The organism is Bradyrhizobium sp. CCBAU 11357, assembly GCF_028128865.1.
Lineage (GTDB): Bacteria > Pseudomonadota > Alphaproteobacteria > Rhizobiales > Xanthobacteraceae > Bradyrhizobium.
Genome location: NZ_LBJW01000100.1, coordinates 1 through 56,467 on the forward strand (window position 1 = coordinate 1; position 56,467 = coordinate 56,467).

The 56,467-nt window shown below is 63.8% G+C and carries 53 protein-coding genes and 1 pseudogene (1 of these 54 cut by a window edge); 12 read left to right on the forward strand and 42 right to left on the reverse strand.

The window, feature by feature from the left end; genetic code table 11:
• Nucleotides 1-206 precede the first annotated feature (206 nt).
• From hflX to XI05_RS17895, 4 genes are all read right to left on the reverse strand, one after another.
• Nucleotides 207-1,589 (reverse strand): GTPase HflX, encoded by a 1,383-nt coding sequence (gene hflX, locus XI05_RS17880; protein ID WP_271504014.1) that lies wholly within the window; start codon nucleotides 1,587-1,589, stop codon nucleotides 207-209.
• Nucleotides 1,590-1,600: 11 nt separating this feature from the next.
• Nucleotides 1,601-1,849, reverse strand: coding sequence for an RNA chaperone Hfq (gene hfq / locus XI05_RS17885; protein ID WP_007591126.1), 249 nt, complete (start codon nucleotides 1,847-1,849; stop codon nucleotides 1,601-1,603).
• 249 nt (nucleotides 1,850-2,098) lie between these two features.
• Nucleotides 2,099-3,469 carry a nitrogen assimilation response regulator NtrX gene (gene ntrX / locus XI05_RS17890; RefSeq protein ID WP_172788962.1) on the reverse strand — a complete coding sequence of 457 codons (1,371 nt, stop codon included), beginning with the start codon at nucleotides 3,467-3,469 and terminating at the stop codon, nucleotides 2,099-2,101.
• A 17-nt stretch (nucleotides 3,470-3,486) separates the two neighbouring features.
• Entirely contained in the window at nucleotides 3,487-5,907 is a 2,421-nt protein-coding gene (locus XI05_RS17895) for a sensor histidine kinase (protein ID WP_271504016.1), read from the reverse strand.
• A gap of 176 nt (nucleotides 5,908-6,083) precedes the next feature.
• Between XI05_RS17895 and XI05_RS17900 the strand changes: the two genes are divergently transcribed.
• Entirely contained in the window at nucleotides 6,084-6,230 is a 147-nt protein-coding gene (locus XI05_RS17900; RefSeq protein ID WP_271504018.1) for a hypothetical protein, read from the forward strand.
• 165 nt (nucleotides 6,231-6,395) lie between these two features.
• Here the strand turns inward: XI05_RS17900 and ntrC are convergent, their stop codons facing one another.
• Genes ntrC through dusB form a run of 3 tightly spaced genes read right to left on the reverse strand, consistent with a single transcriptional unit; the run spans nucleotide 6,396 to nucleotide 10,021 of the window.
• A complete protein-coding gene (ntrC, locus tag XI05_RS17905) occupies nucleotides 6,396-7,838 on the reverse strand; it encodes a nitrogen regulation protein NR(I) (protein WP_025036261.1) in 1,443 nt (480 codons plus the stop codon).
• Between the two features lie 9 nt (nucleotides 7,839-7,847).
• Entirely contained in the window at nucleotides 7,848-9,023 is a 1,176-nt protein-coding gene (locus tag XI05_RS17910) for a two-component system sensor histidine kinase NtrB (RefSeq protein ID WP_172788966.1), read from the reverse strand.
• Entirely contained in the window at nucleotides 9,020-10,021 is a 1,002-nt protein-coding gene (dusB, locus tag XI05_RS17915; RefSeq protein WP_271504389.1) for a tRNA dihydrouridine synthase DusB, read from the reverse strand. The genes XI05_RS17910 and dusB overlap by 4 nt, the downstream gene beginning before the upstream one ends.
• A 277-nt stretch (nucleotides 10,022-10,298) precedes the next feature.
• On the opposite strand from dusB, the gene XI05_RS17920 reads away from it, so the two are divergent.
• Together XI05_RS17920 and XI05_RS17925 are read left to right on the forward strand one after the other, a co-directional pair.
• Complete coding sequence (locus tag XI05_RS17920) at nucleotides 10,299-11,480, forward strand: bifunctional 2-C-methyl-D-erythritol 4-phosphate cytidylyltransferase/2-C-methyl-D-erythritol 2,4-cyclodiphosphate synthase (protein ID WP_271504020.1); 1,182 nt, start codon at nucleotides 10,299-10,301, stop codon at nucleotides 11,478-11,480.
• Nucleotides 11,481-11,484: 4 nt separating this feature from the next.
• Entirely contained in the window at nucleotides 11,485-12,093 is a 609-nt protein-coding gene (locus XI05_RS17925) for a CinA family protein (RefSeq protein WP_271504021.1), read from the forward strand.
• Nucleotides 12,094-12,099: 6 nt separating this feature from the next.
• On the opposite strand, the gene XI05_RS17930 is transcribed toward XI05_RS17925, so the two are convergent.
• Nucleotides 12,100-12,882 carry a mechanosensitive ion channel family protein gene (locus XI05_RS17930; protein ID WP_271504025.1) on the reverse strand — a complete coding sequence of 261 codons (783 nt, stop codon included), beginning with the start codon at nucleotides 12,880-12,882 and terminating at the stop codon, nucleotides 12,100-12,102.
• 978 nt (nucleotides 12,883-13,860) lie between these two features.
• Between XI05_RS17930 and XI05_RS17935 the strand changes: the two genes are divergently transcribed.
• Genes XI05_RS17935 through XI05_RS17960 form a run of 6 tightly spaced genes read left to right on the forward strand, consistent with a single transcriptional unit; the run spans nucleotide 13,861 to nucleotide 19,004 of the window.
• Nucleotides 13,861-14,568 (forward strand): c-type cytochrome, encoded by a 708-nt coding sequence (locus XI05_RS17935; protein ID WP_271504027.1) that lies wholly within the window; start codon nucleotides 13,861-13,863, stop codon nucleotides 14,566-14,568.
• A gap of 8 nt (nucleotides 14,569-14,576) precedes the next feature.
• Entirely contained in the window at nucleotides 14,577-15,818 is a 1,242-nt protein-coding gene (locus XI05_RS17940; RefSeq protein WP_271504029.1) for a cytochrome c, read from the forward strand.
• A gap of 16 nt (nucleotides 15,819-15,834) precedes the next feature.
• On the forward strand, nucleotides 15,835-16,011 hold the full coding sequence (locus tag XI05_RS17945; RefSeq protein WP_271504031.1) for a hypothetical protein: 177 nt from the start codon (nucleotides 15,835-15,837) through the stop codon (nucleotides 16,009-16,011).
• Entirely contained in the window at nucleotides 16,008-16,577 is a 570-nt protein-coding gene (locus XI05_RS17950) for a cytochrome C oxidase subunit II (protein ID WP_172789076.1), read from the forward strand. The genes XI05_RS17945 and XI05_RS17950 overlap by 4 nt, the downstream gene beginning before the upstream one ends.
• A complete protein-coding gene (locus XI05_RS17955; RefSeq protein ID WP_271504033.1) occupies nucleotides 16,564-18,189 on the forward strand; it encodes a b(o/a)3-type cytochrome-c oxidase subunit 1 in 1,626 nt (541 codons plus the stop codon). The genes XI05_RS17950 and XI05_RS17955 overlap by 14 nt, the downstream gene beginning before the upstream one ends.
• The gene (locus tag XI05_RS17960; RefSeq protein ID WP_271504035.1) at nucleotides 18,189-19,004 is read left to right on the forward strand and encodes a c-type cytochrome; all 816 of its coding nucleotides are present in this window, start codon (nucleotides 18,189-18,191) and stop codon (nucleotides 19,002-19,004) included. Before XI05_RS17955 ends, XI05_RS17960 begins: the two co-directional genes overlap by 1 nt.
• Nucleotides 19,005-19,159: 155 nt before the next feature.
• Here XI05_RS17960 and XI05_RS17965 read toward each other — a convergent pair whose 3' ends face one another.
• Together XI05_RS17965 and lipA are read right to left on the reverse strand one after the other, a co-directional pair.
• Entirely contained in the window at nucleotides 19,160-19,630 is a 471-nt protein-coding gene (locus XI05_RS17965; RefSeq protein WP_271504037.1) for a type II toxin-antitoxin system RatA family toxin, read from the reverse strand.
• Between the two features lie 6 nt (nucleotides 19,631-19,636).
• Complete coding sequence (gene lipA / locus XI05_RS17970; protein ID WP_271504040.1) at nucleotides 19,637-20,593, reverse strand: lipoyl synthase; 957 nt, start codon at nucleotides 20,591-20,593, stop codon at nucleotides 19,637-19,639.
• A gap of 130 nt (nucleotides 20,594-20,723) precedes the next feature.
• Between lipA and XI05_RS17975 the strand changes: the two genes are divergently transcribed.
• The gene (locus tag XI05_RS17975; protein WP_271504042.1) at nucleotides 20,724-21,326 is read left to right on the forward strand and encodes a DNA-3-methyladenine glycosylase; all 603 of its coding nucleotides are present in this window, start codon (nucleotides 20,724-20,726) and stop codon (nucleotides 21,324-21,326) included.
• A 2-nt stretch (nucleotides 21,327-21,328) separates the two neighbouring features.
• Here XI05_RS17975 and XI05_RS17980 read toward each other — a convergent pair whose 3' ends face one another.
• The 16 genes from XI05_RS17980 to XI05_RS18055 all read right to left on the reverse strand — a co-directional run bounded on the left by XI05_RS17980 (nucleotide 21,329) and on the right by XI05_RS18055 (nucleotide 40,778).
• The gene (locus XI05_RS17980) at nucleotides 21,329-24,205 is read right to left on the reverse strand and encodes a valine--tRNA ligase (RefSeq protein ID WP_271504044.1); all 2,877 of its coding nucleotides are present in this window, start codon (nucleotides 24,203-24,205) and stop codon (nucleotides 21,329-21,331) included.
• A gap of 140 nt (nucleotides 24,206-24,345) precedes the next feature.
• Nucleotides 24,346-25,107 (reverse strand): PopZ family protein, encoded by a 762-nt coding sequence (locus XI05_RS17985; protein ID WP_271504045.1) that lies wholly within the window; start codon nucleotides 25,105-25,107, stop codon nucleotides 24,346-24,348.
• A gap of 303 nt (nucleotides 25,108-25,410) precedes the next feature.
• The gene (locus XI05_RS17990; RefSeq protein WP_260379132.1) at nucleotides 25,411-26,796 is read right to left on the reverse strand and encodes a TolC family outer membrane protein; all 1,386 of its coding nucleotides are present in this window, start codon (nucleotides 26,794-26,796) and stop codon (nucleotides 25,411-25,413) included.
• Nucleotides 26,797-27,000: 204 nt separating this feature from the next.
• Complete coding sequence (locus XI05_RS17995) at nucleotides 27,001-27,663, reverse strand: protein-L-isoaspartate O-methyltransferase family protein (RefSeq protein WP_271504046.1); 663 nt, start codon at nucleotides 27,661-27,663, stop codon at nucleotides 27,001-27,003.
• Between the two features lie 137 nt (nucleotides 27,664-27,800).
• Entirely contained in the window at nucleotides 27,801-27,980 is a 180-nt protein-coding gene (locus tag XI05_RS18000; RefSeq protein ID WP_172789085.1) for a hypothetical protein, read from the reverse strand.
• 1,045 nt (nucleotides 27,981-29,025) lie between these two features.
• Nucleotides 29,026-29,727 (reverse strand): SDR family NAD(P)-dependent oxidoreductase, encoded by a 702-nt coding sequence (locus XI05_RS18005; RefSeq protein ID WP_271504047.1) that lies wholly within the window; start codon nucleotides 29,725-29,727, stop codon nucleotides 29,026-29,028.
• Between the two features lie 30 nt (nucleotides 29,728-29,757).
• Nucleotides 29,758-30,486: a glutathione binding-like protein gene (locus tag XI05_RS18010; protein WP_271504048.1), complete on the reverse strand. Its 729-nt coding sequence runs from the start codon at nucleotides 30,484-30,486 to the stop codon at nucleotides 29,758-29,760.
• Nucleotides 30,487-30,635: 149 nt separating this feature from the next.
• Nucleotides 30,636-31,835, reverse strand: coding sequence for an ABC transporter substrate-binding protein (locus XI05_RS18015; RefSeq protein WP_271504049.1), 1,200 nt, complete (start codon nucleotides 31,833-31,835; stop codon nucleotides 30,636-30,638).
• 73 nt (nucleotides 31,836-31,908) lie between these two features.
• Nucleotides 31,909-33,069: an iron-containing alcohol dehydrogenase gene (locus XI05_RS18020; protein ID WP_271504050.1), complete on the reverse strand. Its 1,161-nt coding sequence runs from the start codon at nucleotides 33,067-33,069 to the stop codon at nucleotides 31,909-31,911.
• 97 nt (nucleotides 33,070-33,166) lie between these two features.
• Nucleotides 33,167-34,177, reverse strand: coding sequence for an NAD(P)H-dependent flavin oxidoreductase (locus tag XI05_RS18025; protein WP_271504051.1), 1,011 nt, complete (start codon nucleotides 34,175-34,177; stop codon nucleotides 33,167-33,169).
• A 20-nt stretch (nucleotides 34,178-34,197) separates the two neighbouring features.
• Nucleotides 34,198-35,385, reverse strand: a complete 1,188-nt coding sequence (locus tag XI05_RS18030) for an acetyl-CoA C-acyltransferase (RefSeq protein ID WP_271504052.1) — start codon at nucleotides 35,383-35,385, stop codon at nucleotides 34,198-34,200.
• Nucleotides 35,386-35,398: 13 nt separating this feature from the next.
• Nucleotides 35,399-36,529, reverse strand: a complete 1,131-nt coding sequence (locus XI05_RS18035) for an acyl-CoA dehydrogenase family protein (RefSeq protein WP_271504053.1) — start codon at nucleotides 36,527-36,529, stop codon at nucleotides 35,399-35,401.
• Nucleotides 36,530-36,555: 26 nt separating this feature from the next.
• Nucleotides 36,556-37,737, reverse strand: coding sequence for an acyl-CoA dehydrogenase family protein (locus XI05_RS18040; RefSeq protein ID WP_271504054.1), 1,182 nt, complete (start codon nucleotides 37,735-37,737; stop codon nucleotides 36,556-36,558).
• 11 nt (nucleotides 37,738-37,748) lie between these two features.
• Entirely contained in the window at nucleotides 37,749-38,486 is a 738-nt protein-coding gene (locus XI05_RS18045) for an SDR family oxidoreductase (protein ID WP_271504055.1), read from the reverse strand.
• A gap of 45 nt (nucleotides 38,487-38,531) precedes the next feature.
• Nucleotides 38,532-40,076 (reverse strand): class I adenylate-forming enzyme family protein, encoded by a 1,545-nt coding sequence (locus XI05_RS18050; RefSeq protein WP_333939937.1) that lies wholly within the window; start codon nucleotides 40,074-40,076, stop codon nucleotides 38,532-38,534.
• Nucleotides 40,077-40,139: 63 nt separating this feature from the next.
• A complete protein-coding gene (locus tag XI05_RS18055; RefSeq protein WP_271504056.1) occupies nucleotides 40,140-40,778 on the reverse strand; it encodes a 2-hydroxychromene-2-carboxylate isomerase in 639 nt (212 codons plus the stop codon).
• Between the two features lie 206 nt (nucleotides 40,779-40,984).
• Here XI05_RS18055 and XI05_RS18060 point away from each other — a divergent pair, with 206 nt between their 5' ends.
• On the forward strand, nucleotides 40,985-41,467 hold the full coding sequence (locus XI05_RS18060) for a winged helix-turn-helix transcriptional regulator (RefSeq protein WP_260374633.1): 483 nt from the start codon (nucleotides 40,985-40,987) through the stop codon (nucleotides 41,465-41,467).
• A gap of 533 nt (nucleotides 41,468-42,000) precedes the next feature.
• Here the strand turns inward: XI05_RS18060 and XI05_RS18065 are convergent.
• The 6 genes and pseudogenes from XI05_RS18065 to XI05_RS18090 all read right to left on the reverse strand — a co-directional run.
• Nucleotides 42,001-42,392 (reverse strand): annotated as a pseudogene (locus tag XI05_RS18065) (aminotransferase class I/II-fold pyridoxal phosphate-dependent enzyme); the annotation flags it as partial.
• 226 nt (nucleotides 42,393-42,618) lie between these two features.
• Nucleotides 42,619-42,852 (reverse strand): DUF6894 family protein, encoded by a 234-nt coding sequence (locus tag XI05_RS18070; protein ID WP_271504057.1) that lies wholly within the window; start codon nucleotides 42,850-42,852, stop codon nucleotides 42,619-42,621.
• 36 nt (nucleotides 42,853-42,888) lie between these two features.
• Nucleotides 42,889-43,080 (reverse strand): hypothetical protein, encoded by a 192-nt coding sequence (locus tag XI05_RS18075; protein ID WP_271504058.1) that lies wholly within the window; start codon nucleotides 43,078-43,080, stop codon nucleotides 42,889-42,891.
• Between the two features lie 264 nt (nucleotides 43,081-43,344).
• On the reverse strand, nucleotides 43,345-44,337 hold the full coding sequence (locus XI05_RS18080) for a helix-turn-helix domain-containing protein (protein ID WP_271504059.1): 993 nt from the start codon (nucleotides 44,335-44,337) through the stop codon (nucleotides 43,345-43,347).
• A 318-nt stretch (nucleotides 44,338-44,655) separates the two neighbouring features.
• Complete coding sequence (wrbA, locus tag XI05_RS18085) at nucleotides 44,656-45,255, reverse strand: NAD(P)H:quinone oxidoreductase (protein WP_271504060.1); 600 nt, start codon at nucleotides 45,253-45,255, stop codon at nucleotides 44,656-44,658.
• Nucleotides 45,256-45,356: 101 nt separating this feature from the next.
• A complete protein-coding gene (locus XI05_RS18090; RefSeq protein WP_271504061.1) occupies nucleotides 45,357-46,178 on the reverse strand; it encodes an SDR family NAD(P)-dependent oxidoreductase in 822 nt (273 codons plus the stop codon).
• A 111-nt stretch (nucleotides 46,179-46,289) separates the two neighbouring features.
• On the opposite strand from XI05_RS18090, the gene XI05_RS18095 reads away from it, so the two are divergent.
• Entirely contained in the window at nucleotides 46,290-47,234 is a 945-nt protein-coding gene (locus tag XI05_RS18095) for a LysR family transcriptional regulator (RefSeq protein WP_271504062.1), read from the forward strand.
• A gap of 21 nt (nucleotides 47,235-47,255) precedes the next feature.
• On the opposite strand, the gene XI05_RS18100 is transcribed toward XI05_RS18095, so the two are convergent.
• The 10 genes in view from XI05_RS18100 to XI05_RS18145 are tightly spaced (at most 57 nt apart) and all read right to left on the reverse strand, a layout consistent with a single transcriptional unit that may run on beyond the window.
• The gene (locus tag XI05_RS18100) at nucleotides 47,256-47,711 is read right to left on the reverse strand and encodes a hypothetical protein (RefSeq protein ID WP_271504063.1); all 456 of its coding nucleotides are present in this window, start codon (nucleotides 47,709-47,711) and stop codon (nucleotides 47,256-47,258) included.
• Between the two features lie 5 nt (nucleotides 47,712-47,716).
• Nucleotides 47,717-48,112: a cytochrome o ubiquinol oxidase subunit IV gene (gene cyoD / locus XI05_RS18105; RefSeq protein WP_271504064.1), complete on the reverse strand. Its 396-nt coding sequence runs from the start codon at nucleotides 48,110-48,112 to the stop codon at nucleotides 47,717-47,719.
• Nucleotides 48,109-48,741 (reverse strand): cytochrome (ubi)quinol oxidase subunit III, encoded by a 633-nt coding sequence (locus tag XI05_RS18110; protein WP_271504066.1) that lies wholly within the window; start codon nucleotides 48,739-48,741, stop codon nucleotides 48,109-48,111. Before XI05_RS18110 ends, cyoD begins: the two co-directional genes overlap by 4 nt.
• A 10-nt stretch (nucleotides 48,742-48,751) precedes the next feature.
• The gene (cyoB, locus tag XI05_RS18115; RefSeq protein WP_271504395.1) at nucleotides 48,752-50,719 is read right to left on the reverse strand and encodes a cytochrome o ubiquinol oxidase subunit I; all 1,968 of its coding nucleotides are present in this window, start codon (nucleotides 50,717-50,719) and stop codon (nucleotides 48,752-48,754) included.
• Nucleotides 50,720-50,721: 2 nt separating this feature from the next.
• Nucleotides 50,722-51,600, reverse strand: coding sequence for a ubiquinol oxidase subunit II (cyoA, locus tag XI05_RS18120; RefSeq protein ID WP_271504068.1), 879 nt, complete (start codon nucleotides 51,598-51,600; stop codon nucleotides 50,722-50,724).
• Nucleotide 51,601: 1 nt separating this feature from the next.
• Nucleotides 51,602-52,630, reverse strand: coding sequence for a heme o synthase (locus tag XI05_RS18125; RefSeq protein WP_271504070.1), 1,029 nt, complete (start codon nucleotides 52,628-52,630; stop codon nucleotides 51,602-51,604).
• Between the two features lie 57 nt (nucleotides 52,631-52,687).
• The gene (locus XI05_RS18130) at nucleotides 52,688-53,644 is read right to left on the reverse strand and encodes a 3-hydroxyacyl-CoA dehydrogenase NAD-binding domain-containing protein (protein ID WP_271504072.1); all 957 of its coding nucleotides are present in this window, start codon (nucleotides 53,642-53,644) and stop codon (nucleotides 52,688-52,690) included.
• Nucleotides 53,645-53,663: 19 nt separating this feature from the next.
• On the reverse strand, nucleotides 53,664-54,587 hold the full coding sequence (locus tag XI05_RS18135; protein WP_271504074.1) for a 3-hydroxyacyl-CoA dehydrogenase: 924 nt from the start codon (nucleotides 54,585-54,587) through the stop codon (nucleotides 53,664-53,666).
• A gap of 34 nt (nucleotides 54,588-54,621) precedes the next feature.
• Complete coding sequence (locus XI05_RS18140; protein WP_271504076.1) at nucleotides 54,622-55,407, reverse strand: enoyl-CoA hydratase; 786 nt, start codon at nucleotides 55,405-55,407, stop codon at nucleotides 54,622-54,624.
• 32 nt (nucleotides 55,408-55,439) lie between these two features.
• On the reverse strand, nucleotides 55,440-56,467 hold the 3' portion of the coding sequence (locus XI05_RS18145) for a CaiB/BaiF CoA transferase family protein (RefSeq protein WP_271504078.1). The gene runs 214 nt beyond the window's last position; the window shows 1,028 of its 1,242 coding nt (coding positions 215-1,242); the start codon falls outside the window, past its right edge; it ends in the stop codon at nucleotides 55,440-55,442.

The following is a 56,467-nucleotide window of genomic DNA, read 5'->3' on the forward strand; positions in this document are numbered from 1 at the left end:
AGTTTGAATCAGAAATCGCCCCCTCTGGGAACCCCGATTCCAGTCAAAAACAACATGCTCTAGCTCTGCGTCGACCCGCGAACGCCAATTCGTGGTGGGCAAAGCGAAGCGTGCCCACCATGTCGAATCCACGCGGGGAGAGATGGTGGGCACGGCGCTCACGCGCCTTTGCCCATCCTACGAGGGCTGCGTTTGGACGACAGCTGTTACGCCGGCAGATGCGGCACGGCGTCGAACCTCGACACCACGATATCCCGCTTGGTCTCGTCCACCCGCACGGTCATGTCGAAGCGGCCGTCGTGCAGCTCCTTCGACAGCACCTCGGCATTGCGGTGCAGCCAGCTGATGCCGGCGCCGTCGGCGGCGTCGATCGAGAGATCGAGCGTGGTGCGCTTGGCGGCCAGGCGTTGCTCGATCGCGGCGAGCAGAGCATCGATGCCCTCGCCCGACACGGCTGAGACCAGCATCGCCGGATGATCCTCCGGCCTGCGCGCGGCAATGTTGAGCAGCTCTTCACGTTGCTCGGGATCGAAACGGTCGATCTTGTTCCAGACCTCGATGATGCGGCCGGAATCGTCCGGGTTGATGCCGAGCTGGCGCAGCACCGCGTCGACGTCGCTCTGCTGCGCCTCGGCGTCCTCATGCGAGATGTCGCGGACATGCAGGATGACGTCGGCCTCCAGCACCTCCTCCAGCGTGGCGCGGAAGGCGGCGACGAGCTGCGTCGGCAGGTTGGAGATGAAGCCGACGGTGTCCGACAGCATGGCCTTGCCGCCATGCGGCAGGTTGAGCGCCCGCAAGGTGGGATCGAGCGTCGCAAACAGCATGTCGGCCGCCTGCACCTCGGCGCGGGTCAGGCGATTGAACAGCGTCGACTTGCCGGCATTGGTGTAGCCGACCAGCGCGACCACGCGATACGGCACGCGTTGGCGGCCGGCGCGATGCAGCCGCCGCGTCGCCTGCACCTTTTTCAGCTCGCTCTCCAGCTTGGAGATGCGCTCCTGGATCAGGCGGCGGTCGGCCTCGATCTGGGTCTCGCCGGGGCCGCCCATAAAGCCGAAACCGCCGCGCTGGCGTTCGAGATGGGTCCAGGAGCGCACCAGGCGCGAGCGCTGGTAGTTGAGATGCGCCAGCTCGACCTGCAGCGAGCCTTCCCTGGTCTTGGCGCGGCGGCCGAAGATTTCGAGAATGAGCCCGGTGCGGTCGAGCACCTTGGCGTGCCATTCCTTCTCGAGGTTGCGCTGCTGGATCGGCGACAGCGCGCAATCCATCACCACGAGCTCGACCTCGAGGGTCTTGATCAGCCCGGCGATCTCCTCGACCTTGCCCTTGCCGATATAGGTCGCGGGCCGGATCTGGCTGACCGGGGCGACGATGGCGTCGGCAATGACGAGATCGATCGCGCGCGCGAGGCCGACGGCTTCATCGAGCCGGGCCTCGGTGTCTCGCAAGGCATGAGTCTCCGATTGCGCGTCGGCACCGCCCGCGCGCACGCGCAAGTAGGGGCCGATGACAAGCACCCGCCCCGTCTGCGTAGCCCCTGCCGACCGTGGACGGTCGGCATCCCCGTCGAAGTTCCGGGGTTCCAATCAGATCACTCTCAAGCCGGCTGGTCCTCGCCGCCTTCGAACAGCTGAATCGGAGCGCCCGGCATGATGGTCGAGATCGCATGCTTGTAGACGAGCTGCGAATGACCGTCGCGCCGAAGCAGCAAACAGAAATTGTCGAACCAGGTCACGATGCCCTGGAGCTTCACTCCGTTGACCAGAAAGATCGTCAGTGGCGTCTTGGTTTTGCGAACGTGATTTAGGAAGGTGTCCTGTAGGTTTTGTGCGCGGTCTGCCGCCATTGTTTTTTTCTCGCTTTGAGTTTCTTTTTATTGCGCCGGATGCGGCCCTCTTTGTGGAGTTCGGGGCCTCCTCCGGTTGCTGTTCCTCATGAGATCCCCCTCGGAAGGAACAGCGGTTCGATTAGAGGACAGGTCGGGATATTAGGCAAGCCGCTTCAAGCGGCAGGCCCGGCCCTATTGCCCCGAAAAATTACGGAAATCGATGATTTTCTTCGCCTATTGTCGAGATGCCGCCGCGGCGTCGCAGCCTTAGCCGACGCCGAGCGCTTTCAACTTCCGGTGCAAGGCCGAACGTTCCATGCCAACGAACTCGGCCGTTCGGGAAATATTTCCTGAGAAACGGCTGATCTGTGCAATCAAATAGTCGCGCTCGAACACTTCGCGTGCCTCGCGCAGCGGCAGGCCCATGATGTGCTCGCCATTGTTGCTGGTCGGCATCGCCGGCACCATCGAGCCGACATCCTGCGGCAGCATGTCGGCGGTGATGATGACCTCCGGCCCACCGGCGGCCAGAATCATGACTCTTTCAACGTTATTGCGGAGCTGACGCACATTGCCGGGCCAGACATGCGATTGCAGCACCGCCATCGCGTCCTGACCGATCTGGCGCCTGGGCAGGCCGCTGCCGGCCGAGATCTGCTCCATGAAATAGTCGATCAATTCCGGAATGTCCTCGCGCCGCTCCGATAGTGCGGGCACGCGGATCGGCACCACCGAGAGCCGGTGGTAGAGATCCTCGCGGAAGCGGCCGGCCGTGATCTCCTCTTCGAGATTGCGGGCGGTCGATGAGATGATGCGCACGTCGACCTGCACCTTGGCGGTACCGCCGACGCGCTGGAACGACTGCTCCACCAGCACGCGCAGGATCTTGTTCTGGGTCTCGCGCGGCATGTCCGCGATCTCGTCGATGAACAGCGTGCCGCCATGCGCTTCTTCGAGCGCGCCAGGCTTGCGCGGCTGCTCGCCGTTGGACTGCTCGACGCCGAACAGCTCATGCTCCATCCGCTCCGGCGTGATCGCGGCGGCGTTGATGACGACGAAGGGACCGTCGGCGCGGCCCGAGGCGGCATGCAGCGTGCGCGCGGTCAGCTCCTTGCCGGCGCCGGCGGGGCCGACGATCAGGATGCGGCTGTTGGCCTTGGCGGCCCGCTCGATGGTCTGGCGCAGCTGGTTCATGCTGGGCGAGCGGCCGACCAGCTGGCTGGCGCTCGGCGCGAGCTGCTTCAGCTCCTTGACCTCGCGCTTCAGCCGCGAGTTCTCCAGCGCCCTGGTCGCGACCAGGATGAGGCGGTCGGCCTTGAACGGCTTCTCGATGAAATCGTAGGCGCCGCGCTTGATCGCGGCGACCGCGGTCTCGATGTTGCCGTGGCCGGAGATCATCACGACGGGCAGATCGGCATTGTCCTTCTTGACCTGCTCAAGGAGCTGCAGGCCGTCGAGCTTGGAGCCCTGCAGCCAGATGTCGAGGAATACCAGGTGCGGCCGGCGATTGGCGATCTCGGCAAGCGCCGAGTCGCTGTCGCGTGCAGTCCTTGTGACGAATCCCTCGTCTTCGAGAATGCCCGCAACGAGATCCCGAATATCGGCCTCATCATCGACAATCAGAATTTCACTTGCCATGGATCGCGCCTGTCTTGTCAGCTGCCTGTTGAGGCTTTGATTTTGGTTGAATCATTGGTCTTATCAGCCGGCTCTTTGGTTCCGGCGGCCGGCTCTTTTGTTGCCTCGTTCGCGACGGATTCCGTCACCGTTTGCGTGATGTCGGCTTTGGAGGTCGTCTCGGTCGCGGCGTCGGCCGCAGGCACTTGCTCCGTTGTCGCGGACTTCGCGGGTTGCCCTGAGACGGCAAAGCGCATACGCATCCAGGCGCCGCGCTGACCTGCACGGAAGTCGGAGGCATCCTTCAGCTCGATCCGCCCGCCATGGTCTTCCAGCACGCGGCCGACGATGGCGAGCCCGAGGCCGGTGCCCTTGGCGCGCGTGGTGACGTAGGGCTCGAGCAGGCGCGAGCGCGCGACCTTGGGCAGGCCGATACCGTTGTCGATGACGTCGATCAGCACGTCGTCGCCCTCGCGCGACACCACGACGTCGATACGGCCCTTGCCACCGTCCTTGCCGAGCTCCTCGGGCGGGACCTGCTCGATCGCTTCGGTGGCGTTCTTGACGATGTTGGTGACCGCCTGCGAGATCAGCCGCCGGTCGAACTGGGCGCGCAGCGGATCCTGCTTGAACTCGGCCTCGATGTCGATCTCGGGATGGGCGACCTTCATCAGGAACACCGCCTGGCGCACGGTGTCGGCGACGTCCTCGCCCTCCATCACCGGCTTGGGCATCCGCGCAAAGCGCGAGAACTCGTCGACCATGCGCCTGATGTCGTCGACCTGGCGCACAATGGTGTCGGTGCACTGATCGAAGATCTGCTTGTCCTTGTCCTCGGTGATGGTCTTGCCGAACTTGCGGCGGATGCGCTCGGCCGAGAGCTGGATCGGCGTCAGCGGGTTCTTGATCTCGTGGGCGATGCGGCGCGCGACGTCGCCCCAGGCCGAGGTGCGTTGCGCCGAGACCAGCTCGGTGATGTCGTCGAGCGTGATGATGTAGCTGTCGTGCGGCTGGTTCTTCTCGGCGCTGACGCGGACCGACAGGTTGCGCTCGGTGCCGTCGCGGGTGATCGTGATCTGGCCCTGCACCAGGCGCTGGGTCCCTTCCCGCGCCGTCTTCATCATCTCGTCGAGCTCGGGCAGCACGTCGGAGAGCGGATGGCCGAGCGTCTCGGCTTCGGAGTGACCGATCAGCTTCTCGGCGGAGCGATTGAGGATGCCGACGCTGCCGGACGCGTCGACGCCGATGATGCCGGCGCTCGCCGATGACAGCACCGCTTCGATGAAGCGGCGGCGGCTGTCGATGAGGTCGCTGGCGCTCACGAGTTCGTCGCGCTGGCTGCGCAATTCCTGCGTCATCTTGTTGAAGGTCTCGCCCAGTTGGGCGAGATCGCCTTCCGACTGGTGCACCGCCACCTGGACGTGCAGGTCGCCGGTCGAGACCGTGTGGGCCGCATTCATCAGCCGCCGGATCGGCGAGACCAGCGAGTTGGCGAAGTTGAGACCGATCAGCACCGAAGCCATCAGGATGGTCAGCGCGATCACCGCGAACATCAGCGCGAAGGCGACCTGGATACCGAGCCGGCGCGATTCGATCTGGGCGTATTCGGCGACGCTGACCTCGGTCTGCTTGAGCTGATTGACGACATTCGGATCGAGCGGCCGGGCGACATAGAGGAAGGTGTCGTTGAAGGCACGCAGGCGGATCACCGCGGCGACGAAGCTCGCATCTGGGAGCACCGCGATCTCGGGCTCGGCCTCGTTGACGTTGCTGAGAAAGTCGGGCGCGGGCGGCGAATAAGCGAGCCGCATGCCGGTGTCGGCGGATTCCAGAATATTGGTGTTCTTGTCGATGATCATCGCGCCCGGCAGGTTGCGGGACGCGGCGCTCGCCGTCAGCATCTCGCGAAACGTGCGGCGGTCCTGGTCATAGAGCGGCCGGGCATGGGCGATGTCGTTGGCCATGCCGAGAATGTCGCCGCGGATCAGCTGCGCATGGTCCTGCATATAGGCCCGCGCGATCGTCAGCGAGTTCTGGATGACCTGCTTGGTCGGCCCGGAGAACAGCCGGTCGAGGCCGCGCTCGATGGTGACATTGGCCACGACGGCAACCAGTACCGCCGGCAGCACCGCAACGATCGAGAACAGGCTGACGATCTGGACGTGAAGACGCGCCGCCGCCCTGCCCCGCCGCCGCGCCAGGATCAGCTGCCAGAGTTCCCGGATGATGATCCCGACCAGCAGCAGGATCGTAGCGGCATTGATCAGATAGAATGTGCGGACAACCCCGGGTGTCGGCTCGATCGTGCTCAGACCGGTCAGGACCAGGAAGGTCAGGAAGGCCGACAGCAGCGCCAGCGCGACGGCAAAGGGCGCCAGCCAGCGTCGCACCGACCAACGCCGGGGCTCTTCCGCTGGGGCCGTGTCAAAGTGTGCGGCCGAGGTCTCTGCGCTGGTCATTCCGGCAATGGCGGTGCTGAAAACGGGTCCGCGGACGCGCGGATACTGATGTATTCGTACCACATTGTTGCCAAATTGCGACAATTCCGCGGCGTGTCGGCCGCGGCGGACCGGCGCAATCCACAGGCACATGCGGGAGGACGGGAACGGAATCCCGCCATTCCGGCTTGATCAGCATGGATAAGATCTGTCTCGCGACGATGGTTTCGGCCGTTCTGCTGCTGATCGTGGCCTCCGACCTCTTGGTCAACGGCCTCGGCCTTAAGCAGGACCCGGTGAATCTCGCCAGCGTGATGCCGGCATCCGGCCGGCTGGTCAGATAGATGTGATGCCGCGCGCTGCGGCCAAACAAATTTAAATGGACGACCGGAACATTTGGGCCCAGCGCGGACTTCTGCTCACCGCGTCAGCCACAACGGCCAGCGCGATCCGGACAGGCTCAGCTCTGCCTTGGTAGGGGGAGCTGAGCCACCGGCCGCTTCGAAAGATTAGCCCCCGCTCCGATACACCTGGATGTCGAGATCCCGGATCTTCTTCCGCAGCGTGTTGCGGTTGAGGCCGAGCAGGTCCGCGGCGCGGATCTGGTTGCCGCGCGTGGCGGCGAGCGCCGCCGTGAGCAGCGGCACCTCGATCTCCTTGAGAATGCGGTGATACAGGCCCGGCGGCGGCACGCCGTTCGGGAAGCCTTGGAAGTGCGAGGACAGATACGCCTCCACCGCGCCGCCGAGATTGTCGACGCCCTGCTGGACCGCGGCGCCCGGGCTGACCGAGGGCGGTGCGAGCTCGCCGTCGATGACGGAGGCCGTGATCACGTCCTGCGGATAGAGCGCGGCGAGGCGCCGGGCGAGATTCTCGAGCTCGCGCACGTTGCCGGGCCAGCGGTGCTGCTTCAGCCGCTCCAGCGCCAGGGTGTCGAGCTTCTTCGGCGGCAGGCCGTCCTTCTCGGCCAGCGTGAAGAAGTGCCGCACGAGGTCCGGCAAGTCCTCGATGCGCTCGCGCAACGGCGGCAGCCGCAGCGGCACGACGTTGAGGCGGAAGAACAGGTCTTCCCGGAACAGGCCCTGCTGGATCAGGACGCGCAAATCCTTGTTGGAGGCCGCGACGATGCGCACGTCGGTCTTGATCGGGGTGCGGCCGCCGACGGTGGTGTATTCGCCCTGCTGCAACACACGCAGCAGGCGGGTCTGCGCCTCCATCGGCATGTCGCCGATCTCGTCCAGGAACAGCGTGCCGCCCTCGGCCTGCTCGAACCGGCCGGAGGCGCGGGTGTTGGCGCCGGTGAAGGCACCGCGCTCGTGGCCGAATAGCTCGGACTCGATGAGATCGCGCGGAATCGCCGCCATGTTCACCGCGACGAACGGGCCGTTGCGGCGCTTGCCGTAATCGTGCAGCGCGCGCGCCACCAGCTCCTTGCCGGTACCGGACTCGCCCGTGATCATCACGGTGAGGTCGGTCTGCATCAGGCGCGCCAGCACGCGGTAGATTTCCTGCATCGCCGGCGAACGACCGACCAGCGGGATCGCCTCCATCTCGGCGTCCTCATCCGGCGTCGAGGTCCGCTCCTTCGGCTCGGCCAGCGCGCGGCCGACGATCGCGATCAGCTCCTTCAGATCGAACGGCTTCGGCAGATATTCGTAAGCGCCGCGCTCGGAGGCGCGGATCGCCGTCATGAAGGTGTTCTGCGCGCTCATGACGATGACGGGCAGGTTCGGCCGCATCTTCTTGATCCGCGGCAACAGGTCGAAGGCGTTTTCGTCCGGCATCACCACGTCGGTGATGACGAGATCGCCCTCGCCCTGGCTGACCCAGCGCCACAGCGTTGCGGCATTGCCGGTCAGCCGCACTTCGTAACCGGCGCGGGACAGTGCCTGATTGAGAACGGTGCGGATGGCGGTATCGTCATCGGCTACGAGAATGCTACCTGCGGGCATTGTTAATCCTCATTTTGCCCCCTGTGACGCAGGCGACGACTTCCCGGCAGAGCCGTCGCGACTGCTTTGATCGGCGTGTTTGACCGATGTGGAATACATCGGCATCAGCACGCGGAAGGTGGTCTTGCGCGGCTGAGATTCGCATTCGATGATGCCCCCGTGATCGCCGACGATCTTGGCGACCAGCGCAAGGCCGAGACCCGAGCCGGTCTGCTTGGTGGTCACGAAGGGGTCGAACAGGTTGGGCAGAAGATCGTCGGGCACGCCGGGTCCGTTGTCCTTCACGCAGAATTCGAGCGGAAGGGATACCCGGGATTTTTGACCGGGGACTGACAGGCGCACACCGGGACGGAACGCGGTGGTGAGCTGAATCTCGGCGTCGGGCACGTCGATCAACGCTTCGGCGGCGTTCTTCACGAGATTGAGGAACACCTGGATCAGCTGGTCCTGGTTCGCCAGCACCGGCGGCAGCGAGGGATCGTAATCCTCGATGAAACGGATGTTGCGGGCAAAGCCCGACTGCGCCAGCCGCTTCACGTGATCGAGCACCGAATGGATGTTGACGGGGCCGCGCACCACGGGGCGCTCGTCGCCGAACACCTCCATGCGATCGACCAGCGTCACGATGCGGTCGGCCTCGTCGCAGATCAGCCGCGTCAGCATGCGGTCCTCGGACGAGGCCTGCTGCTCGAGCAGCTGTGCCGCGCCGCGAATGCCCGAAAGCGGATTCTTGATTTCATGCGCGAGCATGGCTGCTAGCGCTATCACCGAGCGCGCTGCGCTGCGGTGGGTGAGCTGCCGATCCATCTTGTCGGCGATGGTGCGCTCCTGCAGCATCACGACGATATGGCCGGGCCGCTCGGTGAGCGGCGCGACATGCAGGTCGACCTGGCGGTCGCCGCCCATGCGGGGCGTGCCGAGATCGACCTTGTATTCGTTGACCGGCGAGTTCGACGAGCGCACCTGGTCGATCAGCGCCAGCAACGGACTTCCGAACGGCACCAGCTCCTTCAACGACTGCCGCTTCAGGAATTGCGTCGAGATCTCGAAGAAGGCTTCGGTGGCGATGTTGGCGGCGACGATCTTGCCGTCCGGCCCAATCATGAGCACGGGGTTGGGCAAGGCATCCAGGATGGCGTCGCTGTCGGACTGAAGCGGCCGACGATGTTCAGCGGCTGAGCTCATGCAGCAGCGCTCCATGCGAAGTCGTCGAAGGCGTCTTGCAGTGAATCGTGAACGAGGCGCGGATCCTCCGAGACCAGGATTTTCTGCCGCCAGGATTTCAGCTTCTCGGCCGGCGCACGGCTCGCCTGCGCGGCGACGTCGAGCGCCCAGCCCAGATGCTTGCGGGCGTGCCTCAGCCCGATGCGCAGACCATAGAGCGCACAAACGCCGTCATAGAGCGTGCGGACATAATGCAGCTGCGTTTCGAGCGAGGGCGCGGCTTCCTCGGCCCCGCCTTTCAGGCGGCGGCCGATCTGGCCGGGCAGCCAGGGCTGGCCCTGTGCGCCGCGGCCGATCATCACGGCGTCGGCGCCCGAGGCGTCCAATGCCGCGAGCGCCTTCTCGTAGGAGGTGATGTCGCCGTTGACGACGAGCGGAATGGAGATGGCCTCGCGCACGGCGCGGATCGCATCCCAATCGGCCTCGCCCTTGTAGAACTGGCAGCGAGTGCGGCCATGGACGGTGACGAGCTTGACCCCGGCGGCCTCCGCGCGCCGCGCCAGCTCCGGCGCGTTGCGGCTGCGGTCGTCCCAGCCGAGACGCATTTTCAGCGTCACCGGCACCTTCACCGCCGCGATCGTCGCCTCGATCAGGCTGACGGCATGGTCGAGGTCGCGCATCAAGGCCGAGCCGGACTGGCCGCCGGTGACGTGGCGGGCGGGACAGCCCATGTTGAGGTCGATGATATCGGCGCCTTCCGCTTCGGCGATCCGGGCGCCTTCGGCCATCCAGTGCGTCTCGCAGCCGGCGAGCTGGACCACGTGCGGGCCGATGCCGGTGGCTTCGCAGCGCAACCGGGACATCCGGTGGCCGTTGGCGAGCTCATCGCTCGCAGTCATTTCGGACACGACGAGACCGGCTCCAAGCTCGGCAGCCAGCCGGCGGACGGGCGAGTCAGTCACACCCGACATCGGTGCCAGGAAGACCGGGGCGGCGACTTCAATATCGCCTATTTTCAACGGCTTAGAGCCTGATACTGCCGAGCCGGTCACGGGGGTCTCGTTGACTGGGCAGGGCCTCATCGCGCCTGCCATGATCTATCTTGCGCACAATTCTTGTGCAGTCAAGCGTCATGCCTACAGTTTAGACAGTTCTGTAGATCTTTCAAGTGCAGTGCAGCAAAATGCTGTTTCCCACAATCCGGGGAAACCCCCTTTTTTTGCGGGCCTGCCGTGCTAGAGGCATGCCGGCAAATCACCCCCTGCTCTTTCATTGGCAACTGAGTATTTGAGTCCTATGGCGAAATCACAACGCACCGCTGTCGTCCTCGTGGCGGCCGGACGCGGCCTGCGCGCCGGCGCCGGCGGCCCGAAGCAATATCGCGAGATCGGTGGCATGCCTGTGATCCGTCGCGCCATGGGAGCCTTCAGCCGCCATCCCGAGGTATCAGCAGTGCAGCCGGTGGTGAACCCCGACGACACCGCCATGTTCACGGCAGCGGTCGCAGGGCTCAGCCACGAGCCGCCGGCCAATGGCGGTGCCACCCGGCAGGCTTCGGTGCTCGCAGGTCTCGAAGCGCTGGCCAAGCACATGCCGGACATCGTGCTGATCCACGACGCCGCGCGGCCGTTCGTCTCGGAAGGCGTGATCTCGCGCGCGATCGAGGCGGCGGGCCGCACTGGTGCTGCGATCCCCACCGTTCCCGTCACCGACACCATCAAGGTCACCGGCGAAAGCGGCAACGTCGAGGCCACGCCGGACCGCGCTTCCTTGCGAATCGCACAGACGCCGCAATCCTTTCGTTTCGACGTCATCCTCGAGGCGCATCGTCGCGCGGCAAGGGATGGACGCTCGGATTTCACCGACGATGCCGCGATTGCCGAATGGGCGGGATTGACGGTTGCAACCTTTGAAGGCGATGTTGCCAACATGAAGCTCACCACTCCCGAGGATTTCGTGCGCGAGGAAGCGCGCCTGGCCGCCCAGCTTGGCGACATCAGGACCGGCACCGGCTACGACGTGCACGCCTTCGGCGAAGGCGATCATGTCATGATCTGCGGCGTGCGCGTGCCGCACACCAAGGGTTTTTTGGCTCATTCCGACGGCGACGTCGGCCTGCATGCGCTGGTCGACGCCATTCTCGGCGCGCTCGCCGACGGCGACATCGGCTCGCACTTTCCGCCGAGCGATGCGAAGTGGAAGGGCGCCTCCTCCGACCAGTTCCTGAAATATGCCATCGAGCGCGTCGCAGCGCGCGGCGGCCGCGTCGCCAATCTCGAAGTGACGCTGATCTGCGAGCGGCCGAAGATCGGTCCGTTGCGCGACACCATGCGCGCGCGCATCGCCGAGATCTCCGGCGTCGACATCTCGCGCGTCGCGGTAAAGGCGACCACCAGCGAGCGGCTTGGCTTCACCGGCCGTGAGGAAGGCATCGCGGCCACCGCGAGCGCCACCATCCGCCTGCCCTGGGGCGTGTGAGGCCATGGGCGGCAGCGACGCACGCGCCCTCTCCCGCTCGCTGCTCGATCTGTGTCGGATGCGCAAGCTGACGATCGCGACCGCCGAATCCTGCACCGGCGGTCTCGTTGCGGGCGCGCTGACCGACATTCCCGGCTCGTCCGATGTCATCGACCGCGGCTTCGTCACCTATTCCAACGAGGCCAAGCGCGCGATGCTTGGCGTCGAGGCGAGCACGCTTACGAATTTCGGTGCGGTGAGCAAGGAGACCGCGACCGCGATGGCGATCGGTGCGCTGGAGCGCGCCGATGTCGATCTCGCCGTCGCCATCACCGGTATCGCCGGCCCGGGCGGCGCCACGCCCGGCAAGCCGGTCGGTCTCGTGCACTTCGCCGCAGCCGCGCGCGACGGCCGCATCATCCACCGCGAGCACCGCTTCGGCGCCATCGGCCGCAGCGCGGTGCGCGCCCGCTCGGTTGTCGAGGCGCTGCGCATGCTGATGGATCTGGCCCGCGGCCCGCAAGTCGCGGCCAAGCCGCAACGTGCCGCGGCAAGCCGCCTGCGCCCCCGCGTGACCCGCTCGCCGCGCCGGCATGTGGTGAAGCGCCGGCCGCCACGTTCGCCGCGGGGATAAAACGCCTCAGGCCGCCGCCGCAAGCAACGCGCCCGCATGATCGAGGACGCACTGCTTGACCGCGTCGGCTTCAGACGGCTTCGCCTTCGCGCTGACGGTCAATTCAAGGATCGGCGCCGCGGGATTTGCGACATCGAGGACCTTGGTGACGGAGACGGCAGGTTGCGCCTGATCGTCAATGCGGGAGTCGTTGCGCAACTCCCTCAAGATGCGATCCGCAAGCGTATTGGCCGCGCCCGCGGGGACCGGAAACGCGACCTTGACCTCGCCCGTGCCAGGATAGGCGCTGTGGTTGATGATGGCCGCGCCCCAGACCTGTCCATTCGGCAACAGGATCTGCGTGTTGTCGGGCGCGACGAGCTCGGTCATGAACAGCGACAGCGACCTCACCTTGCCCGCCTTGCCGGCGACCTCGACATCGTCGCCGATGTGAAACGGCCGGAACAAGAGCAGCATCACGCCGGCGGCGAGATTGGACAACGTGCCCTGCAAGGCGAGACCAATGGCGAGCGAGGTCGCGCCCAGCACGGCGACCAGGCTCGCCGTCTGGATTCCGAAGAGCTGCAGCACGGCGATGCCGACGACCGCGAGCATGCCATAGCGCGCAAGGCTGCCCACGAACAGCGTCACCAGCGGGTCGACGCGGTGCGTGACGCTGAGCACGCGCGTGACGAAGCGCTGCATCGCACCGGACAGATACCAGCCGACCGCGAGCAGCAGGATCGCGTAGATCGCGTTCAGGCCATACAGGACAAGCGACGCTTTCAGCGTGTCGAAATTGATGGTCATGGCGGCTCCAACCCGGACAGTCGGTTGAGAACGCGCCGCGATGCGAAATGATCCCCGCGACGGCTGAGGCGGAACACGGGAGGAAACTCTTGGTAGGGTGGATTAGCCGACCAGATGCGCCACGCGCATCTGGTCGGCGCAATCCACCTCGTCTGTCCCCGCGGCGGCAGACATGGTGGATTGCGCCTTCGGCACATCCACCCTACGAGATCTTGTGTTGCCCGACGGGCAAAACACTCAAGCGAGCGGTCAATCCACCCTCGCGAAAATATTCGCCTTTACAGAATTTCGGCTTTGTCGCATTCTCGTCGCACCTCATCCCTTGTCAGAGGGGCGTATCGCGATCGTCACGAACGCGGGGTGAGCTGCGGTGGACGCATGTCACATCGGCGCGAAGGGTTCGCAGGGCGGGCAACCGTGAGCGAAAACCGTCGCGCACACGACCGGTGTGATTTGCGTACGGCAAAACCGTGTCGTCCTGGCGCCCGGGGTCTGTGCGCCAAGTCTTGCGGTGATGTGGCGGTCCAACCGGACGCGCGCGTCAGTTATCTGCAAGGCGACGGGGGCAATAGTGCATCGCTCCCCGGGGAGAACTCGGCATAAGCCGTCAAACCACTGCGCAGGGAAGGCCGGTTGTTGGGCTTCACCTGTATGCCGCTGTGCAGCCTCTTGTAGCGCAACCTTCGCACAGTGGACCGTGGGTGCCCGGCCGGCACCCGGTCTTCCCTGCGCCTTCTGACATTTGAGGGCGTCATGACAACGCAAAGCTCGGGCAGGAACTGTCGCGAGGCTGCAGCGTTATGTTCCGTTTTCAGAAAGCATGCAAATTCGTCGATTCCGATCGGAATGCCCATGCGAACGGCGCGACTAAACCTGATCGCTGGTGTCCGATCTTGCACGGAAAAATATTGGCGCAATAATGCCGACTTAGGTTGTGCTCCGGAATCAACCGGACCAGCATCGTGGAGGGCGACGCAATTGTTCGCTCGCGTCGCGGCCTCGGCCGCCGTGATCATCACTTTGGCCGCCATTGATGGTGCGTCCGCGCAAATGGCCAACCAGCCGCCGGACACGATGGCAGCGCGGGTGGAGGCGTGCACGCCCTGTCACGGCAACAAGGGCGAAGGCACCAGCGACGTCTATTTCCCGCGCCTCGCGGGCAAGCCGGCCGGCTATCTCTACAACCAGCTTCTCGCCTTCCGCAGCGGCCGGCGCAAATATCCACCGATGAACTATCTCCTGGAGTTTCTGCCCGATCCGTATCTGCAGGCAATGGCGGAGTATTTTGCCAACGAGCATCCGCCACTGCCGCAGCCGGCGCCGAGCGAGGTCAGCAAGGACGTCCTCGCACAGGGCGAACAGCTCGCCACCAGCGGCGATGCCAATCGCAACATTCCGGCATGCGTGAGCTGCCACGGCCCCGACCTGACCGGCATGCAGCCAGGCATCCCCGGCCTGTTGGGCTTGCGCGCCGCCTATATCAGCGCACAGCTCGGCGCCTGGCGTTACGGCACCCGTACGGCCAAGTCGCCGGACTGCATGCAGCTCGTCGCCGGTCATCTCACCGAGGCCGACGTGACGGCCGTGGCCGCCTGGCTCGCGACGCGGCCTGCGCCCGCCAACCCGGCCCCCCTCCCGAGAGGCACCTACGCCCTGCCCTTCGGCTGCGGCAGCCAGCCCAACTGACGAGGCGGATGATGGTCTCGAAACTGTCGATCACGCTCTTTGCCATCGTCGCGCTCACGACAATTGCGCACGCGCAGGACAAGAGCAGCGATGTCGTCGCGCGCGGCGAATATCTCGCCCGCGCCGGCGATTGCACGGCGTGCCACACTGCACCCGAGGGACGCCTGTTCGCCGGCGGCCGGCCTATGCCGACCCCGTTCGGCACGCTTTACACCTCCAACATCACGCCGGATCCCGACACGGGGATCGGCAAATGGAGCGCCGACGATTTCTACAAGACCATGCACAGCGGCCGCTTCCCGGACGGCGGGCTGATCTATCCAGCGATGCCGTTCGCCTCCTACACCAAGGTCACGCGCGCCGACAGCGACGCGATCTACGCCTATCTGCGCTCGATTCAGCCTGTGAACCAGAAGAACAAGCCGCACGAGCTGCGCTTCCCCTACGACAATCGCCAGCTCATCCTCGGCTGGCGCACGTTGTTCTTCACCGAGGGCGAGTTCAAGCCGGATCCGAAGAAATCGGCGGAATGGAATCGCGGCGCCTACCTCGTCGAGGGCCTCGGCCATTGCGGCATGTGCCATTCGCCGATCAACGCGCTCGGCGGCACCTCGCAATCGGACGCCTTCAAGGGCGGCCTGATCCCGATGCAGAATTGGTACGCGCCGTCCCTCACCTCAAACCGCGAAGCGGGGCTCGGCGACTGGAGCATCAAGGACATTACCGACCTGCTCCAGACCGGCGTCTCCATGCGCGGCGTCGTTTACGGCCCGATGGCCGAGGTCGTGCACAACAGCCTGCAATATCTCAGCGACGAGGACACGCGCGCCATGGCGGTGTACCTCAAGAGCATTGCGGAGCCCTCGCCGTCGCCGCCGGCAAGCTCGACGCTGCCGACCAGCGAGAGCAGCCTCTTGATCAGCCTCGGCAAGACCGTTTACGACAAGCACTGCGCGAGCTGTCACGGCGTTCAGGGCGAAGGCAAGCCGCCGCACTGGCCGCCGCTCGCCAACAACCAGTCGATCGAGATGCAGTCGGCGGTCAATCCGATCCGCATGGTACTCAATGGCGGCTATCCGCCGGGCACCAAGGGCAACCCGATGCCCTACGGCATGCCGCCGTTTGCGGGGCTCCTGTCCGATAACGAGATCGCTGCCGTCGTCTCCTACATCCGCACCGCCTGGGGCAATCGCGGCACGCCGGTCTCGGCGCGCGAGGCCAACGAGCTGCGCTCCGCACCGCTGAACTGAGACCCAGAGATCCGTCATGATCAATTCCGACCCGCCGACCAGCCCAGCCGCCGCCGACCAGGCGGTCGACGACGTCGTCGCCCAAGGCCCGTCCGGGGCGATCGTGCTTGCCGGCATCGCCACGGCCTGCGTCGTCGCAATGTGGTTTGCCTTCTACCTGTTCGTCTTCCTGCCGCGCGGACCGCTGCAATGAGCGCCCAGGACACTCACGCCAGCGCCAGCGCCGAGGTCGCGGCCCGCGTCGAGCGGCGCTGGGCGACCATTGCCGTGATCATCATCGTGATGATGGCGCTGCTCGCGGCATTCGCCGGCATCCATCGCGCGACCATGCCGCAGCCGCGCGTCGAAACGACCGATCCATCCCGGCTGCATCTCTCAGGCGAATTCGTCGAGAGCAATCTCGGCAGTGTGCTCGAGGCGAACGGCAATGTGACCGTGCGCGCGATCGGCCAGCAATATTCCTTCACACCGGCCTGCATCCTGGTGCCTGCGGACACGCCGATCACGCTGCGCGCCACCAGCGCCGACGTCGTGCACGGCATCCTGATCCAGGGCACCAACGTCAACGCCATGCTGGTGCCGGGCTACATCTCCGAACAGCTCATGCGTTTCACGAAGACCGGCGATTATCTGATGCCCTGCCAGGAGTTTTGCAGCTTTGGCCACGAAGGCATGTGGGGCAAGGTCAAGGTGATCGACAAGGCCGAATTCGCCGGTCGTGCGAAGGGTGGCGGGAGGCTGAGCTGTGTTGGCCAATAGGAAGCTCATCCTCGCCCATTTCTGGCTCGCTTTTGCGGTGTTCGGCATCGCCCTCGCGCTCGGCGCCTGGCAGATGTTCATCCGCAGCCCGATCGGCACCTGGCTGTCCAATCCCGAACTGTACTACCGCTCGCTGACCGCGCATGGCACGGTGATGGGCTACGTTTTCCCGACGCTCGTCGCGATGGGTTTTGGCTACGCGATCAGCGAGTCCGCGCTGGAGCAGCGCCTGGTCGGCGTGCGCTGGGCCTGGACCGGATTCTGGCTGATCGTCGCCGGCAGCGTCATGGCGGTGATCCCGATCGCGCTCGGCCGCGCCTCGGTACTCTATACCTTCTATCCGCCGCTGATCGGCAACGTGTTCTACTATCTCGGCGTCGTGCTGGTCGTGGTCGGCTCGTGGATCTGGGTTGCGCTGATGTCGGTCAATCTGCGCGTCTGGCGCAAGGCGAATCCCGGCGCACCGGTGCCGCTCGCCATGTTCGCCAATGTCGCCGGCTCGTATTTGTGGGCCTGGACCGCTGTCGGCGCCGCGCTCGAGCTGCTGCTCCAGATCATTCCGGTCGCGGCGGGGCTGAAGAGCACGATCGACGCCGGCCTCGCCCGTGTGTTCTTCTCCTGGACGCTGCATGCCATCGTCTATTTCTGGCTGATGCCGACCTACATCGCCTATTACACCATCGTGCCGCGCGCGATCGGCGGGCGGGTCTATTCCGACACCATGGCGCGGATCTCCTTCATCCTGTTCCTGGTGGTCGCGATGCCGATCGGCATGCACCATACCTTTGCCGATCCGCAGGTCGGCGCCGGCTTCAAGTTCATCCATTCGGCCTTCACCGCGTTGGTCGCGCTGCCGACGCTGCTGACCGTGTTCACGATCTGCGCCTCGGTCGAGATCGCTGCGCGGCTGCGCGGCGGCGGGCGCGGCCTGTTCGGCTGGATCAGGGCCCTGCCCTGGGACAATCCGATGATGCTGGCGCTGGCCTTCTCGTTCGTCATGCTCGGCTTCGGCGGCGCCGGCGGCCTGATCAACATGAGCTATCAGCTCGATGCGTCCATCCACAATACGCAGTGGATCACCGGCCATTTCCACCTGATCTTCGGCGGCGCCATCGTGATCATGTATTTCGCGATCGCCTATGATCTGTGGCCGCATCTGACCGGCCGCGAGCTGATCGACCTCCGCCTGATCCGGACCCAGCTCTGGCTGTGGTTCGTCGGCATGATGGTCACCACCTTCCCGTGGCACTGGGTCGGCATTCTGGGCATGCCGCGCCGCATGGCCTATTTCGACTTCGCCGATCCAGCGATCGCGCCGCAGGCGCTCTCCGTCACCCTTTCGGCGATCGGCGGCTTCATCCTGTTGACCTCGGGGGTTGTGTTCCTGGTCATTCTCGCGCGCGGCATGCGCACGCCGCAGGCTGACGCCGGGCCCTATCGGTTTGCGCTGGCCGTGCACCAGCCGGCGACCGTGCCGGTCGCGCTCAACACCTACGCCCTGTGGGTCGGGCTGATGATCGCGCTCACCCTCACCAATTACGGCTACCCGATCCTGACGCTGGCGCTGAACGAAGGCACCTCGGTGCCGGCCGTCTATGTGGGAGCGCAGTGATGAGCGCGCGCGACCTCTTTAGCCTCCGTAACCCGCATTTTACGACGGCTGTCGGCGTCACCGCCGCGATCCTCATCGTGACCGCGATCGGCGGCTTCATCGTGCTGCCGTTCGCGCAGCCCTGGGTCCAGTTCGCCAATGTCTGGGATGCGATCTGTAGTGCCGCCGGCCTGCCACAGCGCGCGGCAACCGTCACGGCGCCCGAGCAGACCAAGCGTCTGTCCGCGGTCGTGCTCACCTCCAATACGCTCTCACGGCCGAGCCAGGAGGCGATTGGCCGCGGCGCGACGCTGGCACAGCGTTGCGCCATCTGCCACGGCCCTACCGGCATCAGTCGCGCGGACTCCCCCAACCTTGCGGGCCAGTATGCCGCGGTCATCTACAAGCAGCTGCACGACTTCCGCTCGGGCGCGCGCACCAATGCCGTGATGTCGCCGTTTGCGGTCAATCTGACCGACCAGGAGATCGCCGATCTCTCTCACTATTATGCCTATCTGCCGCGGCTGCCGGCCTATCATCCGACGCCGCAACTGCCGAAGCCCAACATCGTCATCTATGGCGCGCCGATGCGCGGGATCGCGCCCTGCGGCTCCTGCCATGGCAGCCTCGACAACAAGACCGGTAGCCCGTGGCTCGAAGGACAATCGGAGACGTACATGAAGGCGCAGCTTCAGGCCTTCGCGTCAGGCGAGCGCCGCAACGACATCAGCCAGCAGATGCGCAACATCGCGCGCGCGATGACGCCGCAGGATATCGAGCAGGCGGCGGCGTATTACGCCTCGCAGCCGCCGGATGTGGTGAAGGCGGTGGATTGAGGAAGGCCTCGTGCCCCGGACGCAGCGCAGCGCCCCTTCAGCGGTGCGCTGCAGAGCCGGGGCCCATCTATCGAGTGAGGAGTCTGTCGCTATGGGTCCCGGCTCTGCGCAGCAACGCTAAGGGCGTTGCAGCGCGTCCGGGACATGAGAGTTACCTACGTCGATGCCACCTTCGGCCGACCGTAGATCGCGTCCGCCCGTTTCTCGAACGCCGTCGAGAACCGCGCAAAGGCGGCATCGAACATCGAGCCCATCAGCATCGCCAGCATGCGGCTCTTGAATTCGTAGGCGAGGAAGAAGCCGACGTCGCAGACGCCCTCTCCCTTGGGCTCGAACGTCCAACGATTTTCCAGATTCCTGAACGGACCTTGCAGGTATTCGACGAGGATTTTCAGATTGGCGCGGTCGAGCGTCACGCGGCTGGTGAAGGATTCCTTGACCAGCTTGAACGACACCGTCATGTCGGCGACCAGCACCTCGGTGCCGTCGGGCTTCGCCATGCGCTGGCGCACCTTCAGCGCGCTGCACAGCGGCACGAATTCCGGGTAGCGCTCGACATCGGCGACCAGATCGAACATCTCGGACGCGCTGTGGTGGACACGGTGCTTGCTCGAAACTCGATGCATGGTACGTCAGCTGGCGTGAGCTGCCCGCGCAGCCTTCAGTCTCGCGAAATCCTCGCCGGCATGATGCGACGAGCGGGTGAGCGGGCTCGCCGACACCATCAGGAAGCCCTTGGTGTAGGCGATCTTTTCGTAGGACGAGAACTCGTCCGGCGGCACGTAGCGCATCACCGCGTGATGCTTGCGGGTCGGTTGCAAATATTGCCCGATGGTCAGGAAATCGACGTCGGCCGAACGCAGATCGTCCATCACCTGCTGCACCTCGTGGCGCTCCTCGCCGAGGCCGACCATGATGCCGGACTTGGTGAAGATGGTGGGATCGAGCTCCTTGACCCGCTGCAGCAGCCGGATCGAGTGGAAATAGCGCGCGCCGGGCCGCACCGTGAGATAGCGCGACGGCACGGTCTCGAGATTGTGGTTGAACACGTCAGGCTTCGCCGCAACAACGATTTCGAGTGCCCCCTCCTTGCGCAGGAAGTCGGGCGTCAGGATCTCGATCGTCGTCGAGGGACACGCGGCCCTGATGGCGCGGATGGTCTCTGCGAAATGCTCGGCGCCGCCATCAGCGAGGTCGTCACGGTCGACCGACGTGATGACGACGTGGGCGAGGCCGAGCTTGGCCACGGCCTCGGCGACGTTCTGCGGCTCGGCCGCATCCAGTGCGTTCGGCAGGCCGGTCTTGACGTTGCAGAAAGCGCAGGCCCGGGTGCAGGTGTCACCCATGATCATGAAGGTCGCGTGCTTTTTGTCCCAGCACTCGCCGATATTCGGGCAGCCCGCCTCCTCGCACACCGTATGCAGGCCGTTCGAGCGCACGATGTTGCGGGTGTCGGCGTAGCCGCGGGTGTTGGGCGCGCGCACGCGGATCCAGTCCGGCTTCGGCGGCGAAGCGGAATCCGGGCGATTCACCTTTTCGGGGTGGCGTGGGCGCAGCGGGTTCGCGATGGTATCGACAATAACGACCATGGGGTGTCCGGTCTGTTCAGGTCCTACCTAGTCGGTCTGGCCCGGCATCGCAACCCGGCTCGCCCCGCTTCAGGGAACATGGCAGATATGGGCAATATCCTGCTCTGTTCTCAGGCGATTCTCACCTCGAATGGCTCCAATCTCGAAGACTTCTCCACCGCGGCTCGGCAAGCCCCTGAAGCGCGCCTTCTTCGGACGCAGCGTGCACGAGGTCGCACCCGACCTGATCGGTGCCACCATGCTGGTCGACGGTGTCGGCGGCATCATCGTCGAGGTCGAGGCCTATCATCATACCGACCCGGCCGCGCACTCCTACCGCGGGGCGACGCCGCGGAACCGGGTCATGTTTGGCCCGCCCGGCTTTGCCTATGTCTACCGCTCCTACGGCATCCATTGGTGCGTGAACTTCGTCTGCGAGGAGGAAGGCTCGGCCAGCGCCGTGCTGATCCGTGCGCTGGAGCCGACCCATGGCCTGGCTGCGATGCGCCGACGCCGGCACCTGCAGGACGTGCATGCGCTGTGCTCGGGCCCGGGCAAGCTGACCGAGGCACTCGGCATCACCATCGCGCACAACGCCCTGCCGCTGGATCGGCCGCCGATCTCGCTGCATGCGCGGACGGAGGAGATGGAGGTCGCAACCGGCATCCGCATCGGCATCACCAAGGCGGTCGAGCTGCCCTGGCGCTACGGCGTCAGGGGCTCGAAGTTTCTGAGCAAGCCGTTTCCGAAGTAGCCCTAAGACGCCTGCTTCAGCCGCTCCAGCGCCTCCAGCAGCTTGGCCTTGCGAGCCAGCGCCGACTCGCGCTTTTCGCGCTCCTCCTCGACGACCTCCTCGGCCGCGTTGGCGACGAACTTTTCGTTGGCCAGCTTGGACTCGGCACGCTTGATGTCGGCCTCGGCCTTGGCGATCTCCTTGTCGAGACGCGCGCGCTCGGCGGCGACGTCGATCACGCCCTTGAGCGGCAGCGCGGCGACTTCACCGCGCACCAGCAGCTGGACCGCCCCGTCAGGCGCGCGGTCGGCGAACGAGATGTCCGACAGCCGCGCCATGCGCTTGATGACATCGGTCCAGCGCGGCGCGCGCTCCTTCGTCTCGGCGGAGGCACCGGCGAGCACCAGCGCCGTCAGCGTTGCCGGCGCGATGTTCATCTCGGCGCGCACCGAGCGGATCTGCGTGACGAGGTCGATGACCCAGCCGATCTCCGCCTCGGCAGCCGGATCGGTGAAATCGGCATGATCGAAGATCGGCAGCACCCAGGCCGGCGAGACGAGCGCATCGGTCGGTCCCGTGGTCACCGCGAGCATCGCGAGCTGCTCCGGCGTCGGCTCGACCGGCCTCAGCGGCCACGGTGCCAGCGCGAGCAGGCCGTCGCGCTTGGCCGTGACCTCCCACAGCTCTTCGGTGATGAAGGGCATGAAGGGATGCAGCAGCTTCAGAATCTCGTCGCGCGCCCAGGCGACCATGGCGCGGGTCTCGTCCTTGGCAGGGCTGTCCGGACCGAGCAGCACGGGCTTGGCGAGTTCGACATACCAGTCGCAATAGACGTTCCAGACGAAGCGGTAGATGCTGCCGGCGGCATCGTTGAAGCGATAGGCCTCGATCGCCTCGGTCACCTCGCGCGTGGTGTGGGCGGTTTCATGCGCGATCCAGCGGTTCAGCGTCTCCTTTGCCTTCGCCGGCTCGAAGCCTTCCGGCACGGCGCAGTGGTTCATCTCCGCGAAGCGGCACGCGTTCCAGAGCTTGGTCGCGAAATTGCGGTAGCCTTCGACGCGGCTGGTGGCGAGCTTGATGTCGCGGCCCTGCGCTGCCATCGCCGCCAGCGTGAAGCGCAGCGCGTCCGCGCCGTATTCGTCGATCAGGTGGAGGGGATCGATGACGTTGCCCTTCGACTTCGACATCTTGGCGCCCTTCTCGTCGCGGACGAGGGCGTGGATGTAGACGGTCGAGAACGGCACCTCCTTCATGAAGTGCAGGCCCATCATCATCATGCGGGCGACCCAGAAGAAGATGATGTCGAAGCCGGTCACCAGCGCATTGGTCGGGTAGTAGCGCTGCACCTCGGGCGTGTCGTCGGGCCAGCCGAGCGTCGAGAACGGCCACAGCGCCGAGGAGAACCAGGTGTCGAGCACGTCCTCGTCGCGGGTGATGAAGCCTTCGCGCTTGTTGCGGTCGAGCGCCATCTCGCGGCCCTGCTCGGCCGTGATGACCTCCTGCTCGACGTAATAGCCGAGCGCGTGGCTGGCGGCCTCCTCCTCGGTCTCGGCGACGAACACCTTGCCGTCCGGCCCGTACCAAGCCGGGATCTGGTGGCCCCACCAGAGCTGGCGCGAGATGCACCAGGGCTGGATGTTCTCCATCCAGTCGAAATAGGTCTTTTCCCAATTCTTCGGCACGAACGTCGTTTCGCCCGAACGCACCGCGGCGATCGCAGGTCTCGCCAGCGTCTTGGCGTCGACGTACCACTGGTCGGTCAGGTAGGGCTCGATCACGCTGCCAGAGCGATCGCCGTGCGGCACCATGTGGGTGTGGGGCTCGATCCGCTCGACGAAGCCGAACGATTCCAGCCGCTCGACGATGCGCTTGCGCGCGGCGAAGCGGTCGACCTTGTGGAACTCCTCGGCGAATTGCGCGGCGCCTTCGGGCAGGTCGCGCAGATAGTCCTCGTTGTCGAGGAGATCGAGGCAGCCTTCCCTGTCGAGCACGCTGATGCGACGCAGGCCGTGGCGATTGCCCACCTCGAAATCGTTGAAGTCGTGCGCCGGCGTCACCTTCACGGCGCCAGAGCCCTTCTCAGGATCGGAATACTCGTCGGCGACGATCTGGATCTTGCGGCCGACCAGCGGCAGGACGACGTTCTTGCCGATCAGCTTCTGATAGCGCTCATCCTCCGGATGCACGGCCACGCCGGTATCGCCGAGCATGGTCTCGGGGCGCGTGGTGGCGACGACGATGAAGCTCGAAGGATCTTCGGGGCTGAAGGTCTTGCCCTCGATCGGGTAGCGCAGATACCAGAGGCTGCCCTTGACCTCGGTCTGCTGCACCTCGAGATCCGAAATCGCAGTGAGCAGCTTGGTGTCCCAATTCACCAGCCGCTTGTCCTTGTAGATCAGGCCCTCGCGGTGCAGTTCGACGAACACCTTGATGACGGCCTTCGACAGCCCCTCGTCCATGGTGAAGCGCTCGCGCGACCAGTCGCAGGACGCACCGAGCCGCTTGAGCTGGTTGATGATGGTGTCGCCGCTCTCGGCCTTCCACTGCCAGACCCGCTCCAGAAACTTCTCGCGGCCCATCTCGCGGCGGCCGGGCTGCTGACGCTCCATCAGCTGCCGCTCGACCACCATCTGGGTGGCGATGCCGGCATGGTCGGTGCCGGGCTGCCACAGCACGTCGCGGCCGCGCATGCGCTCGAACCGGCACAGGATGTCCTGCAGCGTGTTGTTGAGGGCGTGGCCCATGTGCAGCGAGCCCGTCACGTTCGGCGGCGGGATCACGATGGTGAAGGGCACGGCATCACGGCGGTCGGGCCGGCCAGCCTTGAACGCAAGGCTGTCCTCCCACACCACGGACATGCGGGTTTCGATATCGGCGGGCTGGTAATTTTTCTCGATCATGGGGCTGCTAGAAAGCCGCGGGAGGGGGCCAAGTCAACGAAAAGGTCAGGGAAAAGCGAGGCGGCAACGGCGCTTCCCGCCCCGGTCCGGGCCCGGATATGACATCCAAGCCGGGCTTTATGAGGGCCCGTCGGCCGCCCTCAGCGGCCGCCGCGCGAGACCCGCTCGATTTCGGCCTTCACGATGCGTTCAACGAGGCCCGGCAGGTTGTCGTCGAGCCAGGACTTCAGCATCGGCCGCAGCATCTCCTTGACCAGGTCCTCCAGCGTCCGCGCGTTGCTGCTGAGCACCGTATGGGCCAGGGAGTTGAAGGCGGATTCGACCGCGGAGACCGTCGATTGCGCGAGGATCGGCTGCTGCGGGGGCAGCGGCGGCGCGTCGAAGTCCACCGGCGCGTAGGACGGCGGCGGAGCGGGCCGCGGCGGTTCGGCGAATTCGAGATCGTCGCGCGGTTCGACCTTGCGGAAGCTTGGCGGCGGCGGAGGCGGCGTCGGGTCCATCGCCATGTCGTCGGTCAGCTCGAGCACGTCCGGCTCGGGCTCGGGCTCCGGCTCGGGCGCGCGGACCTCGGGCGCAGGTGTGGCCGCATCGAGACCCGCCAGCAACGCGTCGATATCGTCCTGGCTGTTGGATGCGTCCGCCGCGGGCGCCGGTGGCGGCGCCGGCTTTGCGGCCGGCGGCGGTGCCGCAGGCTTCTCGGCAGCGGGTTTGGGTGGAGCGACCTTGGATGGCGGAATGTCGTTCATCGCCTGCGGCTTCGCCGACGCGGCGGGAGCGGCAGCCTTCTCGGGCTTGGCGGCCTCCGCTGGCGGGGGCTTTGCCTCATCGTCGGCAATGATGCGCCGGATCGAGGCCAGAATCTCCTCCATGGAGGGTTCTGTGACCTTTGCAGGCTGCGTCATCTCCGACTCCACATCATCAACGCCCTCGCATGCGTTGTTTTACACCAAGCACGGCAGGATTGGCCGGTTCCGCAACGACAGGCCCGTCATTTTCGTCGCCGCAGCCCGACTTGTCCCCAGATCACGGCTCAACGTGCAGCGGCGTGCCCTGCCCCCGGCACCGAAGCATTACGCACACGAGATCAACGCGGGGCGAATCGACCCGCATCATCCTGGCAAGGCTATGTCAGGGATTTTGATGATTGCAAGCAAAGCACCGGTCGACCTCGGCTGTTGGCGAGATCGACCGGATGATTACGGGAATCAGCGCCCGTCAGGCGTGCGCACGCCGGCCCAGCTGTCGCGGACCTGATGGTAGTGAACGCTGGGGTCGTAGACCGTGGTCGCAAGGCCGAGGACTTGCGGCGAGAGACGCCCGACCGCAGCGAGGACGTTATAGGATGCAACGACGCGATCGTGCTGCGCGGTCACCAACGCAACGCGCGCATTCACCAGCGCCTGCTGCGCGTTGAGCACGTCCAGCGTGGTGCGCTGGCCGGCCTTGGCCTCCTCACGTACGCCGTTCAGGGCGATCTCGGATGCCGCCACCTGCGCCTGGGCCGACTGGACCTGGGCCTTGGTGGCCTGCAGCGAGCCCCACCATTGCACAACCGTCGCACGGGTCTGGTCGCGGGTCGTTTCGAGGTTGAGTCGCTGCTGCGCCAGGTTTTCCTTGGACTGGCGGATCAGCGCGTATTCACTGCCGCCCTGATAGATCGGCACCGAGAGCTGCGCGATCGCGGATGCGTTGAACGAGCGCAACGAAATCAAGGACTGTTCGTTGGCCTGTGTGGCCGATGCCTGGATCGTCATCGTGGGCAGCAACGCACCTTCGGCGACCTTGACCTGCAGGTAATTGACGTCGATGCCGAACATCGCAGCCGTGACGTTGGGATGCTCGATCAGGCCAAGCTCGATCGCTGCGGCAAGCGTTGAGGGGAGGAAACGATCGACAGGTGATCCGGGTGCAAGATTTGCCGGCTCGTTACCGATGATGCGGCGGAAGTTTGCGCGCGTGGTGGTGAGATTTGCTTCCGCGGTAAGGGCCTGCGTCCTGCCGGCGGCCAGCTGTGCTTCCGATTGCGCAACGTCTGTGCGGGTCACTTCGCCGACGTTGAAGCGATCGCGGGTTTGCTTCAACGTCTGCTCGAGCACGCGCACGTTGCTGCGCTGGACTTCAAGCGTGGCCGCATCGCGCAGATAGTCCATGTAGGTCGTCGCAGCCTGGAGCAGCACACTTTGATCGAGGCTGCGCAGCGCTTCGCGAGCACCGGACACCTGGCTCTCCGCCGCCCGCGTTCGGTTGGCGGTCTGATTGCCATTGTAGAGTGTCTGCGAAGCGGTAATTCCAGCGCTGCGAGGTAAGGTGGTTCCGTGGATTGAGTTGGTGCCGACGCCGCTCTGCAGATCCTGATATTGATAGCCACCGCTCGCGGTCATCGACACCCGAGGACGATAGCCAGACAAGGCCTGCGGCACGTTTTCGTCGGTCGAGCGCACCTGGGCACGCTGCGCGTTGAGCTGCGGATTGTTCTGATAGGCGCGCACCAGCGCGCCATCGATCGTATCCGCCAAGGCAGGCGTCGGCCCGGCAAGCGCCAGCAGCAGGACCGAAACCGCAGCTCCGGTGAAGAGCTTCACCCCATGCATCCGTGAAATTCCGTTCATTCTAACGCCCGACTCGTGCCCGCGAGCTGGGTTACCGTATCAGTGGAGTCGTTGCCCCGCCGCAACATAGGACGCGGCCAGCCGCGACGGAACTACCCGAGGGTAGTTCTCAGTGGAAACTCTTCACGTGCAGCATCCCGGCCACACTTCTGATTCAGAACGGGATTTGGGGCGGCTTTGGGGCCGTCAGAAGACAAAGGCGGCCACGCGCTCCAGCCCGGGAAGGACCGGGGCGGCGGCGTCGAACAGCGCCCGATGGCCGAATTCGCCGTGAGTACGGGTCACAATTACGGCACGCGGCGGCCTCGATTCGGCCGACACCCCCACCAGGCGCCCCCCCTCCTTCAGCTGTCCGAGCAGAGCTTCCGGCAGCACTTCGGCCGCCCCGTTGAGGACAATCACATCATAGGGCGCGGCAGCGGGATCCCCGTCGGTACAGGCCGCCGCCTTGCAGGCGACATTGGGCAGCGCCTGGGCGATGAAGGCGTCCCCGGCCTTGGCGGCCAAAGCCGAATCGCACTCCGTCGCCGTGACCTGCCGCGCCAGCTTGGCGGCCAGTGCGGCGAGATAGCCGGTGGCGCAGCCGACGACCAGCACGTTGTCACCCTCGCCGATTTCGGCGGCCTGGAGCAGCTTGCCGGTCAGCGCCGGCTTGATCAAAAACCGCTTGGCGGTGCCTTCGCTCACGTCGAGATCGAGATCGAGGTAAGCCAGCGCCTGCCTGCCGGCCGGCACAAAGGCTTCGCGCGGCACCGTGAGCATGGCATCGAGAACACGACGGTCGGTGACGTCATTGGTGCGCACCTGGCCATCGACCATTTTTTGGCGCGCGGTCGAAAAACCGGACATTTGCGGACCCTGCAATGCGGACGATGCCGCGGAGAAAAATCGCGGCATCTTTGGAGCATGCTCGGTCAAAACGCAACATGGCCGTTGGCGGTGGCGCACCGCGCTCCGCAACCCTCCTGATGGGGGCCCGACCAGCCCTATTCGATGGCGACCGCCAGGCGGCCGATGAGGGCAGCGACCTCGTCCAGCCTAGCCGAATCCGGCGCCTCGACTGCGCGCGCGAGACAAGCGAGGCATTGATCGTCGCTGAGCTCGGGAATGCCGGCCGGCAGAATCGAGGGGGCGATATCCGAACGGTCGACCTGGATCTCTGGCATGGGAATCAGCTCCGCAAATGTCCGGCAAATCCACGCTCGACGTGAATTGAGTCGTCCCAATGGCGAGACGACGCCGACGCAAACACATCTGTTTGACCGCTATTCCGCGCCGGACCACGGGTGCAACGTTCGAAAATCAGGGAAAGCAGATCGTGCGCCGCGTGAGGAGACGGACACAAATCATTGAAATGTCTGAAAGATTTGGCTCCCCGGGCTGAATCGGTTTTTGTTACGAAGGGTCTGAAGGGGTTGAGGAATGTCCGACAGACGTTCGAGCAATACCCCCAAAGAGTTTGCCTGGTCGGGAAGTCCCCGATCTGCCGATTGGGGACCTCTTAGTTTCGCTATTGGCGCTCGTACAGATCGATGTCTCGAATGCGTCATCGATCAATTCGCGCAGCGCGGTCAGAGTACCGCGCGCGCGAAGGGCCGAGCGACCTGCCATGTAAGGTCCAGCAGGAGGCAGGCCGCAACGATCCCACCTCCGACTTGGCCGGTGCTAATCTCGGCGATGCGACCGCCATTCACGCTGAAGTAGGCTGCGATGTCGTGCTGACGATCGCCTCGCACCAACATACCTTTGACTGTTGCGATCTCACCTTCAGAAAGAGCCATCTGCTCACCTCCAGCCGGCTACTTCTTTTTCTTCTTGTGCTTCGCCTGCGCGAGCGCCGAGGCGATTGGACCGCGGTCCTTCTTAGGGATCCTCTTGTCCCGGAGGTCCCTCCCCGCTTGGCTGGCTCTGTGGGCACAATCAGCTTTAATCCTGCACGGCGCATGAGATTGGCTTCGGCGAAAGGCGGCCGCGAGCGGGAACGTTGAGACGGCGCTGAGGTTGATCGAAGAGAAGAGATTGGCGCCGCCATCTGAGCTAGCGTGTGTGGGTAACAGCTGCTCTTCGCATCTTCATGACGCTATTCCGGCCTGGTCGAGGGAGTTTGCCATCAGGGAGCTGCGATCATTCTCGCCAGATTCACAAACGAAATTTTCGCCGCTTCTGAAGCACTAATCTGCCACACCCTGCCGACAACGAAGCGCTTCTCGACTACCAGCTCTCTCCGAACGGTCGCAATTCAACATTGAACGACCACGCGCTGCGGTCCTGGTGGACGACGTGCCAGATCTCATCCGCGATGGCGCGCGGCTTGATGAAGAAATCGTCTGGTCGGTCCGGCCAGCGCTTCCGCGTCCACTCGAGATCAATCACGGCATCGACGACGACATAGGCGACGTGAACGCCCTGCGGTCCGAGATCACGTGCCATCGCTTCGGCCAGAATTCGCTGCGCCGCCTTGGTCGGCGCGAAACCTGCAAAGCCGGCTTTGCCCCGCAATGCCGACGTGTTGCCGGTGGCCACGATGGCGCCCTGGCCAGCCGTCACCATCGCTGGGGCAAATCGCCTCGCCAGATACAGCAGCCCCATGGTGTTGACCTGGAAGTTGCGGTTGAGGATCGCCGGATCGATCTCCCGAAAGGTGCCGAACGCACCGCCGACGGCGTTGTGGATGACGACCGTGGGATGGCCGAGATCACGCTCCACGGCGGCTCCGACCGCTTCGACTTGGTCGGGATCGGAAACATCGCAGCGGAATCCTTTAGCGCCCGGCAGTTCCTTCTCCAGGGCGGCGAGACGTTCCTCGTTCCTGGCGAGCAGAGCGACGCGATAGCCGCTCTCGGCAAACCGCCTTGCGAGAGCGGAACCTGTGCCGGGGCCGACACCGGATATCAGGCAGACAGGCGCGGTCATGCGATTAGTCCTCCACGTTCGGCCGGCAGCTCAGTTGCCAGCCTTCGCCAACAGCTTTTCGACATACGGGTTGAGATCGGGCCGAAAATGCTCGTGCTCGACGAGACGGGCGAAGTGGGCAAAGGCCCGCGGATACTCATCCTGCACCGCAGGATGCAGGATCCTGTCGAGCCCGAGCTTGTGCAATTGGTCGGCCCGCGCATGCTCATTCATGAACAGCGCAAGCTCTGCGGCAAAGCAGATGTCGGCAAGCGATAGTCCTCCGCCCACCAGCGCCGCGCGCTGCGGCGACAGCGCCTGTTCGATTCCCGACGCATAGACCGCAAACGCCTCCCTTGCTCGCGCGTGGACGGCGGCATCGACCGTGTCGCTCGACAGCGCCAGGAGGTAAATCTGCGAATCCCTGGCGAAGACCAGGCTGACATCGAGAAAGCTGTCGATCCTGGACGCTTCATAGGCATCACGCCCGTAGAGCGCGAACTTCGCCGCGCCGAGCCGTGCCACCGCCCGCATGATGCTGTTCGATTCGAAGATCCCGATTGTCCCATCAGGCCCGAAAGCGGCGGGCACGTTGCCGAACGGCTGCGCTGCCATGAACGCATCGGTCTTGAAGAGTTGCGAACCGGTCAGCCCGACTCGACCGGTTCGCGCCAGCGAAGATAGCGAGGCGCGTTCATGCTCCGCCAAAGGATGGGCGTCGTAGTCCCACAACCAGTCCCGCAGCTCCTTGGGCGGAGCTCCCCTGACCTCGACCTCCACACCGCAGAACCGCGCTGCGATGGTCGCCTTCCAGACCCGGGGGTTTGGCAAGTAGGAGAATATCCGCAAGTCAGCCATGATGGCTTCCTCCTGATCGTCCGCCCTCGTCGGTCCTCGCCTCGAGGCCGAGAAGCCACGCGGCGGATGGGCTACTCCGAGCTTGCGTCAAGAATCCCGCCGAACGGCTCCCACCGGCTTCCGGTCCAGCGCTGAAGCTGCAGTTGCGTCCAAACCATGTTGTTGGCCTCGCTGGTGTTGATCCGGATGCCGGGCAATGCGGTCGACAGTGTGAAGTTCTTCAGCGACTTCGCTTGCCTAATGACGTTCTCGCGCGAAAGGTCGTCGCCGCATTGCTTGAGGATCTGTTCCAGCAGCATGCCCTGCTGATAGCCGGTCAGATAGCTCGTATTGGTGATATCGGAGCCTGCCAGATACCGATCGAAGAAGGCACGATAGGCCTTGATGGCCTCGTCGTCCTTCCAGCTCTCGTCGTTTGGATCCTTGTTGAAGGTGCCGACGATGACGCCGACGGAATTCTCCAGCCCCGCCGGTTTGATCGTTCCGGCGATCGACGACGACGGGAAATTGATCAGGATCGTTGGCTTCCACGCCGTCTCGGCGGCGCGGCGGATCGCCTGCGCGGCGAACTTGGGCGTGCCGGCGATGAACAGCGCCTGCGCACCCGAGCTCTTCAGCGCTACGACTTGCGAGTCGATCGTCGGCTCGGTGACTTCGTAGCTGGCGGTGACTACGCGCTTGTCGAAATCAGGGCCGAGAACGGCCTTGAACGCGTTGACGTAGTCGCGGCCGAGATCGTCATTCTGGTAGAGAATGGCGTATTTCGCCGAAGGCAACGCGCGCGTCAGATATTTGGCGTAGATCTTTCCTTCGGTGTCATAGCTGACGAGGCCGGTGGTGGTCAGCGGATAGTCCTTGACACTGGTGAACTTGCTCGCGCCTGTGACGATTGCGATCGTCGGCACGCGCTTGGCAGCAAGATATTTTGCCACGGCAGTGTTGCCTGCGGTACCGAGCTGGCTGAACATGAACGCGACTTCGTCGCCTTCGACGAGTTTCCGTGCATGCTCCACCGATTTCGGCGGGCTGTAGGCGTCATCCAGCATCAGATAGTCGATCTTGCGTCCACTGATGCCGCCGCGATCGTTGACCGATCGCATATACGCCAGCACGCCATGCCCGACCTGGCCGATCGAGGAAGCAGGCCCGCTGAGTGGAAAGATGCCGCCAATCTTGATGCTTGTCGCGGTGACACCGACCGGATCGGCTGCCCAGCAGGGCGCGGTTGTCGCAATCAGGAGTGCACAGGCCAGTCGCATGCCTCTAAACATCGCGTATTCCTCCAATGTTGCTTTCGCGCGCGGCCTTCCGTGCGGTCGGCCATGACGGAAAACTGGCGCTTCTTCAGGCGGCCAGCTTGAGTATCTTGACGATGTCGCCGGGCTCGCGGATCGGCTGCGGATTGGCCCGCGTGAAGATCGAGAGCATGGCGTTCTTGCCGATCAACTCGAAACGGTCCTGGGCCACGCCGACGTCAGCGAGCCGCCGCGGCAGACCGAGCTCCGCGATAAAGGCTGCAAAAGCTTCACCGGCATCACGCTCCGGTGCGCCGAGTGCGGCGGCGATCGATTTCTGAGCCACTTGCGTGGCCGGCAGATTATAGCGCAGCACGCTCGGCATCATCACTGCCGTGCAGAAATAATGCGGCACGTCGCAGGTCCCACCGAGGACATGGCCGATGGCATGGCTGGCCCCCATCGGAACGCGCGACTGCAACCCGAAGGCCGACATCCAGGACCCCAACTGGCAGTTCAGCCGCGCCGCCTCGTCTTTCGGATTGTCCCTGGTGCGCCGGAGTCCGTCGTGCAGATAGCGCAAGCCCTGCTGGCACACGGCGTCGACGAGCACATTGGGACGGCTGGAGCAGATCGCCTCAATACCGTGATCCATCGCCCGAGTGCCGGATCCCAGCCACAGTTTCTCGGGAGTGTATTTCGTGATCGCCGGATCGAGGATGATGCTCCGCGGCATCATCATCGGATGATTGAAAATCTGCTTCAGCTTGCGGCTGGTGTCGGTAATCAGCGCAGCCGAATTGTATTCGCCGCCGGAGAGCGTGCTCGGGATGGCGATCATGCGCACTTTCGGGGTCCGGAATGGCCCGAAGCGGCGGTCCGGCGTGGTCTCGAACCCATCGAGCCCCATCGGCTCAAAGATCTCGTGCTCCATGCACATCAGCACGATCTTTGCCGCATCGACCACCGAGCCGCCGCCGATTGCAACGACCAGGTCGGCCTTAGCGTCCTTGGCCTGCCGGGCGATCTGCGTGACCACGTCCCGGGTCGTGTGCTGCGGCACCCCGTCAAAGGTCGCGGCATGGCGTGCACCGAGCGCCGTCCGGATCTTCTCGATCTCGTCGGTCGTGGTGTTGATGGTGCGGCTCGCGATCAGATAGACGCGCTTGGCACCCAGGCGCTCGGCCTCCTCCCGCAGCGCCTCTGCCGCGGGCTTGCCGTAGATCACGGATTCCATAGTGGGGTATTGATGGCTACCTACGACAGGCATGCTCTTCCTCCCTGGTGTTCTTTTCTCCGCGTCGCTGCGGCGTCAGCATCGCGACGCCGTCAGCCACCCCGGTCTTGTGCTCGTATCTCGTCCTTCGTCAGGCGACCGCACGCGCCCGGTGCGTCTCGACCTTGCCGTCAAGGAAGCCGGTCAACCGCTGGCGGATGATCGCTTCCGCCTCCGCCATGATGCGATCGATCAATTCCTTGACTGTCGGGATGTCGTGGATCAGCCCGACCACCATGCCGCAGCTCCAGGCCCCGGCATCCATCTCCCCATGGACCATCACCTTCGGATAGACGCCGGCCACCTGGTCGAGGATGTCGTCGATCTTCAGGCTTTCGCCCTTCTCGCGCTCGATCTCGAGCAATTCGCTGACGCCCTTGTTCTTCAGCACGCGCTCGGTGTTGCGGAGCGCGCGCATCACCAGGACCGTGTCGAGCTCGGTCGCCTTGACCAGCGCCTGCTTCACGTTTTCATGAACTGGGGCTTCCTTGGTGGCGACAAAGCGCGTGCCCATGTTCATGCCGGAAGCGCCCATCGCGAGCGCACCGACGAGGCTGCGTCCATCCGCCATGCCGCCGGAGGCGACGAACGGGATCTTCAGCTCATCCGCCGCCCGCGGCAGCAGGATCATATTCGGGATGTCGTCCTCGCCGGGATGACCGCCGCATTCGAAACCGTCGACACTGACAGCGTCGCAGCCGATCTTCTCGGCCTTGAGCGAATGCCGTACCGAAGTGCATTTGTGGATCACCTTGATGCCGGCCGCCTTCAGCGCCGGCATGTAGGCTTCCGGGCTGCGGCCCGCAGTCTCGACCGCCTTGATGCCGCCTTCGCGGATCGCGGCGATATATTCCGGATAAGGCGGATCCGACAGTGTCGGCAGGAAGGTCAGGTTCACGCCGAACGGCTTGTCCGTCATGTCGTGGCAGCGCGCGATCTCCCTGGCGAGAAGCTCGGGCGTTTTCTGGGTTAGGCCGGTGATGATGCCGAGGCCGCCGGCGTTGGACACCGCCGCCGCCATCTCGGCGAAGCCGACATAATGCATGCCGCCCTGGATGATCGGATGCTGGATGCCGAACAATTCAGTGATTGCTGTCTTCACGCGAAAGCTCCGTTTTCCGATCAGTGGACGATTTCGAACAGGCCGGCCGCGCCCATGCCGCCGCCGATGCACATGGTCACCACGCCGTATTTCGCCTTGCGCCGTCGGCCCTCGAGCAGAAGATGGCCGGTCAGCCGCGAACCTGTCATGCCATAGGGATGACCGATCGCGATCGAGCCACCATTGACGTTGAGCTTGTTCGGATCGATGCCGAGCTTGTCGCGGCAATAGATCACCTGCACCGCGTAGGCCTCGTTGAGCTCCCAGAGATCAATGTCGTCGATCTTGAGGTTGTGGCGCTTGAGCAGCCGCGGGATCGCCGCGACCGGGCCAACGCCCATCTCATCTGGTTCGACGCCGGCGGCGACGAAGCCGCGGAAGATGCCGAGCGGCTTCAGACCCTTTTGCGCGGCGATTCTGTCGCTCATGATCACGCAGGCCGAGGCACCATCGGAAAGCTGGCTGGCATTGCCAGCGCTGATGGTCTTGCCCTCGAACACCGGCTTGATCTTGGCAAGGCCTTCCGCGGTCGTATCCGGACGCGGGCCCTCATCCGTTGACAAGGTCACCTGCTGATACGTCACTTCCTTGGTGTCCTTGTTGACGACAGCCATCCGGGTCGCGATCGGAACGATCTCGTCGTTGAAACGGCCGCCCTGCAAGGCCGCGCCGACCCGTCGCTGGCATTCGAGCGAGTATTCGTCCTGCTGATCGCGGCCGATCTTGTAGCGGTCGGCGACCACTTCGGCCGTCTCCAGCATGGACATGTACATCTCCGGCTTCATCGCCATGAGATCCTGGTCGATGGCATGGAACTTGTTCATGTGATCGTTCTGCACCAGACTGATCGACTCGATGCCGCCGCCGATTGCGATCTCGACGCCGTCGAGCATGATCGAGCGCGCCGCGACCGCGATCGCCTGGAGGCCGGAGGCGCATTGCCGGTCGATCGTCGTGCCGGCAACCGTGACCGGTAGACCGGCGCGGATCGCACCCTTGCGCGCGACGTTCATCACCATGGTGCCCTGCTGCATGGCGCAGCCCATCACCACATCTTCGACTTCGCCCGGCGCGATGCCAGCGCGCTTCACCGCCTCGGCCATCACGTGACCGGCCAGCGTCGGACCATCGGTATTGTTGAGCGCGCCGCGATAGGCCTTGCCGACCCCGGTACGCGCGGTGGAAACGATCACTGCTTCAGTCGTCATGTCTGCCTCTCTGCTAGGCGGCCGCATCGAGCTGCGCGTAGCGCAACAGGTGAAAGGCGGGATCGCCGAACTGGATGTTGATGGAGGAAATCCGCTTGAAATAATGTCCGACGTTCAACTCGTCGGTCATGCCCATGCCGCCATGCAGCTGCACGGCCTGGTCGGCGACGAACTTGCCGGCATAGCCGATTTTCGACTTGGCGCCGGACGCCAGCCGCGAGACGCTGGCTTCACCGCCGCCGAGGCTCACCGCGAGGTGCTGCATCAGGGACAGCGCTTCCTGATGAGCGATGAACATGTCGACCATCCTGTGCTGCAACACCTGGAAGCTGCCGATCGTGGCGCCGAACTGTTTTCGCGTCTTGGAGTACTCCAGCGTCGCCGCGTTCAGCTCGCCGATCGCGCCTACCGCTTCGGCACAGAGCGCACCGATCGCGCGGTCGCGACACGCTTCGAGCGCTACAACGCCCTCGCCTTCCCGGCCCAGGAGCTGACCGCGGACCCCGCGCAGGCCGATCTCGGCGGCGCGGCGGCCGTCGATCGTCCGAAAACTCTGCAGATCGAGATTTGCGGCACGGCGATCGACCACGAACAGGCTGAGGCCGCCGCGATCGTGGCGATGACCGGATGTCCGGGCGGAGACGATCAAATGATCTGACCACGGTGCGGCCAGCACCGCGGTCTTCTCGCCGGTGAGGACGAAGTCGTCGCCGTCCCGCTTCGCCGTGGTGGTGACGTTCGCGAGATCGAAGCGCGAACCCTTCTCGGTCCAGGCCAGCGCCCACAACTTCGCGCCGGCAACGATCTCGGGAATGAAGGCCTGCTTCTGTGCGTCGGAGCCGATTTGTTCGATCAAGCCGCCGGCCACCACGACCGTCTCGACAAATGGCTCGACCACGAGGTGACGGCCGAACTCCTGCATGATGATCATAGTCGACAGCGGACCGCCACCGAGGCCGCCGACCTCCTCGGAGAATGGCGCGCCCAGCAGCCCGAGTTCCGCGAAGGCTTGCCAACGCTCGCGGCTGTGCCCCTCCTCGCTCGCGACGATCTTGCGGCGCGCGTCGAAATCATACCGGTCGCGCAGCAAGCGCTGGACGCTGGATCGAAGCAGCTCTTGCTCTTCCGTGAACTGGATATCCATCCGATTTTCTCCCGTGCCGCCGTTCGCTAGAGACCGAGCACGGCCTTGGCGATGATGTTGCGCTGGATCTCGTTCGATCCGCCGTAGATCGAGAGCTTGCGCGAATTCAAATATTTCTCCGACGCGGTGTGACCGTAATCCGGCCCCGGCATGAAATGGTTGGCGCTGACGGGATGCTCGCGGATCGCCAGCCCGTAATTGCCGATCGCGCGATGGGTGAGCTCGGTGATGTCCTGGAATATCTCGGTGCCGCGGATCTTGAACAGCGAGGCCGCCGGCCCCGGATCGATGCCGCGTGCCATTTGGCCAACAACGCGCAGCTCGGTTGCCTCCAACGCCAGCACATCGAGCTCGACGCGGGCGATGTCCTTGACGAACTCGGGATGCGCCGGATCATCCTCAGGGATCTCCGCCTTCACGATCTTCTTCAGTTTCGCGATGTAGCGCGTCGAGCGGCCGATGCCGGCCATGCTGGTGCGCTCATTGCCGAGCAGGAATTTGGCGTAGGTCCAGCCCTTGTTCTCCTCGCCGATCAGGTTTTCGACGGGCACGCGGACGTTCTCGAGGAAGACGTCATTGACCTCATGCGAGCCGTCGATGGTAATGATCGGCCGCACAGTGACACCCGGCGACTTCATGTCGATCAGCAGGAACGAAATGCCGGATTGCGGCTTTGCGGCCGGATCGGTCCGCACCAGGCAGAAGATCCAGTCGGCGTGCTGCGCCAACGTGGTCCAGGTCTTGTGCCCGTTGACGATGTAGTGGTCGCCGTCGCGCACCGCCTTGGTGCGGACGGTGGCGAGGTCTGATCCCGAGCCGGGCTCCGAATAGCCCTGGCACCACCAGTCCTCGCCCGAGAGAATGCGCGGCAGAAATTTCTTCTTCTGCGCCTCGTTGCCGAACGTATAGATGACGGGACCGACCATGGTGACGCTGAACGCCAAAGGCGGCATCGTGCCGGCGCGCGTGGTCTCCTGCTCGAAGATGAAGCGGCGGGTGATGGACCAGCCGGGTCCGCCATATTTCTTGGGCCAGAGCGGCGCGATCCAGCCCTTCTTGTGCAGGATGCGATGCCACAGCAGCATCTGCTCCTTGGAAAGGTCGGTCTCCGGATTTGGAACGCGCATTTCAGCCGGATAATTGTTCTTGATGAATGCGCGGACTTCGTCGCGAAACGCCGCATCGTCTTGGGATAGCGCGAGCTCCATCGGGGCGCTCCCTACCACTTCTCGCCGAAAGGACGGATCTCGAGCTCGAACGTCCAGGCGCTCTTCGGCTGCTGGTAGAGCTGCCAATAGGACGCGGCCACCGACGCAGGCGGCATCAGCAGGTCCGGATTGTCGAGCGCATCGGGCCCGAGCGCTTCGAGCCGGCGCTGCCGGACCCATTCGGTATCGACGCCAGAGTCGATGATGAGATGCGCGACATGGATGTTCTTCGGCCCGAGTTCACGGGCCATCGCCTGCGCGACGGCGCGCAGCCCGAACTTGGCGCTGGCGAAGGCGGCGTAGCCGGAACCGCCGCGCAAGCTCGCAGTCGCGCCGGTGAAGAAGATGTTGCCCTCACCACGCGGCAGCATCAGCCGTGCCGCCTCCCGTCCCGCTAGGAAGCCGGAATAGCAGGCCATTTCCCAGACTTTTCGGAACACCCGCTCGGTGGTCTCCAGGATCGGGAAATTGACGTTGGCGCCGATATTGAAGATGCAGACCTCGAGCGGCGCGTGCTTGTCGGCGTCGTTCAGGAAGGAGATGATCTCCTCCTCCTTGCGCGCATCGAGCGAGCGGGCGTGGATCTCGCCGCCGGCAGCCTCGATATCCTTGACCAAGGGCGCAAGCTTGTCGCCGTTGCGCCGGCCCGCGAAGACCGTGAAGCCCTCGGACGCGAACTTCTTGGCAATCTCGCCGCCAATGAAATCACCGGCGCCGATCACCGCAACCGTCCTGTTTCTCTTCTGCATGGGACTTCTCCAGCCTTGTGACTTATTGAAGCGATCTCGCGCGCGTCAGTTGCGCAGCGATTCCGCCAGCTTGTGTTTCAGCAGCTTGCCCGTCGACGTGGCCGGCAGCGCGTCCATGAGGATGATCTCGGACGGTCGCTTGTAGGAGGTAAGCTCAGGCGCGACATGCGCCATCACGTCCTGCGCGGTTGCCGAGGAGCCTTTGAGCAGCTGAACGAAGGCAACGATCTCTTCATTGCCCGGAACCGTCCGACCGACCACGGCGCATTGCACCACGTCGGGATGAGTGCTCAACACCGCTTCGATCTCGGCCGGATAGACGTTGAAGCCGGAGCGAATGATCATCTCCTTGGTGCGTCCAACGATGAACATCGCCTCGCCCTCGAAGCGCGCCAGGTCGCCCGTATTGAACCACCCATCCGGGTCGATCGCCTTCGCCGTGAGGTCCGGCGCGCGGTAGTAGCCGAGCATCACGTTCGGTCCGCGCACATGCAGTTCACCGATGTCGCCGTTGGTCACGATGGCGCCGTCACGCGCGACGATTCGAGCCTCGACGCCCGGCACGAGAGTGCCGACCGAATTGTCGCTGCGCGGTGCCTCCGCCCGAACGCCGGAAATGCCGGGCGAGCATTCCGTGATGCCGAAGGCGTTGCCGAGAGGAAGACCAAGCTCCTTCTCAACCCGCGCTTTGAGCTCAAGGTCGAGCGGCGCACCAGCGACGCTCATCAACCGCAGTGCGCCGCGCTCCAGTTTCGGCAGGCCCGCCGTCTGCTTGTATTCGAGCAGCCGCTGGTAGGTCGCGGGGACGCCGTTCAGGAGCGTAATGCCATCCTCTGCGAGTGCCTTGGCAAGCGCGGCGGGATTGTATTTGGTGACCAGCCGGGTGACCGCACCGACCATGAGCGTCATCGTCAGAAGCGAGATTCCGACAATGTGCGAGATCGGCAGCACGCAATACTGCACGTCGTCAGCGGTCATGCTGCGCAAGGTCGCGGTGGTCCGGGCCGAGAACAGCAGGTTCCGGTGCGAGAGCATGACGCCCTTCGGCGTTCCGGTGGTTCCGGACGTGTAGATGAGCACCGCCACCTGGCGTGCGCCGTCGGTCTCGACCGGCTCGGCCTTGGTTTCCCGGTTCAGCGCGGACACGCCGATGCCGTTGAGCGGCCCGACATCCTGCAGCAGAGCCTCACAACGCGTCGCGTGTGCGGCCGCCTCTTCCGAGACCTTTGCCGTGAAGAGCATGCGTCGCGCGCCGCTGTGATCCCTGATCTGGTCCAGCTCGCGCGGCGACAGCCGCGGGTTGGCAACGATCGCCCAGGCATCGAGCCGGCTTGCGGCGAGCAGGAGACAGGCCAGCGGGATCGAGTTCTCGCTGACGAGCATGATGCGATCGCCGGCGCGGATATCGAGCGCGCGCAGCGCGTCCGTGGTGGCACCGACCGCCCGGTCGAGTTCGCGATAGGTCAATTTGGCGTTGTCATCGATCAGCGCTGTCCGATCGGGCGTGGCGGCAACATAGGGGTCCATCACCTCATGGATGCGGCGCGGCAGTACATTTAGAATCTCGTCTGCAGCTTGCTGCCAACTCACCAATGACACCTCCCGTTGCTGGGCCCTCTCCGGGCTCGATTTATCTGGAAAGCTGATGCGTCCTCAGGCGGTCTTGCGCCGCTCTGAGCTCAGTTGCGCGAGGATTTCGTCCTCCACGTCGCGCAGGCTGTCCTTGCCGAAATAGATCTCGTTACCGACAAAGAAGGTCGGGGAGCCGAACGAGCCGCGCGCCACGGCGTTGCTGGTGTTCTCGATCAGCTTCTTTTTGACGTCGTCCTGCTGAGCGCGCGCGATGATGCGATCGATGTCCAGCCCAGAGGACAGGAAGGCGGCGCGGAATACCTGCTGATCGTCCATCTTCTTGGGCTCGACCCACATGTGGTGATAGGCGGCATGGAAGTAGGATTCAAACTGCCCCTCGATCTCCGCGGCCACAGCGCCGCGCATTAGCGCAAGCGTATTCACCGGAAAGAAGGGGTTCATCGTGAACTTCGTGATGTCGTGCCGGCGCAGGAAACGCTGGGTCTCGAGCGCATTATATTCCGGCTTGTTCTTGATCCCGCGCAGCGACTCGGCGGGCGACATGTTGCCGGTCGCCTTGTAGACGCCACCGAGCAGCACCGGCACGTAGTTGAATTTGACGCCGGTGCGCTGCTCGATGCCGGGCAGCGCGAGCTCGGCGAGGTAGGCGTTGGGACTGCCGAAATCGAAGTGAAACTCGACCTTGAGCGAGGCTGCCATGGAACGCCCTTCCCTTCGACGGCAGCGATTGTTCGCCGCCCGATTGATCCTGGCGCGAGTGTTAAGGTTCTATTTCAGAACTGTCAATATGATGATCATCATCCTAACGAGGAAAGACTGATGGAAATCGCGGCATCCTATTGAAATGTAGTGAGTTCTAATTTAGAATTTATTTTTGGGATACAAGAGAATCGTCGGAGACGCTGATGAAATGGGATGCCCTCGAGGAAGAACCGTGCTCGCTGGCCCGCACCGTGGCTGTGATCGGTGACCGCTGGAGCCTGCTCATCCTGCGCGAATGTTTTCTGCGTATCCGCAGGTTCGACGAATTCCAGTCCTCGCTTGGCGTGACCCGGCACCTGCTGGCCGACCGGCTGAAGAAGCTCGTACGCTTCGGTGTGCTGCGCAAGATTCCCTATCAGGAAGCGCCCAAGCGCTATGAATACATCCTGACGCAAAAGGGTCTCGACCTCTATCCGATCATCATGTCGATCGTGCATTGGGGCAACGTTCACATGGTCGACTCGCGCGGACGACCGTTGCTGCACGAACACAAGAACTGCCACAAGATGTTTGATCCCGTCATGGTCTGCTCGGAGTGCGGCGAGCCGCTGACGGCGAAGGCGGTTCACGTCCATCCGGGCCCCGGCGCGCGGAAACCCACACGCACCGGCGCGGCCGCACGATAATTCGCGAGTAACATTCACCACTGACGCGGCTCAGCCGTCGCCCGCCGAACACCAGCATTGCCTCGGACGAACCAGTAGTCGGAAAGAGATTTGTCAGTTCCGCTGGGCAGACCAATACCCCGAACAACGCGCGCCTCCCGAATAGCCGCTCCACGTTCCCCGACCGGTATGGCTCGAGAGCCGACCTGAGCCGGACGCATATTTGTCCGAAACGGTCACCGAAGCGCGGACGGCGCCCGAGCGCGCCACACGGCCCCTGAACCTCACGAGGTTGGGATGTGTGACGACCCCGTCAGTGATATTGACGGAGAACGTGTAGGTCGGATCGCACGCGCCCCTTTGCGTCACGAAGAGAAGATCCCAAGAGCCGTCGTAAACTGTGCGGGCCTGTGCGACCGATACGGAACCGACCAGGCAACTTGCGGCGATCGTATGAGTGAGAAGGTTTTTCATTGTCTGCTCCATGTGTGTTTTGGCCAATCGCCTCGGTTTGCAGATATCAATACGGCGCATGCCGCCGGGCACGCTGGGTTGTTCGGCAGCAACTTGGCGATCGTCGCGATGCCAGCCTGGTTGGACACGTGGCCCGAAGTGAAGACCACGCGGCTTCCTTGCCGTGCAGGTCCGCGATCTCGCGCTCCAATTCGACCAGTGGATGATGGGTGCCGGAAATGTTGCGGGTGCCGCCCGCGCCAGCACCCTTGCGGGTCGCGGTTTCGACCATGGCGCCAATGACCTTCGGATGCTGGCCCATGCCGAGATAATCATTCGAGCACCAAATCATGACTGGGCGCGGCCCCTGCGGAGAATGCCATAGTGCGTGCGGAAAACGTCCGGCGATGCGCTCGATATCGACAAACACGCGGTAGCGATGTTCGGCGTGCAGCCGAGCAAGCGATGCGGAAAAGAAATGATTAAAGGTCATCGTGCAACTCCGCCTGGTTTCGCTCCCGATTGCACTCATCGGGATACGCTGAGCCGATCCGACCCGCCATCGCCTATCGAGCCCGAAAGAGGCGGCCGGTCCCCGGGAGGAGAAAGGACCGGCCGCGGAGAGCCCGACGGGACAGGGAGGGAGACGCGCCGGGAACTAAAAGCTCACAATTCGGCGAAGCCACGCTGTCGGCGATCGTATTGCACTTACGCTGACTTCAATGCGGCTTGCCAAGAACCAAGGCGAAAGGGACGATGAACAGCTCATCGCCTTGGTCGTCGCTGACATGCAGCGACCAATCACGCCAATCCTCGAGGCTGCGCTCGCTGGTGTAGCATCGCACGAGCCGGGTTGCATGATCGCGCGTCTCGGCGAGATCGTTCACCAGGGCCCCCTTCTGATCGAGGAAAACCTTCTTCGTGGTGGAGCAGTGGAAATACACGTGGGTCATGTCCGGCCTCCTTCGAACAGTGCCTCGCCTTCGGCGTCAGCGACCCCCCGGGGCCATGCCTTGGGCCGCGTCGACATGCGAAGCTTGCTCGGCTCGCCGCTCGTAGGTATCGGCGAGGGCCTTCAGCTGAGCCGCAACTGCTCGATCGGTCATGGTGCTGGCGGAATAGAGCAAGGTCTGCGCCGTTCTCAGATATTCCCTGCCTCGTCGTGAGATCTGCAACGTCATGGAACTCTCCGTCGGTCCGCAATTAACGAGATCGCGTCGGCCTGGCTGGTGTTATGCAGAATTTTCCTGGGCGTGGCTTTGCACTGGTTGCCGGGATTTTGTCATGGGTTGCTGTCGATGGCGGTCCGTGCGGCCGACGCTTTCGCCACTTTCGAAGCGAGAAGCGCCTCCGCCGGACAAACGCGACCGTCCGCGGCGGCGCCACCGTTGTGGCGCACGGCAGCACTGCCTGCGCGCGGATGCCCTTGCCCCGAGTTCGTGATGCTAGATTCGAAAGGGTCTGCCGCAAACAGTCAAGGATTTGCCACGATGACACGAACTCAGCTCCCGACGATATTGACCGGGTGACTGTCCTGTAGCCTGCCTGAATGCCCGGGTAAAATTGGCTTGGCTGGAAAAGCTGAGTGCCAGCGCAATGTCTGCTAACGACCGATCACCTTGTAACAGCAAGGCCTTTGCGCGCTGAAGGCGCCTGGCGCTGACGTAGCGATGCGGCGATTGTCCGACGGCTTGCCCGAAAGCCCGCGCGAAATGGAATTTGCTCAGGCAGGCTATTGATGCCATGTGATCGATGGTGAGATCGCCTTCAAGGTTTGCTTCGATGTAGTCCAGCACGCGGAAGAGTCTGCGTCGATCGAGTCCTTTTGCTGTGAGAAGCGGAAAAGGCTGATTGGATGATGCGTTGGCAGTTTTTTGAACCAGCCTTGCCGTCAGACTGGAAGCCAGAGTTTCAACGAGCAGATTGCCGGCAGAAGTTTCAGTGTGTAGTTCCGCTGCGATTGCATACGCGATCTCGGCCAACAGCGAATCTTCGAATGCTCTTTCGTACCTAAGCGCGCCGATCGCAGAACCATCGATGTTGCTCCCGAGGTTGCTCGGTGAGAGTTGGCTCAGCGGGAGACACATATGCAAAATCCCCACCATGTCTTCGGCGTGGTCGACGAACCTATGCAGCCCGGGAGGAGACAGCCAAATTGTCCCGCGCCTGGCGAAGCTCCGATCTTCGATGCCTGCGGCCCGCCGCGTGACGAGCGATTCATTGCCGCACACATCGACGCAGATCTCGATATCGGATCGCGAGGTCATCCAAGGGATCGTGCCTTTGCCATGGTTCCGCAGCTCAGCTGACAGGCCGGACCAGCCGCGATTTGCCGAGGATGACAGCAACGACGCAGGACCATGGCCTGCCCAGGAGTCGCAGTAGGACTGCGGCTTATTTCGGCCGGCGACCGCCCGTTGCTCCTGTCGAATTGCCATCTCTCGCTTTCCTTCTGCGCTGGTTCGCTGCTCGTGTTGGCATCGAAGTGCTCACCCACGCTGTAATATCGGCGGCACACCAACAGTGGCCGGCGGCGCCAACAACAGACACCTTTCACAATTTCCGGTTTGCTGCGCTCAAGTGCGTGTTCTGCACCATGTTGCCGAGGCGCAGGCCGCGCGAGTTCTCGGTCGGCTCCTTGCTGGTGAGTTCCTTCACCCCTGGGGTTGCGCGATGTTGACGGGAATACAATAGCAACAGGTCACATTTAATTGTGCGCAATTGAACGGGGCGAGGCACCGTGCACCCCCATCGCATCATCCATGCAGTTTCTTCGCGGTCTCTGCGATAACCCGTCCTTGATAGCGCGCGCCTGCGAGTTCGTTCGCGCTGGGCTGACGGCTGCCGTCGCCGCCAGTGATGGTTGTCGCACCATAGGGCGAGCCGCCGGTAATTTCATCGAGCTTCATCTGGCCGGCAAAGCCATAATTGAGGCCAACGATCGTCATGCCGAAATGCAGGAGATTGGTGATGATCGTGAACAGCGTGATTTCCTGCCCGCCATGCTGGGTCGCCGTCGACGTGAAGGCGCCACCGACCTTGCCGTGCAATGCGCCCTTGGCCCAGAGGCCGCCCGCCTGGTCGAGGAAGCTTGCCATCTGCGAGGCAAGGCGGCCGAAGCGGGTGCCGGTGCCGACGATGATCGCATCGTAATGGGCGAGTTCTTCCACTTTGGCAATCGGAGCTGCCTGATCGAGCTTGTAATGCGAAGCCCTTGCCACCTCGGCCGGCACCAGTTCCGGCACGCGCTTGATGTCAACGGTGGCACCAGCTTCACGCGCGCCCTCGGCGACCGCACTCGCCATCGCTTCGATGTGACCATACGCGGAGTAGTAGAGAACAAGGACCTTGGCCATAATGGCTTCCTTAGAATTTGCGTTCATTTTCATGGATCGTCATGGCCGGGCTTGACCCGGTCATGCATTCTTGAGCCAAGCGATGGCCGGGTCGTTGCCAGCTAGGCACCTGAGACCTGGTGCTTTTGCAAATTGTAGCGAGACGCCGGGATTGCGCTCGAGAGCTTGCCCGCCATCGCAAGGCGCGCAGCCTCATGGCGATCCCACTCGGACTCGTCTGGCAACGACGGGATGGTTACGGTCTCACCCAGGTCGAGACCGACGAGCGCAGCATCGACCAGGTCGTCGGCTGACATCACGATTTGCGCCGGAAGCTGATGCAGTGGCGTGCCGGCAATGTCCCAGAATTCGGTTGCAGTGGCACCCGGCAGCACCGCCTGCACCCGGATGCCCTTGTCGGCGAGTTCGTGATGCAACGACTGGCTGAACGCGAGCACGAAGGCTTTCGAGCCACCATAGACACCATTCAACACTTCCGGCGCGATCGCGACGATCGAGGCGATGTTGATGATCGTGCCATCGCCGCGGGCGACAAATCCCGGGACCGCCGCATAGGTCAGCCGCGTCAACGCGGTGACGTTGAGGCGGATCATGTCTTCCATCTTCTCGACGTCAGCGCCAAGCAACGGCGCCGAAGCTCCGACGCCGGCATTGTTGACCAGCACTGAGATGCCGGCATTGGACTTCAGGATGTTTTCGATGCGTTGCAGGTCAGCAGGCGACGTGAGATCGGCTTCGATCGTCTCCACGTTGCGGCCCGTCTCATTAGAGAGCCGTCGCGCCAGCGAGGTGAGCCGTTGCTTGTTGCGTGCAACGAGGATGAGGTCGTGGCCCCGCTTGGCCAGGCGATCGGCGTAGATCGCACCGATCCCAGTCGATGCGCCGGTGATGAGGGCGGTGCCCTTGGCTTGGATGGTCGTCATGGCCGTCTCCTGTGTGGAAGATCTCGTGGTCTGCCACCCCCAGATAGACCCTTCCGGAAATGATAAACATCTGGCAAGATAGAGAAGTATCTTTCCAAAAATGGAAGATTGATGGATCGTTTTCAGGCCATGTCGATCGTGTTGGCCGTCGCCGAGACCGGCAGCCTGTCCGCGGCAGCGCGCCGGACAAAAACCCCGCTGGCAACGGTGAGCCGGAAGGTGTCCGAACTCGAAGCTCACCTGCAGACCAAGCTGTTCAATCGCTCGAGCCGCGTGCTTGTGCCGACCGACGTCGGGCGCTCCTACATCGCCGCCGCAAAGCGAATTCTTGGCGACGTGGCCGAAACCGAACGGGCGGCCTCCGGCGAATATGCGGCGCCGCGCGGCGAGCTGAGCGTATCGGCGCCCCCGGCGTTTGGCCGGCTGCACTTGGTGCCGGTGCTGGCAAAATTCGTGGCCGCGTTTCCCGATGTCGACATTCACCTCGATCTGCGGGACCAGTCAACGAACCTTCTGGAGGAGCATATTGATGTCGCGCTTCGCATCGGCACCCTTGCGGACAGCAGCCTGATCGCGGTGGGGATCGGGGAAATCCGTCGCGTCCTGTGCGCAAGCCCGGCGTACCTCAAGACCCGCGGCACGCCAAAATCCCCTGACGACCTGTCCAGGCACGACTGCATCAGTTCCGTGCCACCGCTACAGTCGACCAACACATGGACGCTGCAGAAAGCCAACGCCGAGTATGTCGTACCGGTGCGATCGCGCCTCGTCTTGAACAGTATTGAGTCGGCCTTTGAGGCCGCACGAGCTGGTATGGGGATCGCTGCGATTGCGTCCTATCAAGTGACCGAGTCAGTAAGGTCCGGAGAGCTGGCTCTGCTGCTGCAGGATTTCGATTCACCATCGATACCGGTAAGCTTCGTCTATCCGCCGAACCGCTTCATGCCGGCTAAGCTGCGTGCCTTCCTGGACTTTGCGCTGCCGCGCCTCAAAGCCCGTATTGGCGATTTGCCGAGACCTTTGGCGCCGGGAAGCCGTGCCAAGCGCCCCCGCTAGAGTGAGCAGCGGTATCCCCGGTCAAAGCCGCCGGTCGCGCATCTCGTCGAATTCCTCACGACAGGCCTCGCTGAATTCGCGCAGCAGATCGATGGATCCGCATTTTGCCATGTCACGCAGTTCGCCGAAGCTCTTGTCCGGTTCCAGATAGGTATCCATGATCGTCTTAGCGATGTGCTCGGCGCTCCGCACGACCGGCTTGGAGGACAGCACTCGCATCCTGTTGAGCTTTGCGTACAGCGCAACCAGTCCCGGGGCACCGTCGCCGACCTCATGATGCTGAAGCGCATCGATGTGACATCTCGCGGCTTCCTCGATGAAATCCCTGTAGAGGATCTGTCGCCGGTTCTTCTCGTGAAGCAACCATTGCGCGCGGACCTGGCTACGGTGGTTCAGCCAATTGGCCACCCCGCTCGTCAGGCCGCCAATAGTTGCGCCGGAGAGGGCCGCGAGTGCAGAGATGATGGAAGCGTCCATCTGGTTCAGTGCCGCATTTGCAAATTCATCATCTCGCCATGCGCCATCATGTTCTCATTCAAGTTCGCCATGATCACGAGCGATCCCGCGAGAACCAGAAATACGATGAGCACGCCAAATGCCAGCGCCAGGACATTGTGAGTGCTGTCCGGTCCCGTGGTGATATGAAGAAAGAAGACCAGGTGCACTCCCATCTGCGCGATGGCCAGGACAGCGAGCCCGGCCGGCACGCCGGGAGCCCAGATCGCCGAGGTGTTTGCTACCCAGAAGGACGTCGCCGTCAGGATCGCCGCCAGCAGCAAACCGATCGTGTACACGAGAACGCCGGCAGACGCGCTTCGCTCCGCGGCCGGGATCGCCGGCCTGTCTCCCGGTGCAACATCCCAACGCGTTTCAGTCATGGAAGGACTCCCATCAGGTAGACAATCGTGAATATCAGGACCCAGACGATGTCGAGCGCGTGCCAGAACAAGGAGAAGCAGTGCAGGCGGCGCACCACGACCGCTTGAAATCCCCTCAGCGACAGCTGAACCATCATGAGGACCAGCCAGACCAGTCCGATCGCTACGTGCAGCCCGTGACATCCCACGAGCGTGAAGAAGGCGGAAAGAAATGCGCTGCGTTGCGGCGATGCCCCCACCGCAATCATGTCCTGAAATTCCCGGAATTCGAGATTGAGAAATGCCGCACCCAGGAGGATGGTCACCACGGCACCAAGGAAGGTGCCGAGCTGATGGCGCGAAATGATGGCCAGCGACATCAGTCCGCAGCTGTAGCTGGAGAGCAGCAGAAGAGCCGTCTCCATCGCAGCGTTGCGCTGATCGAACAACTGGGCGCCGGTCGGGCCCCCCGCACTCGCCTTCGCGAGCACGGCATAGCTCGCAAATAGCGCCGAGAACATCACGATATCGCTCAGCAGGAAGATCCAGAACCCAAAGCCTGCGATGATTCGTTTGGGCGCGGGCCCCGCCTCGCTGACATCAACCAGTTCGGTTGTGCGGACAGCATTTGCGTCGACCAGAACGTTCATAGCGAGACCTCTACCTGACGTACCGATCGAACTGGCCGAGCTGTTCTGCCGGAATCTCGACTTCGTCCGTTGCGCGGAACATGAAGGCAAGCCACATCACGGTTGCGCCGAGAAGTCCGACGCCTGCGAGCCACCAGATGTGCCAGATGAGGGCGAAGCCGGTGATCGTTGCGAAGAACGCGGTCGCAAAGCCTGCCGGGCTGTTCCTGGGCATTTCGATCGGCTCATACCTGCGCTGCCGCCCGACCACGTCCTGTTTCGCGAGCACGCGCTGTTTCCCGGCCCAGAATGCATCGATGTCATCTACGCGCGGCAGGACCGCGAAATTCCAGGCCGGCGGCGGCGATCCGGTGGCCCATTCCAGGGTGCGGCCGTTCCACGGATCGCCCGTCGTGTCGCGCAGCTGTTCACGACGGCGAATGGACACCACGAGCTGAACGACTTGGCAGACGATCCCGGCCATCACGATGACCGCGCCCGCCTCGGCAACCAGCAGCCAGGGCTGCCAGGCGAGGACATCATAGTGCTGCAGGCGGCGGGTCATCCCCATCAGCCCGGTCACGTAGAGCGGCATGAACGCAAGATGGAAACCGATGAACCAGCACCAGAACGCGGCAACGCCCCAGCGCTCATCCAGCTTGAAGCCAAATGCCTTGGGAAACCAGTAATTGTAGCCGGCGATGGCCCCGAACAGGACGCCCGGGACGATGACGTGATGGAAATGGGCGACCAGGAAGACACTGTTGTGCACCTGCCAATCGACCGCCGGCAATGCCAGCAGGACCCCGGTCAGGCCGCCGAACACGAACGTCACCATGAAGCCGATCGTCCAGAGCACCGGCACCGTGAACCGGACGCGACCGCCGTACATCGTGAACAGCCAGTTGAACACTTTGACGCCCGTCGGCACCCCGATGATCATGCTCGTGATACCGAAGAAGGCGTTCACGCCCGCACTTGCGCCCATCGTGAAGAAATGATGCAGCCACACGGTGTAGGAGAGCACGCAGATCGCCAGGGTCGCACCGACCATCGATCGGTAACCGAACAGCGTCTTTTCGGAAAATGTCGCGCTCACCTCCGAATAGATGCCGAATGCCGGAAGGACCAGGATGTAGACTTCGGGGTGACCCCAGACCCAGAACAGGTTCACGTACATCATTGCGTTGCCGCCGCCATCCAGCGTGAAGAAGTGAAAGCCGAGGTAACGGTCGAGCAGCAGCATCGCGAACAGCGCGGTGAGAACCGGAAAGGCGGCCACGATCAGGAGATTCGAGGCGAGCGCAGTCCAGCAGAACACCGGCATGCGCATGTAGCTCATGCCCGGGGCCCGCATCTTCAGGATCGTGGTGACGAAATTGACGCCGCTCAACAGGGTCCCGATGCCCGAGATCTGCAGGGACCAAAGGTAATAGTCGACGCCGACGCCTGGCGAAAACTGCAGCTCGCTGAGCGGGGGATAGGCAACCCAGCCGGTCTTGGCGAACTCACCGACGAAGAGAGAGAGGTTGATCAGCAAGATTCCCGTCGAAGTCAGCCAGAGGCTCGCGGAATTCATCGTCGGGAACGCCACGTCACGGACGCCGAGCTGCAGCGGCACGGCAAAATTCATCAGCCCGATCACGAGCGGCATGGCCACGAAGAAGATCATGATCGTGCCGTGCGCCGAGAAGATCTGGTCAAAATGCTCGGGCGGCAGATATCCCTGTGCACCGCCGGCGGCGACCGCCTGCTGCGTGCGCATCATGATTCCGTCCGCGAAGCCGCGCACGAGCATGAGCAGCGCGAGGACGATATACATCACGCCGATGCGCTTGTGATCGACGGATGTGATCCACTCGCGCCAGAGATATGGCCAGTATCCCATAACGGTGACCCATGCGAGAGCCGCCAGGACGACGGCGCCGACGCTCGCCACCGTTCCCATGATGATCGGCTCGTGAAACGGAATGGCGGTCCAGTCGAGCTTGCCCAACAGGTTCATCGTTCTGCCCTCTTGGATTTGGGATAAGCGACGCAGAGACCAGCATCCGGCTGCGTCGCAGCACTCCTGATGTCGGTGAACAGGCCGCCCACGACCGACCGATAGGTAAAGGGCAAAACCGCCCTGCTCGGCCTGACCAGCGCGGCATAGGATAGTGTGTCAAGGACCGGGCCGGCGTTGCGCGTTGCAGCCACCCATTGCGCAAAGCTGTCGGGCGCCACCGCGTCGACCTTGAAGACCATGTCGGAGAAGCCCGCGCCGCTGTAGTTCGCCGACATCCCACGATATGTGCCGGGATGGTCAGCCCGCAGATTCAGGCGCGTCACCATTCCGGCCATGGTGTAGATCTGGCCGGCGAGCTGCGGCACGAAGAAGCTGTTCATGACGCCCGAGGACGTCAGCTCGAAGCTGACCGGCGTGCCTACCGGGATGGTCAGATGATTGACGCTCGCGACACCCTGCTCCGGATAGATGAACAGCCATTTCCAATCGAGCGAGACGACTTGGATCTTCAACGGCCTGGTGGAGGAGGCAATCGGCTTGGGCGGATCGAGGTCGTAGGCGCCGATCCAGGCGACGGTGCCGACAAGGAGCACGGTCATCAGCGGGATCGACCAGACCAGCATCTCGATGCGGCCGGAATAGACGAAATCCGGCCGGTAGCGTGCCCGCTCATTGGATGCACGGAACCAGAAAGCAACGCCAAGAGTCGCGAGCGCGACCGGGATCACGATCGCGAGCATGATGCCGGTCGCGTTGAACAGAATTTGCCGCTCGGCAAGCGCAATGGGGCCCTTGGGATCCAGCACGCCCCCATCGCAGCCGCCGAGCATCGCGGCCGCCAGCAGGAGCAGGGTGAACGAACCGGACCGCATCTCACGCCTCCCGAACGCTGAAGGTGCGCGCACTGTGCATGATGCCCGGCTGTTTCGCGGTCAACGACGATACGTTCGATCGGCCGTTCAGCCCCGAACGTGTCGGCGCCGGCGCATTGTTGTGGTCGGCCAGAAGGCTTGCGAACAGCAGGAACAGATAGGCGATGGAGAAGACAAACAGTCCGTGAGCGGCGCGGCGATCCGTTGCAGCGCTGCTATTCAGGTTCAATGCGAGCAAGAGAAAGAGCGCACCACCTAAGGCGACGACCACACCGTAGAACATGCCTGCAAAGCCAAGGCCGACGGGCAGCTCCGACGCGAGAACGAGAAGCCCGCTGTAGATGAGGATCTGCCGCGTTGTTGCCTCACGTCCTGCAACGACCGGCAGCATGGGAACGCCGGCACGTGCATAGTCATCGGAGCGGTTGAGCGCGAGCGCCCAGAAATGCGGCGGCGTCCAGAGGAAGATGATCAGGAAAAGCGCCAGCGGCTCGAGCCCGATCTGGCCCGTCGCCGCGGCCCACCCAATCACCGGCGGAAGCGCGCCGGCTGCACCGCCAATGACGATGTTCTGCTTTGTTGTCCGTTTCAGCCACGCCGTGTACACGGCGACGTAGAAGAGAATGGTGCAGGCCAATAGCGCCGCCGCCGCGAGATTCGTCACCAGGGCGAGAGCCATGACGGCGGTGATGCCGAGCACAACTCCGAAAATGAGCGCCTCTGTCTTCGAGACCTTGCCGCGAGGAATTGGCCGCATCGCCGTGCGCGCCATGACCGCGTCGATATCGGCGTCGTACCACATGTTCAATGCGCCGGCGGAGCCGGCGCCGGCCGCAATGGCCAGAATTGCGATGAAGCCGACAAACGGCTCCAGGCGTATCGGCGCGATCATCAATCCGACGAACGCGGTGAACAGCGCTAGCGTCATCACGCGCGGCTTGGCCAGATTGATGAATTGGCGTGGTCGCTCCACCCAGCCGGACCGCGAGGTCAGCCGAAGGCGCGATACCGAAATCGCGATGCTGATCATGGTTGATCCCTCAGGAAAACTGCGACCGGCTCGTTGACGCAGCTGTTCGTCGCGACGTTACGGAGCACGCTTCTCCGGACGCCTGGCGCGCAGTTCCAGCAGGCCGAGAAGAGTTTCATCTCTCTCTGCTTCGAGCTCTTCGATGCTGCGCGATCCGACCTCGGCATGAACGCCGTCGATGAGCTTCTTCTGCACCTCGGGAGTCAGCTCGGGCGTACCGAGGGTCTTCCACGTTGCGGTAAACGGGCCGGCAAACTGGTGCAAGAAATGCTCGATGCCGCCCGGGCCGCCGCCGAGATGGTTGAGCATCATGTTGCCCATGATGCCCCAGCGCAGACCCGGACCCCAGGACAAGGCATCGTCGACGTCCGCAGCGCTCAGCACGTCCTCAGCAACGAGGTAGTAGACTTCTCGCGCCAGTGCGCCCTGCAGGCGGTTGGCGACATGGCCCGGCATTTCCTTGTTGAGCCGGACGGCTTTCTTGCCGATCGACTTGTAGAACGCGATCGCGCGCTGGATCGTCTGTTCCGAGGTCCTGGTCCCGCCGACGACCTCAACCAGCGGAATCAGGTGCGGCGGATTGAAGGGGTGACCGATGACGCAGCGCTCAGGATGCAATGCTGCGCCCGACTGAATGTCGCTCATCTTGATCCCGGACGAGCTCGACGCGATGATCACATCCGGCGGCAGCAGCTCGTCGAGCTGCTTGTATAGTTTCTGCTTGAACTCCAGCCGCTCGGGTCCGTTCTCCTGGACCAAGTCGACACCGGCGACCGCTTCGGCCAGGTCGGCCGTGAACCTCAGCTTCGCCTGCGACGCGCCAGACGACAGGCCCAGCCTTTCGAGCGCCGGCCAGGCCGACTTCACGAACTTGCGCAGCGCGGATTCCGCGTCGGGTGCGATGTCCGTCGCCACGACTTCGAGTCCCTTGGCGAGGTACTGCGCGGCCCAGCTGGCGCCGATCACGCCAGTGCCGATGATTGCGACGCGACGAATGGGTTTGGTATTGGTCATGGGGTGCTCCGATCTGTTGTCAGACTTCGACGTAGGCGACGCCGGTGAGATTTCCCTGGGCGGCGAGAAGCATCCGCTTCCCGGTCCCGTCGAGCTTCGCCGCATAGAGCGAACCGGCGAGATCGGTCACGAACATCCGGTTGCCCGGAACATCCAGCGCGATGCCAATACCTTCCATCAGGTCCGAGACCACGATCTGCGGCACGTTCTGCGCGGGCTTCGCGTCGATCGGCGCACGGTTCACCGTGTTGCCGCGGGGGGGATTGCCGCGGTCGGTCCAGTAAAGCACGCGATGCTCGAGATCGATTTCGAGATCGATCGGCTCGGGAAGCCCGTTGAAGAAGACCTCGATGTCGCTGCGGTCAGCCGCCGTCTCGCCCTTGGGGATCTCGATCCCGGCGCGCAGGATGCGTCCGACTTCGGCGTTGTCGCCGCCCTTCTGCGTCCAGTAGATCCGTCCGCGTTCGGGATCGACGGCGATTCCGACGCACCATCTGTTCTGATCGCGCCGGTCATTCTCGCCCTGGCCGGTCTGGACGAGCGTCTCGATCTGCGATCCGTCGAGATTGGCGCGCATGACTCGCATCCCCTCGCGATCGGACCAGTAGAGTTTGCCGTTCGCCTTATCGAGATGGAGCTGCTTCGGCGTGAATGTGCCGCCTGGGGCAACGATGAACCTGCGATTGCCGCCATCGAGCTCGGCGCGTTCGATGGACCCGTCGTTCCGGCTGGGAACGCCCATATTGGTCCAATAGACGTGCCCTGCTTCCGCATCAACGACGATGCCGTCCGGATGGGAGCAGTCGGCAGCGATGACGCGAGGATGCGAGCCGTCCGGCCCCATCGACAGGACGCGCCCGCCGCTCAGGTCGAGGAGAAACAAGCGGCCGGACCGGGTCGCGCCCGATACGACCTTGGTCTGCGTGACATGGAGTACGGTCATGGTCTGTCCTTTTGTGTCGCTTCGCTGGCGCCGACTATTCGGCCGGGTGCGGCTTCGGCAGGTTGGCGAAATTGGGCGGGCGCTTTTCCCGAAACGCTGTGAAGGCTTCCGTGGCTTCCGGGGAATGGATACGCTCGCTGAACTCCCGGCTTTCGGATTTCGCAGCCTCTCTGAGCTGCCCGATCCAGGCCTGCTTGATGAAGCGCTTGGAGGCGCGCAGCGCGCCGGCCGGTTTTGCCGCGAGCTTCTGCGCCGTCGCGGTGGCGGTCGCGAGCAGATCGCGATCAGGCACCACGCGGGTCGCGAGCCCAAGCTCTACCGCCCGCGCGGCCGAGAACGGTTCGCCGAGCAGGAACAATTCCGCCGCCCGGAGATGGCCGACGCGCGCCGGTATCGAAAAGCTCGAACCGAACTCCGGCACCAGCGCAAGATCAATGAACGGCAGCTTGAACTTCGCACTCTCGCCTGCGTAGACGAAATCGCAGTGCGTCAGCATGGTGGTTCCGCCGCCGACCGCGGCGCCCTGTACGGCCGCGACGATCGGCTTTTCGAACGCGACGAACGCGTTGATCAGGGCGGACTGCGGGGATTCACCTGGCCCGGGTGGATTCTTCAGGAAGTCCCCGATGTTGTTGCCGGCGCAGAACGCGTCGCCGGCGCCATGCCAGAGCACGACACGGATGTGCTCATCCTTGTCGGCTTCGCTGATGATTCCAGCGAGGTTCGTGTACATGCCGGCCGTCATCGCATTCTTCTGCGCCGGGCGATTGAGCTCGACCCGAAGAATGCCGCCAGAGATTTCCGTGTTGATGTCGCTCATTGCGTGCTTCCTTTCCGATGGTCCGTCGGCGATCAGACCGCGCGTTCCTGCTTGCGCGGTGGCGCCGCCTTCGCGATGGCGCCGTTTTCGCGCAGGTTGATGATACTGTTGGCGTCGAAGCCGAGTTCGCGGAGGATCTGCTCAGTGTGCTCGCCAAGGTCCGGCGCGCGCTGGGCCGGAACCTTGGTGACGCCATGCACCGTGATCGGGCTCGAGATCGTCGAGGTCAGCTTGCCGCCGGCGCCGCTGAGCGGCACGACGATATCGTTGGCCACGAGCTGCGGGTCGTTGACGACCTCCTGCGGGCCGCGCACTTCGCCAAAGGTGACGTTGACGCCGGAAAACACCGCATGCCAGTGCGCCATCGGTTTGGCGCCGAAGACCTCGTCGAAGATTGCGGTCAGTTGCGGCATGTTCGCGACCAGCTGCGCAGGATCGGAAAAGCGCGAGTCGGTCAGCAGGTCGTGGCGGCCCATTGCATTGACGACGGGAACGACTTTGTCCGGCGTGACGATGAGGACAAACCACGTGCCGTCGGAGGAACGATAGACGTTCGCCGCGGCGTTGGCCGGATGCGTGCGGTCGTGCATCGGCGGAAACTTGGCGCCGGCGAGAGCTGCCTGAATGGAAACGCTCGCAGACCACACGCCCTGGGCCAGCAGCGACGTCGTGACGTAGGAGCCGTTGCCGGTACGCTCGCGCCGGTACAGGGCGGTGACGATCGCTGCGTAGAGACCGACGGCCGTGGCGTTGTCGCCGCTGCCACCCACCGGCCAGGTCGGCGGCGCGCCGGCATCGCGCGTCATCGACAACAGACCGCTGCGCGCCCAGTAGGAGGTGATGTCGAAACCGGGCGGTTCGGCGTCCGGCCCGTGCTCGCCGAAGCCGGTGAGGTCAGCATAGATCAGACGCGGATTCCATCCCGCAACGTCATCATATTCGAGCTTCAACTTCTTCCTTGCATGGTGCGGCGTGTTGACGATGAAGACGTCGGCCCAGTTGGCGAGCTCGAAGATGATCTGCTGCGCGCCCTGTGACTTGAGATCCAGCGCGATGCTGC

Excerpts from the sequence above, each read along its gene's own strand:
- hfq (WP_007591126.1), bottom strand. The coding sequence starts at position 1,849 with ATGGCGGCAGACCGCGCACAAAACCTACAGGACACCTTCCTAAATCAC.
- ntrX (WP_172788962.1), bottom strand. The coding sequence starts at position 3,469 with ATGGCAAGTGAAATTCTGATTGTCGATGATGAGGCCGATATTCGGGAT.
- XI05_RS17895 (WP_271504016.1), bottom strand. The coding sequence starts at position 5,907 with ATGACCAGCGCAGAGACCTCGGCCGCACACTTTGACACGGCCCCAGCG.
- XI05_RS17900 (WP_271504018.1), top strand. The coding sequence starts at position 6,084 with ATGGATAAGATCTGTCTCGCGACGATGGTTTCGGCCGTTCTGCTGCTG.
- ntrC (WP_025036261.1), bottom strand. The coding sequence starts at position 7,838 with ATGCCCGCAGGTAGCATTCTCGTAGCCGATGACGATACCGCCATCCGC.
- XI05_RS17910 (WP_172788966.1), bottom strand. The coding sequence starts at position 9,023 with ATGAGCTCAGCCGCTGAACATCGTCGGCCGCTTCAGTCCGACAGCGAC.
- XI05_RS17920 (WP_271504020.1), top strand. The coding sequence starts at position 10,299 with ATGGCGAAATCACAACGCACCGCTGTCGTCCTCGTGGCGGCCGGACGC.
- XI05_RS17925 (WP_271504021.1), top strand. The coding sequence starts at position 11,485 with ATGGGCGGCAGCGACGCACGCGCCCTCTCCCGCTCGCTGCTCGATCTG.
- XI05_RS17930 (WP_271504025.1), bottom strand. The coding sequence starts at position 12,882 with ATGACCATCAATTTCGACACGCTGAAAGCGTCGCTTGTCCTGTATGGC.
- XI05_RS17940 (WP_271504029.1), top strand. The coding sequence starts at position 14,577 with ATGATGGTCTCGAAACTGTCGATCACGCTCTTTGCCATCGTCGCGCTC.
- XI05_RS17945 (WP_271504031.1), top strand. The coding sequence starts at position 15,835 with ATGATCAATTCCGACCCGCCGACCAGCCCAGCCGCCGCCGACCAGGCG.
- XI05_RS17950 (WP_172789076.1), top strand. The coding sequence starts at position 16,008 with ATGAGCGCCCAGGACACTCACGCCAGCGCCAGCGCCGAGGTCGCGGCC.
- XI05_RS17960 (WP_271504035.1), top strand. The coding sequence starts at position 18,189 with ATGAGCGCGCGCGACCTCTTTAGCCTCCGTAACCCGCATTTTACGACG.
- XI05_RS17965 (WP_271504037.1), bottom strand. The coding sequence starts at position 19,630 with ATGCATCGAGTTTCGAGCAAGCACCGTGTCCACCACAGCGCGTCCGAG.
- lipA (WP_271504040.1), bottom strand. The coding sequence starts at position 20,593 with ATGGTCGTTATTGTCGATACCATCGCGAACCCGCTGCGCCCACGCCAC.
- XI05_RS17975 (WP_271504042.1), top strand. The coding sequence starts at position 20,724 with ATGGCTCCAATCTCGAAGACTTCTCCACCGCGGCTCGGCAAGCCCCTG.
- XI05_RS17980 (WP_271504044.1), bottom strand. The coding sequence starts at position 24,205 with ATGATCGAGAAAAATTACCAGCCCGCCGATATCGAAACCCGCATGTCC.
- XI05_RS17985 (WP_271504045.1), bottom strand. The coding sequence starts at position 25,107 with ATGACGCAGCCTGCAAAGGTCACAGAACCCTCCATGGAGGAGATTCTG.
- XI05_RS17990 (WP_260379132.1), bottom strand. The coding sequence starts at position 26,796 with ATGCATGGGGTGAAGCTCTTCACCGGAGCTGCGGTTTCGGTCCTGCTG.
- XI05_RS17995 (WP_271504046.1), bottom strand. The coding sequence starts at position 27,663 with ATGTCCGGTTTTTCGACCGCGCGCCAAAAAATGGTCGATGGCCAGGTG.
- XI05_RS18000 (WP_172789085.1), bottom strand. The coding sequence starts at position 27,980 with ATGCCAGAGATCCAGGTCGACCGTTCGGATATCGCCCCCTCGATTCTG.
- XI05_RS18005 (WP_271504047.1), bottom strand. The coding sequence starts at position 29,727 with ATGACCGCGCCTGTCTGCCTGATATCCGGTGTCGGCCCCGGCACAGGT.
- XI05_RS18015 (WP_271504049.1), bottom strand. The coding sequence starts at position 31,835 with ATGTTTAGAGGCATGCGACTGGCCTGTGCACTCCTGATTGCGACAACC.
- XI05_RS18020 (WP_271504050.1), bottom strand. The coding sequence starts at position 33,069 with ATGCCTGTCGTAGGTAGCCATCAATACCCCACTATGGAATCCGTGATC.
- XI05_RS18030 (WP_271504052.1), bottom strand. The coding sequence starts at position 35,385 with ATGACGACTGAAGCAGTGATCGTTTCCACCGCGCGTACCGGGGTCGGC.
- XI05_RS18035 (WP_271504053.1), bottom strand. The coding sequence starts at position 36,529 with ATGGATATCCAGTTCACGGAAGAGCAAGAGCTGCTTCGATCCAGCGTC.
- XI05_RS18040 (WP_271504054.1), bottom strand. The coding sequence starts at position 37,737 with ATGGAGCTCGCGCTATCCCAAGACGATGCGGCGTTTCGCGACGAAGTC.
- XI05_RS18045 (WP_271504055.1), bottom strand. The coding sequence starts at position 38,486 with ATGCAGAAGAGAAACAGGACGGTTGCGGTGATCGGCGCCGGTGATTTC.
- XI05_RS18055 (WP_271504056.1), bottom strand. The coding sequence starts at position 40,778 with ATGGCAGCCTCGCTCAAGGTCGAGTTTCACTTCGATTTCGGCAGTCCC.
- XI05_RS18060 (WP_260374633.1), top strand. The coding sequence starts at position 40,985 with ATGAAATGGGATGCCCTCGAGGAAGAACCGTGCTCGCTGGCCCGCACC.
- XI05_RS18070 (WP_271504057.1), bottom strand. The coding sequence starts at position 42,852 with ATGACCCACGTGTATTTCCACTGCTCCACCACGAAGAAGGTTTTCCTC.
- XI05_RS18075 (WP_271504058.1), bottom strand. The coding sequence starts at position 43,080 with ATGACGTTGCAGATCTCACGACGAGGCAGGGAATATCTGAGAACGGCG.
- XI05_RS18080 (WP_271504059.1), bottom strand. The coding sequence starts at position 44,337 with ATGGCAATTCGACAGGAGCAACGGGCGGTCGCCGGCCGAAATAAGCCG.
- wrbA (WP_271504060.1), bottom strand. The coding sequence starts at position 45,255 with ATGGCCAAGGTCCTTGTTCTCTACTACTCCGCGTATGGTCACATCGAA.
- XI05_RS18090 (WP_271504061.1), bottom strand. The coding sequence starts at position 46,178 with ATGACGACCATCCAAGCCAAGGGCACCGCCCTCATCACCGGCGCATCG.
- XI05_RS18095 (WP_271504062.1), top strand. The coding sequence starts at position 46,290 with ATGGATCGTTTTCAGGCCATGTCGATCGTGTTGGCCGTCGCCGAGACC.
- XI05_RS18100 (WP_271504063.1), bottom strand. The coding sequence starts at position 47,711 with ATGGACGCTTCCATCATCTCTGCACTCGCGGCCCTCTCCGGCGCAACT.
- cyoD (WP_271504064.1), bottom strand. The coding sequence starts at position 48,112 with ATGACTGAAACGCGTTGGGATGTTGCACCGGGAGACAGGCCGGCGATC.
- XI05_RS18110 (WP_271504066.1), bottom strand. The coding sequence starts at position 48,741 with ATGAACGTTCTGGTCGACGCAAATGCTGTCCGCACAACCGAACTGGTT.
- cyoA (WP_271504068.1), bottom strand. The coding sequence starts at position 51,600 with ATGCGGTCCGGTTCGTTCACCCTGCTCCTGCTGGCGGCCGCGATGCTC.
- XI05_RS18125 (WP_271504070.1), bottom strand. The coding sequence starts at position 52,630 with ATGATCAGCATCGCGATTTCGGTATCGCGCCTTCGGCTGACCTCGCGG.
- XI05_RS18130 (WP_271504072.1), bottom strand. The coding sequence starts at position 53,644 with ATGACCAATACCAAACCCATTCGTCGCGTCGCAATCATCGGCACTGGC.
- XI05_RS18135 (WP_271504074.1), bottom strand. The coding sequence starts at position 54,587 with ATGACCGTACTCCATGTCACGCAGACCAAGGTCGTATCGGGCGCGACC.
- XI05_RS18140 (WP_271504076.1), bottom strand. The coding sequence starts at position 55,407 with ATGAGCGACATCAACACGGAAATCTCTGGCGGCATTCTTCGGGTCGAG.